Here is a 57,122-nt window from a genome sequence, read left to right as displayed (position 1 = left end):
GTACGGCGAGGGCTGGGACTTCGGCGAGGTCGCGGGCGGCGCCCGCTTCGAGCAGGCCACGCAGGGCAACCTCGGCGGGACCGGCATCGGGACCTTCAGCGACCGGTTGCGGGACGCGATGCACGGCGGGTCGCCCGTGGACGGCTCCTCGCTGTTCCAGCAGGGCGTCGGGACGGGCCTGTTCACGGACCCGAACGGCCGCGAGGCCGCCCTGGGCGACGCCGGGTCGGTGAACGACGGCGGCGCCGACGAGGCCGCCGACCTCGCGCACCAGACGGACCTGGTGAAGCTGGGGCTCGCGGGAAACCTGCGCGACTTCGAGCTCGTCGGCTCCGACGGCGAGGTCCGGCGTGGTGACGAGATCGACTACCGGGGCTCGCCCGCAGGCTACGCGGACTCGCCGGAGGAGGTCATCACCTACGTCGACGCGCACGACAACGAGACGCTGTTCGACCTCCTCGCGCTCAAGCTGCCGGCCGGCACGCCGATGGACGAGCGGGTGCGCATGAACAGCCTGACCCTCGCGACCACGGCCCTGGCGCAGACGCCGTCGTTCTGGCACGCCGGGACGGACCTGCTGCGGTCCAAGTCGCTGGACCGGAACTCGTACGACTCGGGGGACTGGTTCAACGCCATCGACTGGTCGGGGCAGGACAACGGCTTCGGCCGCGGGCTGCCCCTGGCCGCCGACAACGAGGACACGTGGCAGCACCTGTCGCCGCTGCTGGCGGACCGCGCGCTGGCGCCGTCGCCGGACGACATCGGCCTGGCGTCCGCGCAGGCCGCGGAGCTGCTGGAGCTGCGCGGCTCGACGGACCTGCTGCGGCTCGGTTCCGCGGACCTGATCCAGGAGAAGGTCACCTTCCCGGGGACGGCCGCGGGAGCGGGCGCGGAGGACCTGCCGGGCGTGATCGCGATGTCGATCGACGACCTGGCCGGCACCACCGACGTCGACCCGTCCCTGGACGGCGCGCTCGTCGTGTTCAACGCGTCGCCGCAGGACGCCGTGGTCGAGCTGCCAGAGCTGTCCGGTCGCGACTTCCTGCTCTCGCCCGTCCAGTCGGACGGTGCGGACGCCGTCGTCCGGGAGACCACGTGGGACGCCGGGCCGGGCACGGCGGCCGTCCCGGCCCGGACGGTGGCTGTTCTGCTCGACCCGACGAGCTGAGGACCCAGCGGTGGGGAGAACTCCCCATCCCTGGGTGATTATCGCGCGGAACGTAGCAACGTGGCCGTTCTTGTGGCATTCTCCGGCACGAGAACCATCCGTATATGAGAGGAAAACATGACGTACTCCGATTCCGGGCAGCCGCCGCAGGCACCCCAGTCCTACGGCCAGCCCATGGCCGGCGCGGAGGATCCCGGTAAGACGATGGGCGTCGTCGGACTCGTCCTGGCGATCCTTCTTCCGCTGGTCGGCCTGATCGTGTCGATCATTGCGCGGAACAAGTCCAAGGAGGCCGGTTTCCAGAACGGCATGGCGAAGGCGGGCATCATCGTCAGCATCGTCCTGATGGCGCTGGGCATCATCGTGGGTGTTGTCGTCGGCATCGTCGGCGCGGGTGCGATCGGGCAGCTCGCGGAGGTCTGTGCGGACCTCGGCCCGGGTGACCACGTGGTCGACGGCGTGACGTACAACTGCAGCTGACGCTCTTCAGCACCTGACGCGCCACGTCGCGTCAGCACGCCGGGTGCACGGTCTCGGGCGGGTCCGACCCGCCCGAGACCGTGCACCCAGTTGTTTCCGGGCACGAACAGCGCGGTCAGCGGAACACCACCGTGCGGCGGCCGTCCAGGAGGACCCGGTGCTCGGCGTGCCAGCGGACCGCGCGGGCCAGGGTGCGGCGCTCCGTGTCCTCTCCGACGCGCACCAGGTCCTCGATGGCGTGCGAGTGGTCGACGCGCTCCACGTCCTGCTCGATGATCGGCCCCTCGTCCAGGTCTCCCGTGACGTAGTGGCTGGTGGCTCCGATGATCTTGACGCCGCGGTCGTGTGCCTGCCGGTACGGGCCCGCGCCCTTGAACGACGGCAGGAACGAGTGGTGGATGTTGATGATCTTCCCGGAGTGGTCGCGGCACATCTCGTCCGACAGGATCTGCATGTAGCGCGCCAGCACCACCAGCTCGGCGTCGGTCTCCTGGATCAGCGTCCGGAGCGTCGCCTCGGACTCGGCCTTCGTGTCGCGGGTGACGGGCACGTGGTGGAACGGCTTCCGGTAGAAGTCGGCGATGTCCTCGAGGTCACGGTGGTTGCCCACCACGCCGACGACGTCGATCGGCATGTGCTGCGACCGTTCCCGGTACAGCAGGTCGACCAGGCAGTGCGCGGCCTTCGACACGAGCACGAGGGTCCGCATCGGCCGCCCGACCACGTCGAGGTTCCACGTCATGTCGAACCGGGCCGCGAGCCCGGCGACCGCCGCCGCCAGGTCCTCCCGCGACGTCGCGGCCTCCACCTGGACTCGCATGAAGAAGCGTCCCGAGTACGGGTCTCCGAACTGCTGGGACTCCGTGATGTTCCCGCCGTGCTCGACGAGCAGGCCCGCGACGGCGTGCACGATGCCGGGCCCGTCGGGGCAGGAGAGCGTGAGGATCCAGTGGGTCGTCCCGGAGTGCGAGGTCACCCGGGCAGCGTATGTCCGACGAGGCCCGGGTGCGCGCACGTTCCACTCGACGGCGGTTCTCTGCGACCATTGCCCCATGAGCGACGCACCCACGACGATTGCCCTGGTCGAGGACGACCAAGCGGGCGAGCTCCTCACCCTCCGCCGAGCCGCGTTCGTCACGGAGGCGCAGCTGTACGACGACCCGAACATCCCGCCGCTCACGCAGACGCTGCACGAGCTGCGCGAGGACATGGCCCGCGACGACATCGTGACCGTCGGCGCGTGGGAGGGGCATCGCCTGATCGGCTCGATCCGCGTGGAGCTGGAGGGGCAGAAGGCCACGCTGGGGCGCCTCGCCGTCGCACCCGACCAGCAGGGCCGCGGGATCGGCACGCAGATGCTGGTCGCCGTCGCGCCGTACCTGCCCCCGCAGATCACCGAGGTCTGGGTGTTCACCGGCAAGGACTCGAAGCAGAACCTGTCGCTCTACACGAAGCACGGCTACGAGCAGCAGTTCGACCAGGCCGCCGGCGACCTGACCTACACGTACCTCCGCCGGGTCCTGGGCGCGGTCGAGGTCAAGGACGAGACCACCGAGGCCGAGGACGAGACGGCGGCGAGGTAGCGAGGCGGGAGGCCGGCCGCGGAGGCTGTGCTGCTCCGGCCCGGACCTACTTCGCCGTGGATCTGCGGGGGATGCGGGTGGCGCCGGTGATGGCGGCCACCACCGTCTCGTGGGTCGCCTCCGAGGCCGGGAACGAGCCGTTGTTGTGGCCGTGGCGCAGCACCTCGACGCGGTCGGCGACCGCGAGGACGTCGGCCAGGTTGTGGCTGATGAGGATCACGCCGTGCCCGAGGTCCCGCAGGGACTGGACGTGGGTGAGGACCTCGGCGGTCTGTGCCACGGACAGCGACGCCGTCGGCTCGTCGAGCACGACGACCTTGGGCGAGCCGAGCTGCGTGCGCGCGATCGCCACGGTCTGCCGCTGCCCGGCGGACAGTGCCGCCACCGGCGTCCGCACGGACGGGATGCGGGAGGTGAGCGACGCGAGGATCTCGCGCGCCCGGTTCTCCATCGCGGCCTCGTCGAGCCCGATCCCGCCCTTGCCGGAGAGCTCCTGACCGAGGTACAGGTTCTGCACCACGTCGAGGTTCTCGGCCAGGGCGAGGTCCTGGAAGACGGTCGCCACGCCGAGGGCGCGGGCCGCCGCGGGGGAGCCGGGCGGCAAGGGGTTCCCCTCCACGCTGACGGTCCCGGCGTCGGGCGCGAGGACGCCCGCGACGACCTTGGCGAGCGTGGACTTGCCGGCGGCGTTGTCGCCGACGAGGGCGACGACCTCGTGCGGGTGCACATCCAGGTCGACGCCGTCGAGCGCGCGCACGGGCCCGAAGGACTTGTGGATACCGTGCGCGGAGAGCACGGGCTGGAAGCCGGTCACGTCGTCGTGCCTCCTCCTGACAGTTCGATCTCGGTCTGGCGGCGCGCCAGGGCGAGCGCGCCCAGTATGTCGGCTCGTTCGCCGAGCTCACCAGCGACCACGGGGACGGTCCCGCGCATCGACGGTACGGTGCGGGCGGCGACGGCGTCACGCAGGGGGCCGAGGAGCACGTCCCCGGCCGCGGCGAGCTCGCCACCGACGACGACGATCTCCGGCCCGAGCGCGGTGACCAGGTCGCCGACCACCTCGCCGACGGCACGGCCGGCGTCGGCCAGGACGCGGCGGCAGCCCAGGTCGCCGGAACCCGCGCGGGCCAGCAGGTCGTTGACGGTGAGCTCGCCGTGGCTGGCCCGGAGCAGCCCGAGCAGGACCGTCGCACCGACCACGGTGTCCAGGCAGCCCCGGTTGCCGCAGCGGCAGACCGGCCCGGACGGGTCGACCTGCACGTGCCCGATCTCGCCGGCGGTCCCGTCGCGTCCGCGGTGGACGCGGCCGTCGAGCAGGATCCCGGCGGACGTGGTGTGCCCGACGCGCACGTGGACGACGTCGTGCTTCCCGCGCGCCGCGCCGAGGTCTTGCTCGGCGATCGCCCCGAGGTTGGCGTCCTTGTCGCCGTGCACGGGGCGCGCGATGCGGCGGGAGAGGACCCGCGCGAGTTCCGTGTCCTCCCAGCCGCGCAGGGCGCCGCGGACGGTGAGCTCGCCGGTCGCGGCGTCGACCGGGGCGGGGAGCGCGAGACCGAGCGCGAGCAGTTCGTCGACGTCGGCCCCCACCTGCTCGAGGAGGTCCATGACGAGCAGCGCGGAACGGTCGAGCGTGGTGTCGACGCGGTGGTCGAGCGGCAGGGGCAGGTACTGGTCGGCGACGACGTCGAGCGCGAGATCGCTCAGCGCGACGCGCAGGGACCGCGGCCCCACCTGGACGCCCGCCACGAGGCCGAGCTGCCGGGCCATGGTCACGCGCGTCGCGCGGCGGCCGGAGCGGGACGTGGAGTGCGTCTCGACGACACCTGCGGCGAGGAGCTCGCGCACGATCGTGGACACGGTGGCCGTGGAGACGCCGGTGGCCGCGGCGAGCTCGACCTGGGTCAGCCCGCCGTACCGTTTCACCGCGTCGACGATGCGGGCCCGGTTCGCCTCCCGCATGGAGGTCGCGGAACCGGGCGTTCGGCTCCTGGTCACGCTGGGACTCTAACCTGAACGGTCGGCGATCCTTGTGTTAGGGACTCGAACACAATCAGGTCACGATCGGCCGCGCTGGGGTTGAACTCCGAACGCATGCTGCTAGCGTCCCGAACGACCCATTCGAAGACGAAGAGGAGACGACGATGTCACTGCGCCGTTTCGGCCGCATCACCGCGGCCCTGGCCGCGACCACCCTGACCGTCGGGGCGCTGGGTGCGTGCAGCGCCGAACGTGCCACGGGCGACGACGAGGCCGAGGGTAGCGGCCCGGAGGCCACCACGGTCGGCATCGCGATGCCGACACGCTCGCTGGAGCGTTGGAACAACGACGGTGCGCACCTGGAGGAGCTGCTCGGGGACGCCGGCTACGAGGCGAGCCTCCAGTACGCCGACAACAAGGTCGACCAGCAGATCACGCAGATCCAGAACATGATCAACGACGGTGCCGACATCCTGGTCGTCGCGTCGATCGACGGCACCGCGCTGGCCCCGGTGCTGCAGGACGCCGCCAGCAACGACATCACGGTCATCGCCTACGACCGCCTGATCAACGAGACCGAGAACGTGGACTACTACGCCACGTTCGACAACGAGCTCGTGGGCACCCTCCAGGGCGAGTACATCGTGGACCAGCTCGGTCTCGAGGACGGTGAGGAAGGGCCGTTCACGCTCGAGCCCTTCGCCGGCTCCCCGGACGACAACAACGCCAGGTTCTTCTTCAAGGGCGCCTGGGACGTGCTCTCCCCGTACGTCGAGGACGGCGTGCTGGAGGTCCCGTCCGGCAAGGCGCCGGCGACGGTCGACGAGTGGACCACCATCGGCATCCAGGGCTGGGAGTCGGCCGACGCCCAGTCCGAGATGGAGAACCGCCTGAACTCCTTCTACAAGGGCGACGAGAAGGTCGACGTCGTGCTGTCGCCCAACGACTCGCTCGCGCTGGGCATCGAGCAGGCGCTCGAGGGCGCCGGCTACGAGCCCGGCAAGGACTGGCCGATCATCACCGGCCAGGACGCGGACGAGGCCAACACGAAGAACATCCTGGCCGACAAGCAGTCGATGTCGGTCTGGAAGGACACCCGCACCCTGGGTGACCAGGTCGCCACGATGGTCGACCAGATCGTGGCGGGCGAGGAGGTCGAGGTCAACGACACCGAGTCGTACGACAACGGCGTCAAGGTCGTGCCGTCCTTCCTCCTGGAGCCGCAGGTCGTGACGAAGGACGACGTCGAGGAAGTCCTCGTCGGCTCCGGCTTCTACGAGGCCTCCGACCTGGGTCTCTGAGACCGGTATCCACCCGTCGAGGCAGCAGGCCCCTCGGGGGCCTGCTGCCTCGGCACAGCAAGGCCGCCGAGGCAGTCTGCTGCCGCGCAGTCTGCTGCCGCTGGGACAGACCGCCTCGGCGATCGCGGGTGGGACGCGGAGGGGACCCACGACCGCTGTCGGGCACAGGAGGCACGGATGACTGAGAAAGACGGGGACGTCGTCCTCGAGATGCTGGGGATCACCAAGGAGTTCCCCGGCGTGAAAGCGCTGCAGGACGTGAACCTGCAGGTGCGGCGCGGCGAGATCCACGCGATCTGCGGCGAGAACGGCGCCGGGAAGTCGACGCTGATGAAGGTGCTGTCGGGCGTCTACCCGCACGGCTCGTACGACGGTGAGATCGTGTTCGACGGCGAACCGATGGCCTTCCGCGGCATCCGCGACAGCGAGGCCAGGGGGATCGTCATCATCCACCAGGAGCTGGCGCTCATCCCGCAGGTGTCGATCGCCGAGAACATCTTCCTCGGCAACGAGAAGGCCGGCGCCGGGGTGATGGACTGGAACCGGACGCACCGCGCGGCCGCCGACCTGCTCGCCCGGGTGGGCCTGGCGGAGAACCCGGAGATCACGCCGGCGGAGCTCGGCGTCGGCAAGCAGCAGCTCGTGGAGATCGCGAAGGCGCTGTCCAAGAAGGTGGACGTGCTCATCCTCGACGAGCCCACCGCCGCGCTGAACGACGACGACTCCGAGCACCTGCTCAAGCTGCTACGCGAGTTCCGCGCGCAGGGGATGACCTGCATCATCATCAGTCACAAGCTGGGCGAGATCACGGCGGTCGCCGACCGTGTCACGGTGATCCGGGACGGGCGGACCATCGAGACGCTCGACCTGCACGGCGCCGAGCCCATCACCGAGGACCACATCATCCGCGGCATGGTGGGCCGCTCGCTGGAGCACCGGTTCCCGCATCGCGACGCCGTCATCGGCGAAGAGGCCCTGCGGATCGAGGACTGGACCGTGCACCACCCGGTGGACACCGAGCGGGTCGTGGTGGACCACGCGAACCTCAACGTGCGGGCCGGCGAGGTGGTCGGGCTCGCGGGCCTGATGGGGGCCGGCCGCACCGAGCTGGCGATGTCGGTGTTCGGGAGGTCGTGGGGGACCGGGATCTCCGGCCGCCTCTACAAGAACGGCCAGGAGATCCGCGTCCGCAACGTGTCCGACGCGATCCGGCACGGTCTCGCGTACACCACGGAGGACCGCAAGAGCCTGGGCCTCAACCTGATCCAGACGATCCGCGAGAACATCTCGTCCTCCGCGCTGGGCAAGCTGATGGACTGGATGGGTGTCATCCGGAGCGAGGAAGAGGCGACCGTCGCCGAGCGGTACCGGCGCGACTTCGGGATCAAGGCCCCGACGGTGGAGTCGGTCGTGGGCAAGCTCTCGGGCGGCAACCAGCAGAAGGTCGTGCTGTCCAAGTGGGTCTTCAGCGACCCGGACGTGCTCATCCTCGACGAGCCGACGCGCGGCATCGACGTCGGCGCCAAGTTCGAGATCTACGGCCTCGTCAACGCGCTCGCCGAGGCGGGCAAGGCGGTCATCATCATCTCGTCCGAGCTTCCCGAGCTGATCGGTGTCTGCGACCGCATCTATGCCGTGTCGCAGGGCCGGATCACCGGCGAGGTCCCGCGCGAGCAGGCCACACAGGAAGAACTCATGCGCTACATGACCATGGAGAGGGTCCGATGAACGAGCTCACCGACTTCGTGGGCCGGAATGCCCGCCAGTACGGCATCGTCTTTGCCCTGCTGCTGATCGTCGCCCTGTTTCAGGTGCTCACCGGAGGGCGACTGCTCGACCCCAACAACGTGGTGAGCCTGATCCAGCAGAACGCCTACGTCCTCATCCTCGCCATCGGCATGGTGATGGTGATCGTGGCCGGGCACATCGACCTGTCCGTCGGGTCGCTGGTCGCGTTCATCGGCGGGGCCTGCGCCATCATGATGTCGGACCTGGGCTGGTCGTGGCCGGTCGCGGTCGCCCTCGCGCTGGTGCTGGGGATCCTGGTGGGCTGCTGGCAGGGCTTCTGGGTCGCGTACGTGGGGATCCCGGCGTTCATCGTGACGCTCGCCGGCATGCTCATCTTCCGCGGGCTCGCGATCGTCCTGGTCGGCACCACCCGGGCCGGCCTGGACCCGGCGTTCATCGCGATCTCGAACGGCGAGCTGCCGTCGTGGCTGGGCTTCGTCGGCGTCCTGGACGGCATGACGCTGCTGATCGGGATCGTCGGCATGATCGGGTTCGTCTTCTCGCAGTGGCGTGCCCGCCGTGGCCTGATCAAGCACGACCTCGCGGTCGAGCCCATGTCCCTGTTCATCGCCAAGAACGCCGTGGCCGTCGTCCTCATCGGCGTCATCACGTACTGGATCGCGCAGCGGGCCACGCCGATCGTGCTGCTCATCGTGGGCGGCCTGATCATGGTCTTCACGTTCGTGCTGAGCAGGACGGTGTTCGGGCGGCACATCTACGCCGTCGGCGGCAACCGGCACGCGGCGCAGCTCTCGGGCGTGCGGACACGGACCACCGACTTCATGATCTTCGTGAACATGGGCCTGCTGGCCGCCGTGGCCGCCATCGTGACCACGTCGCGCGCCGGGGCCGGCGTCGCCTCGGCCGGCCAGCTGTACGAGCTGGACGCGATCGCCGCCTGCTTCATCGGCGGGTGCGCCGTGCGCGGCGGCGTCGGCAAGATCTCCGGTGCGATGATCGGCGCGCTCATCATGGGCGTGCTCAACATGGGCCTGTCGATCCTGGCGGTCGACTCGGCCTGGCAGCAGACCATCAAGGGCCTGGTTCTCCTGCTGGCGGTCGCGTTCGACGTGATCAGCAAGCGCCGCCGCGCCTACGCCTGACTCCGCCACGTCCGTCGAGCGCGCGGTACCGGTGGGCTTCGCGGAGCCGAACGCTTCGCCGAGCTGAAGCCCACCGGTACCGCGCGCTCAGCGGCGTCCCGGGGCGGGCGGCGCCGTCGAGGAGCGTTCGATCAGGCGGACCGGGACGATCTCGTGGGTGTCCGTCAGGGACTCGTGGGAACGGATCTGGCGCAGCAGGAGACCGACGAGGCGGCTGCCGATCTCGGCGAAGTCCTGCTCCACCGTCGTCAGCGGCGGCCAGAGCTGTGCCGCCAGCTCGATCCCGTCGAAGCCGACCACGGAGACGTCGTCGGGCACGGTGCGCCCCGCCTCGTGCAGGGCGCGCACGAGGCCCGCGGCCATCTGGTCGTTGGCGGCGAACACGGCGGTCACGTCCGGGTCCGCGGCGAGCACGGTCCCGGCGTCGTACCCGGAGGCCGCGGACCAGTCCCCGCGCGCGACGTCCGGCGCCGGGCGCCCGGCCTCGACGAGCACCTCCCGCCAGGTGGCCTCCCGCTGCCGCGCCGGGGTGGAGTCCTCCGGCCCGGCCAGGTGGTGCACGGTGCGGTGCCCGAGCCCGAGCAGGTGCTCGACGGCGGCCCGGGCGCCTCCGGCCTGGTCGGCGGCGACGGCGGGATGGTGACCCACGAACCGCGAGTCGGACACCACCACCGGCAGGTGCGGCGGCAGCGCCAGCGTGTCCGGGGTCGCCGTCTCCGCCCGCACGATGATCAGGCCGTCGATGTCCTGGTGCGACAAACGTGCGACGGCGGCCGAGACGTCGTCGGGCGCCGGTGAGGCGACGTCGACCAGCGCCACCGTGTACCCCTCGGCCTGGGCGGCCTCCACCACGGCCTCCACCGTGCGGGACTCGCCGGTGCGCGCCAGCCGGTGCGCGATCATCCCGACGGTCCCGAACTGCCCGTACCGCAGCGCCCGCGCCGCGCGGTTGGGGGAGTAGCCGAGCCGTTCCATGGCGTCACGGACGCGCGCCGCCGTCGCCGCCTTCACCGTCGGCTCGTTCCGGGCGACGCGGGAGACGGTCTGGGCGGACACCTCGGCGAGCGCGGCGACGTCGGCCATCGACGGGCCGGGCAGCGCAGGACGCTGTTGCCGGGCCCCTGATCTGCCACGGGACGCGTTCATGCCTTGACAATACTGGGCCCGGCGCGGCGAGGTCATGGCGTGCTGCCCAAGATGTTTGCGTTAACAGTGCCGGGTGGGCCACAATCACGTCAGCCCTTCGACCATGGCGAGAGGACGACGATGTCCGCAGCACCCCCCGCCCCACCGCGGAGCCGGCCCGGCCGGCTCACGGCGCGCGTGTCCCGCGCCGGAGCCGGGTTCGTGACCCCCTTCCTGATCGCGTTCGCGCTGGTCTTCGTCGCCCCGCTGGTGTACTCCCTCTACCTCAGCCTGTTCCGCACCCAGCTCGTGGGCGGCACGCAGTTCGTCGGCCTCGACAACTACGCCGCGGCGTTCGTCGACCCGAAGTTCTGGGACGGCGCGCTGCGCGTGATGCTGTTCCTCGCGGTGCAGGTGCCGATCATGCTGGCCATCGCGCTGGTCGCGGCGCTCGCCATCGACTCGGGGCGGCTGCACGGGCGCAGGCTGTTCCGCGTCGGGCTCTTCCTCCCGTACGCCGTGCCCGGCGTGGTGGCGGCGATGATGTGGGGCTTCATGTACTCGGACCGGGTCGGCCTCACGGGCTCGCTGAACGACCTGGCGGGCTTCGAGCTGCTGGTGCCCTACACCAAGCAGTGGATGCTGCTCTCCATCGGCAACATCGTGACCTGGGAGTTCGTCGGCTACAACATGCTGATCCTGTACTCCGCGCTCAAGACCGTGCCCACGGAGACGTACGAGGCCGCAGCCATCGACGGCGCCGACCAGTTCCGGATCGTGCGGCACATCAAGCTCCCCGCCGTCCGCGGTGCGCTCGTCATCGCGACGGTCTTCTCGATCATCGGCAGCTTCCAGCTGTTCAACGAGCCGCAGATCCTCAAGCAGATCGTGCCGAACCTCATCCCGACGTCGTACACGCCGAACATCTACGCCTACACCCTCAGCTTCCAGGGCAACCAGGTGAGCTACGCGGCCACCGTCGCGATCATCATGGGCGTCATCACGGCGGCCATCGCCTACGTCGTGCAGCTGCGCGGGATGCGGAGGGAGGACTGATGGCCGGCTACTCGTACTCCCGCCCCCGCCGCTCGATCACGCTCACCGTCCTGCTGGGCTTCCTGCTCGTCTACTCGGTGCTGCCCATCACCTGGCTGCTGTTCGGCGTCACGAAGGACCAGCCGGACCTGATGGGCTCCTTCGGCCTGTGGTTCGGCGACGACTTCTCGCTGTTCGACAACCTGGCCGAGGTCTTCGTCCACGACGACGGCATCTTCACCCGCTGGTTCGCCAACACCATCGTGTACGTGGTGGTGGGCGCGGGCGGCGCCACGCTGCTCGCCACGATGGCCGGCTACGGCCTCGCGAAGTACCGGTTCCGCGGGCGCAGGGCGGTGTTCGCCGTGGTGCTGGGCGCGATCGCCGTTCCGGGCACGGCGCTCGCCGTGCCGACGTTCCTGCTGTTCAGCCAGCTCGGCCTGACCAACACGATGTGGGCGATCATCCTGCCGTCCCTGGTCTCGCCGTTCGGCCTGTACCTCATGTGGGTGTTCGCCGCCGAGGCCGTCCCGACCGAGCTGCTCGAGGCGGCCCGGGTCGACGGCGCGAGCGAGCTGCGCACCTTCCTCACGATCTCGCTGCGCCTGCTGGCGCCGGGCATCGTCACCGTGTCGCTGTTCGCGATCGTCGCGACGTGGAACAACTACTTCCTGCCGCTCATCATGCTCAACGACCCGAACCTGTATCCCCTCACCCTCGGCCTGTACCAGTGGCTCGCGGACGCGTCCGGGATCGGCGCCGCGCCCGTGTTCCACCTGGTCCTCACCGGGGCGTTCCTGACGATCGTGCCGATCGTCGTCGCGTTCCTCGTGCTGCAGCGCTACTGGCAGTCCGGCCTCAGCGCGGGGTCCGTGAAGCAGTGACCGTCCGGCGACGCCGGTCCGGGCGTGCCCTCTGCGCGGGGCCGCCCGGGACCGCCGTCGCCGGCACTCCGAGACCGGCAATCCCCCCTCACCGACGACGCGGGAGACAACCATGAAGAACCACACGATGCGCGGGTTCCGGGCGGCAGCGGCCGCCGGGGCCGGCCTGGCCCTGGCCGGGACGCTCGCCGCCTGCGGCGGCGCGACCGACGGCGCGGGCGGCGGCACCGACGACGATGCCGGCGCCGACGAGATCGAGGCCGCGCTCGAGGAAGGCGGCGAGCTCACCTACTGGACCTGGACGCCGCAGGCCGAGAAGCAGGTCGAGGCGTTCGAGGCCGCGTACCCGAACGTGACCGTGAACCTGGTCGACACGTCCGGCGCCGCTGACAACAACCAGAAGCTGCAGAACGCGCTGGCGGCGGGCGACGGCGTGCCGGACGTGGTCCAGCTCGAGTACCAGTCCCTGCTCCAGTACCAGCTCCCAGGGCAGCTCACCGACCTGAGCGGGTACGGGTTCGGCGAGCTGGAGGACCTGTACACGCCCTCGACGTGGGGCGCGGTGTCGCAGAACGACGGCATCTGGGGCCTGCCGCAGGACAGCGGCCCCATGGCGTTCTTCTACAACGAGGCCCTGTTCGAGAAGCTCGGCGTCGACGTGCCGACCACCTGGGACGAGTACATCGAGGCCGGCAAGGAGATCAAGGAGGCCGACCCGGACGCCTGCATCGGGAACGACACCGGCGACCCCGGTCTCGCCACGAGCCTCATCTGGCAGGCTGGTGGACAGCCGTTCCGCACGGAGGGCGAAGAGGTCACGATCGACCTCGCCGACGAGGGCACCGCGCAGTGGACCGAGATGTACCAGGAGGTCATCGACGCGGAGATCCTGTGCGACATCCCTGGCTGGACGGACGAGTGGTACGCCGCCCTGAACGACGGCACCATCGGGTCGATCACGTTTGGCGCGTGGGGGCCGGGAATCCTCGAGTCGGGCGTGCCCGACGGCGCCGGTGACTGGAGGATCTCCCCGATGCCGACCTACGACGGGACCCCGGTGAACGCCGAGAACGGTGGCTCTGCCGAGGCAGTGCCCGCCGACGCGCCGAACAAGCTGCTCGGCGCCGGCTTCCTGAAGTGGCTCAACTCGAGTGACGAGTCGATCGACGAGTTCATGGCCACCGGCGGGTTCCCGGCCACGGTGAAGCAGCTGGGCTCCGAGGAGTTCCTCACCTACGAGTCCGAGTACTTCGGTGGGCAGGCGATCAACGAGGTGCTCGCGGGCGGCGCGAACGACGTCGTCGAAGGCTGGCAGTACCTGCCCTGGCAGTCGTACGCGAACGACATCTTCGCCGACACGGTCGGGCAGGCGTGGCTCGGCGGCACGAGCCTGGCTGACGGCCTGGCCGCCTGGCAGGCGGAGAACGAGAAGTACGGCACGGACCAGGGGTTCACGGTCACGGAGTGACCCGCGCCGCAGGGCCGGCCGATCCTCGGGAAGGACCGACCGGCCCGGCGGCCGGTCGTCGGTCACCGGAGGACCGGCCGCGGATGCGGAGGCAGCCGGCCGGGGGCGAGGAAGAGGAGATATGGGGACTTTTGAGATCGGAGAGCAGGACTTCCTGCTCGACGGGGAGCCCGTGCAGCTCGTCAGCGGGGCGCTGCACTACTTCCGCGTGCATCCCGACCAGTGGGCGGACCGGATCCGCAAGGCCCGGCTCATGGGGCTGAACGCGGTCGAGACGTATGTCCCGTGGAACTTCCACGCGCCGTCGCGCGGCGAGTTCCGCACCACCGGCCGGTACGACCTGGGGCGGTTCCTCGACCTCGTCGCGGCGGAAGGCCTGCACGCGATCGTCCGCCCCGGGCCGTACGTCTGCGCGGAGTGGGACGGCGGGGGCCTGCCGGCCTGGCTGTTCGCCGGTGCTGACGGCCGGCGCGCCGCGGGAGTGCGGCGCGCCGACCCCGAGTTCCTCGCCGCGATCGCCGAGTACTTCGGGAGCTTGCTGCCGATCGTGGCCAAGCGGCAGGTCACCGCCGGTGGCCCGGTGCTCGCGGTGCAGGTGGAGAACGAGTACGGCGCCTACGGCGACGGTGGCGAGGACGACTCGGCCGAGCACCGCGAGGCGTACCTCCGGGCGCTGGTCGACCTGGCCCGCCAGCACCTCGACGTCCCGCTGTTCACCGTCGACCAGGCCGACGACCACCACCAGTCCCGCGGCGGACTGCCCGCGCTGCACAAGATGGCGTCGTTCGGCTCGCGCGCCACGGAGCGCCTGGCCGTGCTGCGGCGCCACCAGCCCACCGGACCGCTGATGTGCATGGAGTTCTGGAACGGCTGGTTCGACTCGTGGGGGCAGCACCACCACGTGGCGGCGCCGGACACCAACGCCCAGGACCTCGACGACCTGCTCGCCGCGGGCGCGTCCGTCAACCTGTACATGTTCCACGGCGGGACGAACTTCGGGCTGACCAGCGGCGCGAACGACAAGGGCACCTATCTGCCCCTCACGACGTCGTACGACTACGACGCCCCGCTGGCCGAGCACGGCGCGCCGACCCCGAAGTTCTCCGCGATGCGCGACGTGATCGGCCGCTACCGGGACGTGCCCGGCGAGGCGCCGCCGGCGCCCGGGCCCGCACCCGCCCTCACCGTGACGCTGGGGGAGCGGGTACCGCTGGCCCAGGTGGCGGGGACGCTGGGACGCACGCACCGCAGCACGAGCCTGCTCACGCACGACGACGTCGGACACTGGTCCGGCCTCAGCGTCTACGCCACCCGGATCCGGCCCGACGACGGCGCCATCACCTTCGGCGAGATCCGTGACCGGGCGATCGCCTTCGTCGACGGGGCGCCTCTCGGCACCCTGAGCCGGACCCTGGCGGAGCGGACGCTGCCGCTGCCCGCTGTGGAAGGCGAGCTGACGCTCCTGGTCGAGGACCAGGGCCGCGTCAACTACGGCCCGCGCATCGGCGAGGCGAAGGGTCTGATCGGCCCGGCCCGGACGGCGGTCCGGAACGTGACGGACTGGACGGTGACACCGCTGCCGCTGGACGGCGCGGACGGGCTGCTGGCTGCGTCCGTTCGGGAGGCGCTCGCCGAGGCCCAGCGCGCGTCGCCGGACAGGGTCGCGCCCGGCGGCGAGGCCCCGGCACCGTCGGGGACGCCGTGGGCCGGCGCGGACCAGCCGGTGGCAGGGCCCGTGCTGTGCCGGGCGGAGTTCGTGAGCGAGCCAGGAGCGGACCACTTCCTGCGGCTCGACGGCTGGACCAAGGGGCTGGCCTGGGTGAACGGCTGGCCGCTCGGCCGGTACTGGAGCCATGGCCCGACGCGGACGCAGTACGTGCCGGGTCCGGTGGTGCGGGAGCACAACGAGCTCGTGGTCCTGGAGCTGCACGCGGCGGCCTCGGCGACGGCGAGGTTCGTCCCCCGCCCGGACCTGGGCCACGAGGAGGAATGAGTCGCGGACGGTCCCCGGCCCCCTGCCCGCCACCGGCCACGCACGCCACCGGCCATGCCTCGGCGCCCTTCGGCCCGGCCGTCACGGCGACGAGCCGGGGCCGTCGGAAGCCTCGGGTGAAGTCGGCGCCCGGGCGTTCCCCGGCGTCTGCGCGAGCAATAGGATGATTCGTGACGCGGCTCCATCCGGGGACCGTGGGCAACGCGCGGACCACGGCGACCGAGGTTGAGATGACGAGCACCGGCGACAAGACTCCGCGGCTCCCGCCGCGGTGGTTCATCCGGACCGCCTGGCACGTCCACCGGTTCCTCTACCGCGTGGGCGGCACGAGGTTCCTGCGCGGGGCCTCGGCCGGGAAGGGCGGCATGCTGCGGCTGCTGGTCACGGGCCGCAAGACCGGTGCCGAGCGCGCGGTCATCCTCTCGTACGTGCGGGACGGGACGCGCTTCGTGACGCTCGCGATGAACGGCTGGGGCGACACGCCGCCGTCGTGGTGGCTCAACCTCCAGGCGAATCCGGAGGCCGTCGCGCAGACCGTCGAAGGGACGGTCAGCGTCCGCGGCCGCGAGGCCGTGGGCACGGAACGCGACGAGCTCTGGGAAAAGCTCGGTGCGACGGACGGCTGGGGCGACATCGAGGCGTTCGCGGCGGGCCGGCCGGTCGAGACCCCGGTCGTGGTGCTGGACGAGGTCACGGCCACCTGACGACGGGCGTGAGCAGGCACCCTGGGCCCGCTCAGGGAGCGAGCGTGTGAGGTCTCCGGCTCGATGGGGAACGGCAGGGAGGCGTGAGCGGCCCGCGGTGGCTCAGGCGTCCGAGAGCATGCCCAGGCTGCTCGCGTAGTCCATCAGCTCGAACGTCGACCCGGTCACCATCGACGCTCCGGCGCCGCGTGCCGTGTCGGCGACCTGCTCCACGTTGCCGTACAGCACGAACGGTGTGGCGGGGTCGGCGGCGCGGACCTGTGCGAGCAGGCGCAGGCCGGCGTCGGGGACGTCGACCTGAGACTCGTGGCGCCCCATGTCCGAGATGATCAGGCCGTACCTGCGCCGGTCCAGGAGCTGCATGGCCTCGCTCGTCGACCGCGCGACGTCGACGTCGGCGCCGTCGCGCCGCCACGAGTCGGCGACCACGGCATTGTTCTCCGGGTGATCGTCCACCCACAGGATCGAGTGGACCGCTGGCGGGAGCGGCCGCACGTCTTCGTTGGTGGTGACCCTCTCGTCCGCGGGACGGTTCTGGTGCGCCACCGTCTCGGGACCAGCGTCGTCCATCCGGCGCTTCAGCGAGGCGACCTCGTGCTGCAGGTCCGTGATCATGTCCGACTGCTGGTCGGTCATCTGCTTGAAGTTCAGGCGCTGCCCGCCGATCTCGAGCGTCACGTCGTCGGAGTCGTTCAGCTTGGACAGCAGCTGCCGTCCGTAGACGAGCAGGAGGACGATGACGAGCAGGGGCCACAGGAGGTTGGAGATCGCGCTGATCAGGTCGGCCACGGGCAAACGGTACCGCCCCTGGCGGGGTGGTCGCGGCAACGGCCCCGGAGCCGGGCGGTCCCCACGTGTCCACGGTGACCAGCGCCGGGTACAGCCCCCCCGAGGTCGCTGGTCAGCCGCGAGACGCGCTCACCGGCCCTTCGTCGGAGAGCAGATGTCCAGATATCACGCGGGTAGGCACGACCGCGAGGTAGGGGCGAGTGCTCAGGTAGGCGCCAGGGGGCGCTCCCCACGCCCCTACGTGAGCACTCGCCCCTACCTCGCCGTCGTCCCTTACCCGCGCGATCGGTAAGGGCATTGACCCGATGTTAACGTTGCCATAATCTCGGACCAGCCTGGATCGTCGTCGACGCCGGCCAGGATCAGACCCCGTGGCCGACGACGGCCGCGGGCCAGGAGACCCACTGCGACGAAGGAGTGTGGTTCGTCATGCGACGTACCTGTGCGGTTCTCGCGGCCCTGTGCTGCGCGATCGCCTCGATGATGGCGTTCGGCCTGCCGGCCCGGGCCGACGAGGTCACCGTCCCGAACGCGACCCAGTTCACGACCACCGACGGAAGTCCTGTCCACGCCCACGGCGGCGGTGTCGTGAAGTCCGGGGCCTACTACTACTGGATCGGCGAGAACCGGCAGCCGGACAGCAACGGCTTCCGGTACGTCAGCTGCTACCGGTCCACCGACCTGGCGAGCTGGCAGTTCGTCAGCAACGTGCTGACGCAGGCCAGCGACCCGGAGCTGCAGTCGGCCAACATCGAGCGGCCCAAGATCATGTACAACGCGGGCACCGACCGCTACGTGATCTGGGCGCACAAGGAGAACGGCTCCGACTACGGCGAGGCGCGGGCCGCCGTCGCGGTCTCGACGACGAACCAGCCGTGCGGCGCCTACGACTACCGCGGCAGCTTCCGGCCGCTCGGCCACATGTCCCGCGACATCGGCGTGTTCGTGGACGACGACGGCACCGGGTACATGTACTCCGCCGCCCGCGAGAACTACGACCTGCACATCTACCGGCTCACCGACGACTACGCGGCGATCGACGAGCTCGTCGCCGACCCGTGGCACGGCGGCCACCGCGAGGCGCCCGCCCTGTTCAAGCGGGGCGGCACGTACTTCATGCTGACGTCCGGTGCGACCGGCTGGTCACCGAACCAGCAGCAGTACGCGACCGCACCGAGCATCACCGGCCCCTGGACGGCCATGCGCAACGTCGGCGACTCGACGATGTACGGCTCCCAGACGGCGTTCGTGCTGCCCGTCCAGGGCAGCCAGGGCACCGACTACCTGTACCTGGGGGACCGCTGGGGCAACTCGATCGGCGGCACGGTGAACGACTCCCGCTACGTCTGGGCGCCGATCGAGTTCCCGGACGCCACCACCATGGAGGTCGACTACTTCGCCGAGCTGGCCATCGACACCGCCGCCGGAACGGTGACCGGGCAGGGCGGCCCGTTCCGGACGCTCGAGCCGCGGCACGCGAGCACCTGCGCCGACGTGACGAACAACAACAGCACGGCGGGCGAGGAGCTCAAGACCTACGGCTGCAACGGCCAGGGCAACCAGCGGTTCTGGTTCCGTGACGCCGGTGACGGGTACGTCACGATCGTGGCGCAGCACTCGAACATGTGCCTGCAGGAGAACGCCACCACGGTGACGCAGGAGGCGTGCGACGGGAGCACCGCGCAGGCGTGGTCGAGCGACCCCTCGGGCGACCACGTGACGATCCGGGCCCGGGGCACGGGTGAGTGCCTGGACGTCAACGGCGGTGCTACCGGGCCGGGCGCACAGATCATCACCTACGCGTGCAACGGCCAGACCAACCAGCAGTGGGGGCGCGGCTAGGGTGCGCTCGGGTCATGCCGCGCGGGGCCGCTCGGCGCCCGCCCGGCACGACCCGAGCGGGCCGGAGGTGACCCGTGGGGGTCACGCCGCACGGCATCCGCTCATCCGGCGGCCCGGCTCGACGCCCGGACGACGAGCTGCGGGCTGAGCCGCACGCGGTGGACGGGGCGGTCCGGCTCGGCGATGCGCCGGGCCAGGAGGTCGAGGGCGGCCGCGCCGAGCGCTGCCTTCGGCGGGCGGATGCCGGTGATGGGCGGGTCCGCGAGCCCGGCGACCTCGTCGTCGTAGGCGATGACGGCGAGATCCTCGGGGACCCGCAGGCCGCGGTCGCGGGCCCGCTCGACGAGGCTGATCGCCTCGGGGTCCGAGTGCACCAGCAGCGCCGTCGTGCCCGACCGGGCACAGGCGTCCAGGACGCGCTCGGCGTCGTCGTGCCAGGCGGCCTCGCGGTGCGAGACCGTGTCCAGGTCGAGGCCTCCGTCGGTGTGGCCGAGCTCGGCGACGGCGTCGCGCCAGCCGGCGCGCACGCCACGGCTGGTCGGGCTCGTCCGGGACGTGACCAGGCCGATCCGGGTGTGCCCCTCGGCGGCGAGGTGACGGACCCCCATGGCGGCGCCCAGGGCGTGGTCCGTCACCGCCGACTCGAGGTCCTCGTGGAACGGGCCGGCCTGTCCGCGGCGTTCGACGAGCACCACCGGGACGCCGAGGGTGGCGAGCCACTCGGCCACCTCCGGGGCGTCCACGGGCGGGCTGACCAGCAGCCCGTCCGTGGACGCCGCCAGCGCGGCGACCTGGCGCCGCACCTCGGCGGCGTCGTACGAGCCGTTGCGCAGGATGATCCGCACGTCCGTGCCGGCCGCGGCGACGCGGGCGCCGCGGATGACCTCCGGGTAGTAGTAGTCGAGGCTCGGCACCACCATGCCGATGGTCAGGGTCCGCCGCGCCGTCTCCGGGGCGGCTCCGGTGGCGCCGCGGGCCGGGCTCGCGGGCATCGGGACGGCAGAGCGGGTCGGCGCGGCCGAGTGCGCCGCGGTCGGGGTGCGCGGTGTGCCGCCCGGGGGGCCGGGGCTGTCCGGCGAGGTGGTCGTGGCGGGCTCCGTGCCTGCGCCGGGTACGAGCCGGGCACCCCCGTGCACGCGTTCCAGCACTCCCTCGTCGGCGAGCTGGGCGATGTCGCGGCGCACCGTCACCGGGGTGACGCCGAGGTCCGCGGCGAGGTCGCCGACGCGCGCCCATCCGTCGTCGTGCAGTCGTTGCACGAGGCGTGCGCGTCGTTCGGCCGGCAGGAGCGCCGCAGGCTCGGTGGTCATCGCCTGACTCCTTCGTCGTGGTCGGATCGTCTCGTGCCGCCGCCACGGCCAGGACGATGATCGGAAGTGATCACTTCTGTCATCCTACTGTGTCTTTTCGCGGTTGCGCATCCGGCCCTGCATGGGTTTGACTGTGCGTCATCGATCGTGAGTGATCGAACCTGAACGACGAGCGATCAATGGGGAAAGCTATGGAGGGCGTCGAGGTGGACCGACCCGAGGTGCTGCTGGCCATGTCCGACAGCACGTACCGCACGCAGTTCGGCGAGGCCGAGCTGGCGCGCCTCGCCGAGCTGGCCACGCTCGGCGAGCCGGTGCAGGTGGGGAGCCTGGACGACCCCGCCGCCCGCGCGCGGCTGGCCGAGGCCGAGGTGCTGCTCACGTCCTGGGGCGCCCCCACGCTGACGCAGGACGTGCTGGACGCCGCCCCGGGGCTGCGTGCCGTGATCCACTGCGCGGGGAGCGTGCGGCAGCTGCTGAGCGACGGCGTCTGGGACCGGGAGCTGCGGGTCACCAACGCGGTGGACGCGAACGCCGTGCCGGTCGCCGAGTTCACCCTGGCCGCGGTCATCATGGCGGGCAAGCGTGCCCCCTTCCTGGCCGCGCGGGCGGGCGTCGCCCGGGACAACTGGTCGTTCGGCGAGTTCGGCAACCTGTCGAACCGGGACCGGACGATCGGGATCGTCGGTTTCTCGCGCACCGGTCGCCGGGTGGTGGAGCGGCTGGGCGCCCTGGAGACGCGCGAGGTGCTGGTCTCCGACCCGTACGCCGACCGGGACGTGGTCAAGGCGGCCGGCGCCCGGCTCACCGACCTCGACGAGCTGCTGGCCACCAGCGACATCACGTCGCTGCACGCGCCCGCCCTGCCGAGCACCCGCCACCTGGTCGGCGCGCGAGAGCTCGCGCTCATGCCCGACGGCGCCACCCTGATCAACACCGCCCGCGGCACGGTCGTGGACACGGCCGCGCTCGAGGCCGAGTGCGAGACCGGGCGCCTGTTCGCGATCCTCGACGTGACGGACCCCGAGCCGCTGCCCGCCGCCTCCGTCCTCTACGACCTGCCGAACGTCATGATCACCCCGCACATCGCGGGCTCCCTGGGCACGGAGACGCGCCGCATGACGGCGGCCGCCCTGGACGAGCTGGAGCGGTACGTGCGCGGCGAGGAGCCGGTGTCGCCGGTGACCCGCGTGAGCCTGGAGACGAGCGCATGAGCGGCGGGCGCCCGACGCCGGGCACCACCGGGCCGGTGACGGACGCGGCGCCGTCGCGCACCCGCTTCGGGCGCGACGGGATGACGCGGCACGAGCTCGGCGCCTACGCGGACGGGCTGCTGGCCGCCGCGCTGGAGCACGCCTCGCCGTCGGGCAGCCTGATCACCCCGCCGGGTGCGCCCGGTGGGTACGGGACCGCGGTCGACGGGCTCGAGGGGTACGCCCGCACGTTCCTGGCCGCCGGGTTCCGCCTGGCAGGCGAGGGCGGGGCGGACCCGCTCAACCTGGCCGAGCGGTACGCCGCCGGGCTGTCCGCCGGGACCGACCCGGACCACCCCGAGCGCTGGGTGATGCCCGTCGAGCACCCGCAGGCGAAGGTCGAGGCCGCCTCGATCGCCCTGATCCTGGACATGACGCGCCCTTGGATCTGGGACCGCCTCGCCCCCGTCGTGCAGGAGCAGGTGGTCGAGTACCTGAGCGCCGTGGTGGGCGACGACACCTACCCGCACAACAACTGGGTGTGGTTCCGGATCGTGGTGGAGACGTTCCTGCGCTCGGCGGGCGGGCCGTGGTCCGGCGACGACATCGTGTCCGACCTCGCCGCGCACGACTCGTTCCGGCGGGCGGACGGCTGGTTCGCGGACGGCGACGAGCGGTCGTACGACCACTACGCGGGCTGGGCGCTGCACCTGTACCCGGTGCTGTGGGCGAGGATGACCGGCGCGGCCGAGGCGGACGAGCTCGTGCCCGCCGGGGAGCCGGGCGCCGCGCCCGTGCCGCGGCGGGAGCGCGACGCCGCGCACCTGGACCGGTACCTGCGTGACGCCGTCGGCCTCGTCGGCGCGGACGGCAGTCCGCTCGTCCAGGGCCGGTCGCTGACCTACCGGTTCGCGGCGGCCGCGCCGTTCTGGACCGGCGCGATCGCGGGCGTGCCGAGCACGCCGCCCGGGCTGCTGCGCCAGGCCGCGACGCGGGTGGTGGGGCACTTCGCCGACCACGGCGTGCCCGGTCCGAGCGGGCTGCTCACGCTGGGCTGGCACGACGGGTGGCGGCCGATCGCCCAGCGGTACAGCGGCACCGGCTCGCCGTACTGGGCGGCCAAGGGGCTGCTCGGGCTCGCGCTCCCGGCGGACCACCCCGTGTGGACCGCCCCGGCCGAGGCGCTGCCCGTCGAACGGGCGGACTCGGTCTCCGTGCTGGCCGCGCCCGGCTGGGCCGTGTCGGCCACCGCCGGCGACGGCGTCGTCCGGGTGGTCAACCACGGGACGGACCACGCCCGCGAGGGCGACAGCACGGGCGACTCGCCGCTGTACGCGCGGCTCGGCTACTCGACCGCCACTGCGCCGCTGCTCGGCGCGGAGGCGTGGGTCCGCCCCGCGGACCAGTCCGTGGTGCTGCTCGACCGCGCCGGGCGCGCGACCCACCGCACGGGCTTCCGCACCCTGCGCGCCGAGCTGCTTCCCGTCGCCCCTGCCGATGCGGCGCCCGCCGCGGCCGAGGCAGAGACCTCCGCCACCGGGGCACCGGTCGCCGCCGGCGTGCTGCCTCGGCGGGACGGGGCCGCGGTGGTCGCGTCGGTGGAGAGCTCGCACTGGCTCGATCCCGACCTGGACGCCCCCGATCACGGGTCGGGGCGGCCCGGTACCGCCACACCCGCGGGCACGCTCACCACCGCCTCGGTGGTGCGGGGCGCCTGGGAGGTGCGGTTCGTCCGGGTCGACGCGCTCGAGCCGGACGACGCCGGCTCGCCGCTCGCGAGATCGCTGGAGATCAGCGGCTGGGCCGTGAGCGGGGACGAGACCGCGACCACCGGGACCGGCGAGGCGCACGCGGGCGGGATGCGCTCGCGCGTCGTGCCGCTCGGCGACCTGCCACGGGCCGGGGTGCGGGAGGTGCGGGACGCCTCGCCGCTCGGCGTGCGGTCGGCGGTCCCGTTCGTGCACGCTGCGACCGACGCCACCCGCGTCGGGGAGTGGCTCGCGGTCGCGGTCGGGCTCGCGGGGACACCGGCCGGGGTCCGTGGGCCGTCCGCCAGAGCCAAGGAAACGTCTGCCGGGCCCGCGGGAGACACCGCAGCCCGTGCACCGAGCGGTATCGAGCAGGAACCCCGGGTCGAGTTCGTCGACCCTGCCGGCGATGACGTCGTCGTGCACTGGCCGGGCGGGACGCGCACCGCCGTCGTCCTCCCGCCGCCGCACGAACCACGGTCCGACGCGACCTGAAGACCGTCGTCCCCGCTGATACGGGGGCGATCCCTACTCGAAGGAGAGTACGCAATGAACCGCAAGATCATGACAACCGTGGGAACCGCCGCCGCGGCGGCGCTGGCCCTGGCCGGATGCGGCGGAGGCGACTCGTCCTCCGGGGGCGGGGAGCCGGACGGTCCCGTCAGCATCAGCGTGGCCGGTTGGGACTTTGCCTCCACGCCGGAGTTCGAGACCCTGGCCACCGCTTACGAGGACCAGAACCCGGACGTCACCGTGGAGCTCAAGGAGTACCCCGCGGGCGAGGAGTACGACACGGCGCTCACCGCCGACCTCGCCGCCGGTACCGCGCCGGACGTCTTCATCGTCAAGAACCTGAAGAACTACGTCACCTTCCAGGAGGGTGGCACGCTGCTCGACATCTCCGACGTGGCCGGCGAGCTCGACCCGGGCACCGGTGGCCTCGAGGCGATGGCGGTCGACGGCGCCACCTACGCCGTGCCGTACCGTCAGGACTCGTGGCTGCTCTACTACAACAAGGAGCTGTTCGACGAGGCCGGCGTGGACTACCCGGACGGCTCGTGGACGTGGGACGACTACGCCGACGCCGCCGCCACGCTGACCGACGGGATCGACGAGAAGGACGTGTACGGCTCGTACCTGCACGGCTGGCAGTCCACGGTGCAGGGCTTCGCCCTCGCGCAGACCGAGGGCGCCGCCCTGGACAGCGGTGACTTCAGCTACCTGGCCCCGTACTACGAGCGCGAGCTCGAGATGCAGGACGAGGGCTCGCAGCCCAGCTACGCCACCGTCACCACCAACGAGCTGGCCTACCAGTCGCAGTTCGGTACCCAGAAGGCCGCGATGCTCGGCATGGGCTCCTGGTACATCGGGACGCTGGTGGCGGAGCAGGCGTCGGGTGACGCGGACACGTTCGAGTGGGGTATCGCCCCCATCCCGCAGAAGGACGAGTCCACCACCGGCACGGACAGCACTCCGGTCACCTTCGGCGACCCCACCACGATGGGGATCAACGCCGGGATCGACGAGGAGAAGGTCGACGCCGCGAAGGACTTCCTGCGGTTCGCCGCAGGGCCGGACGGCGCGGCCGCGCTGGCCGAGATCGGCATCACGCCCGCCCTCATCGACGACACGGTGGCCGACGCCGTCTTCGGGCTCGACGGCGTCCCGCAGGACGACCTGTCCCGGTTTGCCTACACGACGCACGAGACGCTGCCGGAGAACCCGGTGGGCGCGAACACATCGGCGATCCAGACGATTCTGGCCGACCTTCACTCGGCGGTCATGTCCGAGTCGGACCCGGTCGACGACGCGATCGCGGACGCGCAGGACCGCGTCGCCAACGAGGTCGGCTGAGCGCCGACCGCCACCGCCTGCCGCGTGATGGCGCGAGCTGTCACGCGGCAGGCATGACCTACCAGTCCCTCGACGAGGAGAACGACCCATGGCGACACCCGTCGTCGACAATCCCGGAGCCCTCGGGCTGCCGTTCCCCGACCCCCTGCGGCGGCGGGCGCCCAGGACGTCGCTCAAGCTCCGCAACGCCCTGATCGGCTGGACGTTCGTCCTGCCGAACTTCGCCGGGTTCGCGGTGCTCACCCTGGTCCCCGTCTTCCTGCTGTTCTACTACTCGTTGACGAACTGGAACATCTTCGGCAACGCGGAGTGGGTGGGCCTCGACAACTATCAGCGGCTCCTCGGTGACAAGAGCTTCCATGTCGCGCTCGGCAACACCTTCTACTACGCCGCGTTCCACATCCCGCTGACCATCGCGGCCTCCCTGGGGCTGGCGCTGCTGCTCAACCAGAGGCTGCGCGGCGCGGCGTTCTTCCGCACGGTGGCGTTCTTCCCGTACATCACGTCGATCGTGGCGGTCGCCGTGGTGTGGAACATGCTGTTCAGCCCGGAGTTCGGGCCGATCAACCAGTTCATCGGCCTCTTCGTGGGCGGGGACCTGCCGGGCTGGACGGTCTCCAAGGACTGGGCCATGCCCGCGGTCATCATCGTGGGCACGTGGCGCTACATGGGCTACTACATGCTGCTGTTCCTCGCCGGGCTCCAGACGGTGCCGACCGAGCTGCACGAGGCCGCCCGGATCGACGGTGCCGGCGCGTGGCAGCGGTTCTGGAACGTGACGCTGCCCTGCCTGCGGCCCACGATGTTCTTCGTGACGGTCATGGTCACCATCGAGAGCTTCAAGGTCTTCGACCTGATCCTCGTCATGACCGAGGGCGGTCCCGGACAGGCCACCCTCGTCCTCAGCCAGTACATCTGGCAGAAGGGCTTCGAGCAGTTCGAGCTCGGGTACGCCTCGTCGGTCGCCGTCGTCCTGTTCCTCATCTGCATCGGCGTGACGGTCGTGCAGTTCCTGTACAACAAGCGGAGGGATGCGTGATGACCACTCGTCCGACCGCGCTCCGGAAGACCGGCCGCGTCCTGCTGTACCTGGGGATGATCGCCGCGGCCGCGGCGATCCTGCTGCCCTTCGTCTGGATGGTCATCTCCTCCCTGAAGACGAACAACCAGGTCTTCACCGCACCCATCGAGTGGATCCCCGACCCGTTCCGCTGGCGCAACTACCTCGACATCTGGATCAAGGGCGACATGGGCACCTGGATCCGCAACACCATGACGGTGTCGGTCGCGGTGACCCTCCTGCAGGTGTTGACCGGCAGCTTCGCCGCCTACGGCTTCGCCAAGACGCGCTTCCCGGGACGTGACGCGCTCTTCCTGCTGTACATCGGCACGATCGCCGTGCCCTGGGCGTCGTACATGATCCCGCAGTTCCAGATGCTCTCGAGCTGGGGGCTGGCCAACACGCTGTACTCGATCATGCTGCTCCAGGCGTTCAGCGCGTTCGGCGTGTTCCTCATGAAGCAGTACTACGAGTCGATCCCCGACTCCCTGTGCGAGGCGGCCCGCATCGACGGGCTGTCCGAGTACGGCATCTGGCGGCGCATCATGCTGCCGCTGTCCGTGCCCGCCATCACGTCGCTGACGATCATCACCTTCGTCACGACATGGAACGACTACCTCGGGCCCCTGATCTACCTGCGTGACCGGGAGCTGTGGACGATCCAGCTCGGTCTCCAGCGCTTCGTCGGCGACTACAACGCCGAGCACGCGCTGATCATGACCGGGTCCGTGCTGTCCATCCTGCCCATCGCCGTGGTGTTCCTGGCGGGCCAGCGGTACTTCGTGCAGGGCATCGCGACCACGGGCGTCAAGGGGTGAGCGTGGGATGAGCACCCCGTCAGGGACGACGGTCGGCGGGCCGGGCGGCACCGGCGGTGCCCGCCGGCGCCGGCTCATCGGACCGGAGACGTACGAGCTGGTCTTCGGCACCCTCTACACCGGGCTGGCGACCAACGTGCTGCTCGCGGTCGCGTGCTTGCCGGCCGTGCTCCTGCTGGTGGCGACCGATCTCACGGCGACGTGGCCGCTGCTGGTGGCGGCCACGCCGCTGGCCGGCCCGGCGCTGGTGGCGGCCTTCGCGGCATTCGGTGAGTTCAGCGCGGGCGGGTCGTCCACGCCGGTGCGCACGTTCGTCCGCGCGTGGCGCCGGCACCTGCGCCGGGGTCTGGCCGTCGGGGCGCTGGCCGCCGGCACCGTCCTCGTCCTCGCGGTGGACATCGCGTTCTTCTGGGGCCGGACTGCCGGTGCCGTCGTGATCCCCGTGCTCGCCACGCTCACCGCGGGGACGGTGGCGACCGCCTTCCTGGCGCTGACCCTCGTGCCCGAGCGGCCCGACGCCCGCCTGCGGGACCTGCTGCGCGCCGGGCTGTTCCTCGGTGCGCGGCGCTGGTACCTGAGCGTGGCCGTCCTGCTGCTGCTCGCCCTCCTGGCGTCGGTGGTGTCCGCGCGCCCGGCGATCGGGCTCGGCTTCGCCACCGCCCCGCTGCTGTACGCGGCGTGGGGCGCAGCGCGCTTCGCGCTGCGCCCCGTGGGCCCAGTGGCCGCCCCGCGTCCCGAGTAGCAGGACGAGAGGCCGGCGACGGCGTCGCCCTCGCCGGCCCGGACGGCTCCTCGCCGACGGCGTCAGGCGGAGGCCCGCTCCGCCATCTCCACCACGTTGGCCAGGAGCATCGCGCGGGTCATCGGCCCGACGCCGCCCGGGTTCGGGGAGTACCAGGAGGCCTTCTCGCGGGCCTCCGCCGAGACGTCGCCGACCACCTTCGACCTCCCGGTGGCAGGGTCCGTCTCGCGCGAGACGCCGACGTCGATCAGCACCGCGCCCGGCTTCACCATCTCGCCGGACACGATGTCCTTGACGCCCGCTGCCGCGACGACGACGTCGGCGCGGCCCACCAGGCCCGCCAGGTCCTGCGTGCCCGTGTGGGTCAGCGTGACCGTCGCGTTCACCGCGCGGCGCGTGAGCAGCAGCCCGATCGGGCGGCCCACGGTGACGCCGCGGCCGAGCACGACGACCTCCTTGCCCTTGAGGTCGACGTCGTGCCGCAGCATGAGGTCGATGATGCCGCGCGGTGTGCAGGGCAGCGGCGACGTGATCTCGTCGTTGACCCGCAGCACCAGGCGCCCCAGGTTCGTGGGGTGCAGGCCGTCGGCGTCCTTGTCCGGGTCGACGAGCTCCAGGATGCGGTTCGTGTCGATGCCCTTCGGCAGCGGGAGCTGCACGATGTACCCGGTGCAGGCCGGGTCCTCGTTCAGCCGCCTGACCGCGGCCTCGATGTCCTCCTGCGTGGCGTCCGCGGGCAGGTCCTCGCGGAGGGAGGCGATGCCGACCTCCGCGCAGTCCTTGTGCTTGCCGTTCACGTACCACCGCGACCCGGGGTCGTCGCCCACGAGCAGCGTTCCCAGCCCGGGCACCACGCCGCGTTCGGCCAGCGCGGCCACGCGCCGGCCGAGCTCCGCCTTGATCGACGCGGCGGTGGCCTTCCCGTCGAGAATCTGTGCCATGTCAAGCTCCTTTCGTCGTCGGGTGCGGAGCACCGGTCGGGTCGGACGTGTCCGGACGACCGGTGCGCCGCACCCGACGCGCCGTCACAGGTTCGGGTAGAGCGGGAACTCCGCCGTGAGCTTCGCGACGCGGGCGGCCAGGGCGTCGACGTCGGCAGTCGCGCCGTCCTTGAGGGCCGTCGCGATGATGTCCGCCACCTCGGTGAACTCCGTGTCGCCCAAGCCGCGCGTGGCGAGCGCCGGCGTGCCGATGCGCAGGCCGGACGTGACGCGCGGCGGGCGCGGGTCGAACGGGACGGCGTTGCGGTTCACGGTGATGCCGGCGTCGTGCAGGAGGTCCTCGGCCTGCTGGCCGTCCAGCCGGGAGTCCCGCAGGTCCACCAGGGCCAGGTGCACGTCGGTGCCGCCGGTCAGGACGGAGACGCCGACGTCGGCCACGTCGGGCTGCGCGAGGCGGTCGGCGATGATCTGCGCGCCCTGGACGGTGCGCTGCTGGCGCTCCTTGAAGCCCTCGGACGCCGCGATCTTGAACGCCACGGCCTTGGCCGCGATCGCGTGCATCAGCGGGCCGCCCTGCTGGCCCGGGAACACCGCCGAGTTGATCTTCTTCGCGTACTCCTCGCGCGTCAGGATGAAGCCGGACCGCGGCCCGCCGATCGTCTTGTGCACCGTCGACGACGTCACGTCCGCGTGCGGCACGGGCGACGGGTGGAGGCCCGCGGCCACGAGGCCCGCGAAGTGCGCCATGTCGACCCACAGCTTGGCGCCCACCTCGTCCGCGATCTCGCGGAACGCGGGGAAGTCGAGCTGGCGCGGGTAGGCGGACCAGCCGGCGATGATGACGTCCGGCCGGTGCTCCAGCGCCGCCTTGCGGACCGCGTCCATGTCGATGCGGTAGGTGGTGGGGTCGACGCCGTAGCCGGCGACGTCGTACAGCCGGCCGGAGAAGTTGATCTTCATGCCGTGCGTGAGGTGGCCGCCGTGCGCCAGCTCCAGGCCGAGGATCCGGTCGCCCGGGCGGATCAGGGCGTGCAGCACGGCCGCGTTGGCCTGCGCGCCGGAGTGCGGCTGGACGTTGACGGCCTCGGCGCCGAACAGTGCCTTGGCGCGGTCGATCGCGAGGTTCTCGGCGATGTCGACCTGCTCGCAGCCGCCGTAGTAGCGCTTGCCGGGGTAGCCCTCGGCGTACTTGTTGGTCAGGACGGACCCCTGCGCCTCGAGCACGGAGGTGGGGACGAAGTTCTCCGACGCGATCATCTCGAGCGTGTCGCGCTGGCGGGCCAGCTCGCCGTCGAGCACGGCGGCGATCTCGGGATCCACCTGCGCGAGGGGCGCGTTCATCACGTCGGTGGGAAGGTCGGGAGTCTGAGCGCTCATTGCGTCTCCTCGAATTGGCTGGACTGACACAGGTCTCGCGTCGGGTCCGCCTGCCACGACCGGCTGCCCGGCGGGGTGCGCACCTTCGGCGAGGTGACCCCGGGCCCAGGCGAACGACCCGTCGTCGGCACAGTACGTCGCTCCCCGGTGGTTGCTCCACCTCGTCCCGCCGTGCCTGCTCGCAGGCCCCGGCCGGATGGCGCCAGTCGCGACGCGAAGAGCCTAGCAGCGCCGGGTGCCGGGGCGGGCGGCCGGGCGCGCCGCCCGGGCCGTGCGCTCGTCCGCACGCCATGTGGAACGGGCCTCGCGCACCGTGGTGTGCGTGACAGGATTGCCGCCATGCCTTCCACGCCGCAGTGGCTCGAGTCCTGGACGCCTGCCGACGGCGTCGAACGCGCCCGCACCCTGTTCGCCCGCGCCTTCGGCGACGGCACGCCCGACGGCGTCTGGTTCGCCCCGGGTCGCGTCAACCTGATCGGCGAGCACACCGACTACAACGCGGGCCTCTGCCTGCCCACCGCGCTGCCCCACCGCACCTACGTCGCCCTGCGCGCCCGCGCGGACGACGTCGTCCGGCTCTCGTCCGCCCAGACGCCGGACGAGCCGTGGGAGGCAAGGCTGTCCGACGTCGGCCCCGGGACCGTCGGCGGCTGGGGATCCTACGTCGCGGGCGTGGCCTGGGCCCTGGCCGAGGCGGGTCACGAGGTGTGCGGCTTCGACGCCGTCGTCGACTCCTGCGTGCCGTTCGGTGCGGGGCTGAGTTCGTCCGCGTCGCTCGAGAGCGCGTTCGCGGTGGCGGTCGACGCCGTCGCAGGGCTCGGCCTCTCCGCCGACGACGCCGGCCGCGCCGAGCTGGTCGACGTCTGCCGCCGCGCGGAGAACGAGATCGCCGGGGCGCCCACCGGTGGGCTCGACCAGTCCGCGTCCCTGCGCTGCGCCGAGGGGCGCGCCCTGCTGCTGGACTTCCGGCCGGGACTGTCGGCGCTCGAGTCGGGGCGCCCGGTCCCGTTCGAGCCGGCCGCCGCCGGCCTGGAGCTGCTGGTCGTCGACACGCGTGCCCCGCACGCGCTGGTCGACGGGCAGTACGGTGCGCGCCGGGCGGCCTGCGAGCGAGCTGTCGAGCAGCTCGGTCTGGCGAACCTCCGTGAGATCGCTCCCGAAGGCCTCGGCGAAGCACTGGCCGCGCTCGCGCCGCACGACGCCGACGGGGTCCTCACCCGCCGCGTCCGTCACGTGGTGACCGAGACCGAGCGTACCGCCCGGTTCGCCGAGCTGGTCTCCGGCGGCCGGGTCGCGGAGGTGGGGCCGCTCATGACTGCGTCGCACGCGTCGCTCCGGGACGACTACGAGGTCTCCTGCCGCGAGCTCGACCTGGTCGTCGACACGGCGGTGGCGGCGGGGGCCGTGGGCGCCCGCATGACCGGTGGGGGATTCGGCGGCTCGGCGATCGCGCTGGTCCCGCGCGACGACGTCGAGCGCCTGGTGGCCGCCGTCGACGGCGCGTTCGCCGACGCCGGGCTCACGGCCCCCGCGTTCCTGCTGGCGCCGCCGTCGGCGGGCGCCGGGCAGGCCTGAGCCCGGCCGTGGATGCTGACTGTCTGGCCAGGCAGTTTACCTAGTACCGGTCGGGTCCGCTACGTTGTGTCGGGTGGTGTCACGAGGACACCGCATGTGCCGCGGTGCACGACACGAGGGGGGCGACGCCGTGACAGGTAGCGCACCGGTCACCAGAACCAGACGAGGATCCGTGCTCGCGGGCTCGGTCCTGACGACCGTGCTGGCCGTCCTCGTGGCCGGTTGCGGCCTCGGCTCGGACGGGCCGTCCGACGGGTTCGCGGCGGGCGACGACTTCACCTACATGGCCGAGGTCGTCACCGAGGGCGGCGCGCGGGACTTCGGGTTCATCTCCGGGACCATCACCTCCGACGGCCAGGTCGACGGCGAGTTCCAGCTCGCCCAGATCGAGGACGGCCAGATGAGCAAGAGCACGACCGCGTTCACCGGCCAGGTGAACGACGACGGCACGGCGTCCTTCCGCGGGATCGGCCCGGAGGGGGCCGGGGTCGACCTCACCGCGACCCTGGAGGACGGCCAGGCCGTCATGACCACCGACCTCGAACCCGGGATCGCGGCCACCACCTGGAACCGCGCCTCGCTCCCCGCCTTCAACAACGCGATCCAGGACGCGGTCCGTCAGTAGCGCGGCCTCGCCGGTCGCACCGCCGCCCGCCGATCGCGGGGTGCGCGCCGTCAGCGTGCCGGCGGCGGGCGGCGGGCGGCTCGCGGCGTCAGAGCTCGTAGGTCGCCACCAGCGGGGCGTGGTCGCTCCACCGCTCCGCGTAGGTGGGGGCGCGGTCGACCTCGATCTTCCGGCACGCCGGAGCCAGCCCCGGGTTGGCGAGCTGGTAGTCGATGCGCCACCCGGCGTCGTTGTCGAACGCCTGGCCGCGCCACGACCACCACGTGAACGGCCCCGGGCCGTCGCCCCCGAGCGCGCGGCCGAGGTCGGTCCAGCCCAGCTCGGCCCAGCGGTCGAGGTGGGCGCGCTCCTCGGGCAGGAAGCCGGCGCTCTTCAGGTTGCCCTTCCAGTTCTTGATGTCCGCCTCGGTGTGTGCGATGTTGATGTCGCCGGCGACGACCGCGGGCGTGGCCGCGGCGGCGAGCTCGGCCAGGCGTGCCGTCGTGCGCGCCAGGTACGCGTACTTCGCGTCCATCGTCGCCTCCTGGCCCGGCTTGGTGGACCCGGAGTGCTGGTAGGTCGAGACGGCGGTGAGCGTGCCGGCGGCGTCGGGCAGCGTGATGTCGGCCTCGATCCAGCGGCCGGTGTCGACGGCGGGCTCCGTGGCGTCGCCGGGCATCGGCAGGCCGCGCCGGACGCCCGCGATCGGGAACCGGGAGGCGACGAGAACGCCCGCCCGTCCCTTGATCTCGCTGCCGGCGTCTGCCACGTGCCAGCCGTCGAGGTACTCCTCGACGACCGCCTCGGGCGCGCGGACCTCCTGCAGGAGCAGGACGTCGGGCTCGCGGGCGGTGATCCACGTGTCCATGCCGCGGCGGTAGGCGGCGCGGATCCCGTTGACGTTGGCGGTGGCGACAGTCAGCTCAGGCACGCGGGCCACTCTACGTCGTCGGCTCCGCGGACCGGGAGGCAGGCGGCCCGGACCCGGGGGACACGTGGCTCAGGCGGCCGCCGGGCCCGGACCAGGGGAGAGATCCCGGCTCAGGGCTCCGGCGGGTCCGCTCCGAGGTACCTCAGAGCCGCTCTGAGGTACGTGACGGCCCGGTCTGAGGTGCTCCCGGCGACCAGGACTGCCCGGTCGACCGATCCGGCGGGCCGGGACTCACGACGAGTGTCTTCCGTATCGCACCGGACGGGCAGCAGAGCCCGCCGGACCGGACAGCCGGAGGAATCATGTCACTGTGGGGACCCGCACTGGATGCGGAAGTGGAGTACCGGGCGGAGCAGGCGCGCAAGGCCTGGGGTGGCCGTCCGCGCCCCTCCGCCGCGCCGCGGCGCCGCCGCAGGCGCGAGAAGGCCACGGAGGTCGAGAAGCGTACGGCGCAGATCCGCCGTGGCGTGTGGGGCATGCGTCCCGAGCCCGCGCCGCGCGGCCTGTTCGCATGACCGCCGGACCGGCGTCGACGAAGGGCGCGGAGCCCGCGTCGGCGCCGGTGGCCGGCCATGTCAGTAGCTGGTGGCACGATGTGCGGGTGCGGCGCTCCACCACGATTCCCCTGATCTCCCGGCAGGGCCAGGTCGACTCCCTCCTGCGGGCGGTCGAGCGCGCCTCGGCCGGGAAGCCGGGCCTCGTGCTCGTCGGCGGTGACGCCGGGGTGGGCAAGACCCGGCTCATCGGTCACGTCGCGCAGGCGGCGGAGCGGGCCGGCGCGAGCCCTGTCGTCGTGCACTGCGTGGACCTGGGCCAGGTCGGCATCCCCTACCTGCCCTTCACGGAAGCCCTGGCCCAGCTCCAGGGCGGGGCGGCCGGGCAGGAGGCCGCGTCGCGGGTCGCCGCCCTCGTGGCGGAGCGGCCCGCGCTGTGGCGCCTGCTGGAGCCGGGCGGGGGAGGCGGTGCGGACCACGACGCGCGCCTCCAGCTCTTCGAGGGCATCGCCCGCAGCCTCGGCGAGGCGGGCGAGCCGGGCCGGCCGGTCGTGCTCGTCGTCGAGGACGTGCACTGGGCGGACGCCTCCACCCGCGACGTGCTGCGGTTCCTCGCGTCCCGGGCTCGCTCGGAGAACCTCCTGGTCGTGGTCACCTACCGCTCCGACGACGTCGACCGGCGCCACCCGCTGCGCCCCCTGCTCGCCGAGCTCTCCCGGCTGGAGCACGTGGAGCGTGTGGACCTCGACCCGTTCGACGAGACCGAGCTGCGGGAGTTCACCACCGCCCTGGCGGGCGGGCCCCTGAGCGCCGGCGAGTTCGGCGGCGTGCTGGACCGGTCAGAGGGCAACGCCTTCTTCGCGGAGGAGCTGCTCGACGCCGGCCCCGAGCCCGGCACCCTGCCCTGGACCCTCACCGAGGTGCTGCGCACGCGGCTGGAACGGCTCGACCCGGAGGCGCAGCAGGTCGTTCGCCTCGCGTCGGTCGCGGGCCGCCGCGTGCGCGAGGAGCTCCTGCGGACCGCCGCCGCCCGCCGGGGAACGAACGGGATCGACGCCGCGCTGCGCGAGGCCGTGACCCAGCAGGTCATGATGGTCTCGGGCGGGCACCTCGAGTTCCGGCACGCGCTCCTGGCCGAGGTCCTGTACACCGACCTGCTGCCCGGCGAACGGTCCGAGATGCACCGCGCCTACCTCGCCGCCCTGGCACAGGAAGGCGCCGACGGCACGCCCCTCGGCGGGGCCGCCGAGCGCGCGCACCACGCCTTCGAGGCGCACGACCTGCCCGCAGCCCTCGTCGCCTCGCACGAGGCCGCGCTGGCGGCCCGCGGCCTGCTCGCTCCCGAGGAGGAGCTGCGGCACCACGAGCAGGCGCTCGCGGTGTGGGAGTCGGTCCCGGACGCGGAGCTGCTGCTCGGGACGGACCGGGTCGCGGTCGCCGTCGCTGCGGGCGAGGCCGCCGCCAAAGCGGGCCACCCGCGCCGCGCCGTGCGCCTCACCCGTCAGGCTGTCGACGGCCTGGCCGGCGACCCGGAGCGCGCCGCGGCGCTGCGGCACGTCCTCGTGCGGCGCCAGCTCGACCTGCCTGACTGGGGCGAGCACGGTCAGGACGCCGCCCAGGCCCGCGAGGACCTCCGGGAGGCCCTCGGCTCGCTGCCCGATCCCAGCCCGGACCGGGTGTGGAGCGACGCTCTGCTGGCGCGCATCGCGATGGAGATGGACCTCGACGACGAGGCACGCGAGCAGGCCGGGCTGGCCGTCGAGGGGGCGCGCGCCCTGGGCGAGCACGGTGCCCTCGCGGAGGCGCTCGCGACTCTCGCCGTCCTCGACGTCGCGGACGCCGACAAGGCCGCGAGCCTGCTCGACGAGGCCTCGGCCGCCGCCGTCCGGGCCGGCGACGTCCTCACGGAGATGCGCTGCCTCTACAACGCGGCGGCCAACCGCTTCTACGCGGGCCACCTCGCCGACGCCGAGCAGAAGGTGGCGGGCGGCCTCGCCCGCGCGGAGGAGCTGGGCCTGACCTGGAGCGCCTACGCCGTGAGCCTGCGGATCCTGCGCGAGATCATGCGCTACTTCGACGGCGACCTCACGAGACGGCCCGTCGGGGACGTGCCGCCGTCGTCGCTCCAGGTCCTGGACGCCGCGGGGATGTATGCGGCGGTCGCACGCGGGGACGACGACGTCGTCGACCGCGGCCGGGCGCTGCTGGAGCACTGGCAGGCGGACGGGATGATCGCGTTCATCGGCGGTGGCTGTCTTGCCGACGCGCTCACCTGGGCGGGCCGGTACGACGAGGCGCTCGAGCTCGCGCAGCGCGTCGTCGACCACCTCGGAGAGGTGTGGAACGAGCTCTTCCTCGGTGGGATCTGGCTGTCCGCGCTCGCCCTCGCGGCCCTGGCCGACGCGGCGGAGGCGGACCGCTCGTCGGGCCGGGCCGGCACCGCGGCCGATACGGCCGCCCGGGAGAAGGCGGCGGCCGAACGCCTGGACCGGGGTGACGCCCTGCTCGACCTCGCCCGGGAGACGGCGCGCCGTGGGCGGCCACGGGGCGGCGTGCTCGGGCCGGAGGGGACCGCCTGGCTCCAGCGCGCCGCCGCGGAGAATGCCCGGCTGCATGCGGTGATCGGTCCGGCCGGCGCACCGACGACGTCGGACGAGCTGTGGCGCACCGCCGCGGCGGCCTGGCAGGAGACCGTCGAGGCGTTCGACTTCGGTTATCGCTACGAGGTGGCGCGCTCGCGCTTCCGCCTGGCGGAGGCACTGCTCGGAGCCGGCGACAAGAGCGCCGCCGGGGCGCAGGCCGGGACCGCTCTGTCCGAGGCGGTGGACGTGGGCGCCCGCCCGCTGGCCGACGCCGTGCGGGCGCTCGGCCGCCGCGCCCGGCTGGAGCTGCCGGGCCTGCGCCGCGCGACGGCATCGACCCTCACGGAGCGCGAGGAGGAGGTCCTCACCCTCGTCGCACAGGGCCTGTCGAACCGGCAGATCGGCGAGCGGCTGTACATCTCGACCAAGACGGTGAGCGTCCACGTGTCGAACGTGATGGCGAAGCTCGGCGCGTCCGGCCGTGCGGAGGCGGTGAGTCTCGCTCACCGTCGCGGGCTGCTGAAGGTCTGAGGTGTCGCGCGGGCCTGCCGGAGCCCTGCGGCCCTGCCGCGCGGCCCCGCGGCGCCTCAGGACGCGGGCGCCGGCGTCTCCTCCCCGTCGTACGCCGCCTCGAGCGCGGCGATGTCGATCTTGCCCATCTGCAGCATCGCGTTCGTCGCACGCATGTTGGCCGCGGTGCTGTAGTCGCCGCACAGCTCGCCGAGCCGCTTCGGCAGCACCTGCCACGAGACGCCGAACCTGTCCTTGCACCAGCCGCACGGGCCGGCCGCGCCGCCGTCCGCGGTCAGGACGTCCCAGAGGCCGTCCAGCTCGTCCTGCGTGTCCAGCTCGATGAGGAACGAGAAGGCCTCGTTCAGCGTGAACTCCGGCCCCGCGTTGAGCCCGGTGCACCGCTGTCCGCCCACCGTGAACTCGACGACGAACGGCTTGCCCGGCTCGGCGCCCGGGATGCCCTCGGGAGCGGTGAGGACCCGGTCGACGCTGCTGCCGGGGATGTGCTCCGCGTAGAACTCTGCCGCCTCGTGCGCCAGATTGTTGCCGAACCAGAGGTGGGAACGCACGGTTGTCATGATCATCTCCTCGAACGGTGGACCCTCGCGGGTGAGGGTCCGTCATCAGGTCCGACGACGCCCGGCGGCGGAACTCATCGGCCGCACCGGGCCGACGAGCGCACCGGGCCGGTCAGTACAGCAGCCCCGGCAGCCAGAGCACGATCTGCGAGGGCGTGCCGAGTCGGTCGGCGACCAGGTCGACCCCCGCGTGCGCGTTGTGCCGCAGACCGTACGGGGCGCCGACGAGCGTCACGAGCAGCCCCGTCAGGTGCGAGATCGCTCGCCAGGGCCGACGGCGAGGTAGGGGCAGGTGCTCACGTAGGGGCGTGGGAGCGCCCCCCTGGGGCCTATCTCGGCACTCGCCCCTACCTCGCCGTCGTCCCTGCCCGCGCGATTGCTTGCTCGCTCATCTCGGTCACCGTGTCGACGGGCTCCTGCTCGCCCCCGATCTCCTCCACGCGGGAGTCGTCCTCCTCGGAGGCGCTGTAGGCGATCTCCTGGAGGCCCGCGCCGACCTCGGTCAGCGACTGCTGCTGTTCCTCGCACAGCGCGCCGAGTCCCTCGGACGAGATGATGGTCGGTGGCGGCCGGGCCGCCGTGCGGGGTGGAAGCGCAGTCGAAGCGCAGTCACCCCGCAGGACGGCGTGGTCGGCGGCCGACTACTTCCGCGAGCGCTTGATGAAGTCCGCGCAGCGCTCGCCGATCATCATCACCGTGATGTTGGGGTTGACCGTGGTGATCTCCGGCATCACCGAAGCGTCCGCGACCCGCAGCCCGGTCACGCCCTTGACCCGCAGGCGGGGGTCCAGCGGCGAGGTCTCGTCGTCCTCGGCGCCCATCCGGACCGAGCCCGTGGGGTGGTAGACGGTGTTGTGGGTGCGGGAGACGTAGTCGGCGATCTCCTCGTCGGTGCGCACCTCGGGGCCCGGGAACAGCTCCCGCCCGGTCCACTCCGCCATCGCCGGCTGGGCCGCGATCTCGCGGGCCAGCTTGATCCCCTCCACCATGACGCGCATGTCGTGCGGGTCCGTGAAGTATCGCGGGTCCACCTTCGGCTTGTCGCGAAAGTCGCGCGACCGCAGCCGCACCGTGCCGCGCGACCGTGCGTGCGTCACGTTCGGCGTCAGGCAGAAGACGTTCTCCGCGCTCGGGTAGCCCTGGCGGACGGTGTGCATGTCGAACGGGACGGAGCCGTAGTGCATCATCAGGTCGGGCAGGGCGTCGCCACGCGCCTCGGCCTCGGCGGTGCGCGCGAAGATCCCGATCTCCCACCACTGGGTGGACTCGGTCACCATGGGCCGCTTCGCCTCCCAGGAGATGACGCCCTCCGGGTGGTCCTGCGTGTGGGAGCCGACGCCGGGGGCGTCCACCAGCACCTCGATCCCCATCTCGCGCAGGTGCTCGGCCGGGCCGATGCCGGACAGCAGGAGCAACTTCGGCGAGTCGATCGCGCCCGCCGACAGCACGATCTCCCGCCGCGCCGTGAGGTGCTCCGTGTGGACGAGGTCGGGTGCCAGCACGTCGACGCCGGTCGCGCGCGGGAGGCCGCCCGTCCCGCCGTCGTCCCCGCCCTGCGAGGCGCCCCCGCTCCGCCGCTGGTCCGTGTGGGGCACCCGGGACCCGGCCGCCGGCTCGAACGTGATGCGCTTCACCCAGTGTTCCGTGAGGATCGTCAGGTTCTCCCGCTCCAGCACGGGGTGCAGGTAGGACACCGACGACGACGAGCGCACGCCGTCCTCACGGGCGTTGATCTGGAAGAAGCTCGCCCCCTCGGCGACGGTCGTCCCGTCGTTGAACCGCACGCGCGGGATGCCTGCCTGCTCGCAGGCGTCCAGCAGCGCCACGCCGCACGGGTCCTCGGGGCGTACCTGCCGCAGCCGCACCGGGCCGTCGTGGCCGTGGTGCCCGCCGGGCTGGTCGTTGTTCTCCAGCCGCCGCACGAACGGCAGCGACTCCGGCGCCTCCCACCCCGCGGCGCCGAGCTCGGCCCACCGGTCGAGGTCCTCGGCCGGCGGGTGGAACGCGATGCACGAGTTGTGCGAGGAGCAGCCGCCCAGCACGCGGGCGCGTGCCTGCCGCATGAAGGAGTTGCCCTTCTCCTGCGGCTCGATGAGGTAGTCCCAGTCGTACCCCGACTCCAGCAGGTGCATCCACCGGTCGAGACGCAGGACGGCGTCGTCGTCCACGTCGGACGGGCCGGCCTCGAGCAGGGCGACGGTGACGTCGGGATCCTCAGACAGCCGCGCCGCGACGGCGGCGCCGCCGGAGCCGCCGCCGATCACGAGATAGTCGAACTCCCGGGACATGCTCTCTCCCCTCAGTGCTGCGGGAACCAGCCGGTCACGGCCGGGCGCAGGTTCTGGTAGACGTGCTTGGCTTCCTGGTACTCGGCGAGGCCCGCCGGTCCGAGCTCGCGGCCGAAGCCGGACTGCTTGAACCCGCCCCACTCCGCCTGCGGCAGGTACGGGTGGAAGTCGTTGATCCAGATCGTCCCGTGCCGCAGCCGGTTCGCGACGCGCTGGGCCTTGCCCCCGTCCGGCGTCCACACGGCGCCTGCCAGGCCGTAGTGCGTGTCGTTGGCGAGCTCGACGGCCTCGTCCTCGGTGCGGAACGTCTCGACGGTGACCACGGGCCCGAACGCCTCGTCGACGACGGCGGCCGAGCCGCGCGCGACGCCGTCGAGCACTGTGGGCAGGTAGTAGAAGCCTCGCGCGAGGTCGCCGTCGCCCCACGTCCCGCCGCAGCGCAGCACGGCGCCGTCGGCGACGGCCCGGTCCACGTACGCGGTGACCTTGTCGCGGTGGGCGGCGGAGATCAGCGGGCCGGTCTCGGCTTCCGGGTCGTCGGGGCCGCCGAGCCGGATCCGCTCGGCGCGGCGGACCAGCTCGTCGACGAACCTGTCGTGGAGCGAGTCCTCGACGAGCAGGCGGGCGCCCGCCGAGCACACCTGGCCCGAGTGCACGAACGCGGCGTTGAGCGCGTTGTCGACCGCGGCGTCGAAGCTCTCGTCCGTCGCGGCGACGTCCGCGAACACGACGTTCGGGTTCTTCCCGCCGAGCTCCAGGGCGACCTTCTTCACCGTGGCCGCCGCGTTCGCGGCGATGATCCGGCCCGTGACCAGCCCGCCCGTGAACGACACCAGGTCGACGTCCGGGTGGGTGCTCAGCGGGCCGCCAGCGGTCGGCCCGGCGCCCGTCACGAGGTTGGCGACGCCGTCCGGGACGCCGACCTCCGACAGCACCCCCATGAGCAGCATCGCGGTGTGCGGGGTGAGCTCGCTCGGCTTGAGCACGAACGTGTTCCCCGCGGCCAGCGCGGGCGCGACCTTCCAGACGGCCTGCAGCAGCGGGTAGTTCCACGGGGAGATGAGCCCGCAGACGCCCACCGGCTCGTACTGGATGCGGCTGACGACCTCGTGGCTCCCGGCGTCGACGACCCGGCCGGCGTCGAGCCCGGCGAGCCTGCCGAAGTACCGGAAGCACGCGATGCAGTCGTCCATGTCGATCTCCGACTCGACGAACCGTTTGCCGGTGTCGCGGGACTCCGCGCGCGCGAACTCCGCCTTGCGCTCGGCGAGCAGGTCCGCGACGCGCAGTAGCAGGTCACCGCGCTCCGGGGCGGTGGTGGCGCGCCAGGGCCCGGCGTCGAACGCGCGGCGTGCGGCGGCGATCGCGCGTTCGGTGTCGGCGGCGGACGCCTCCGACACCGAGTCGACGGGCGACCCGTCGGCGGGGCACGCGATGTCGCGGGTGGCGCCGTCGGCGGCGGGCGTCCAGCCGCCGTCGACGAACAGGGTGGCGGCTACGGACATGCCGACCTCCGGTGGTGGTTCGGGTGGGATGGGACGACCCGCTCAGTGCACCGCACTCGCGCGGGTTCCGCCCGCCGGCGTCCGGCGTCCGGCGTCCGGCGTCCACAGCGTGCGGCTGCTCGACGCCGGACCACCGCGGGCGTGCGGGAGAGGGCTCAGACGTCCTCGGAGCGCCGGGTGGGCGCCGCGGAGGAGTGCAGGAAGTGCAGGTGCCGCTCGTACTGGTCGAGGACGTCGGCGATGAGCTGCTCCTTCTCGTAGCCGGTGACGTCGTAGCCCTGCGTGCCCTCGGCGAGGAAGACCTCGACACGGTAGTAGGTGTCGGCGGCGTCGGCCATGCTCGTGCGGAAGCTCGGCGTCGGGTACGCCATCGGGCACAGCTGGTAGGTGAACCGCGCCTCGTCCGCGTGCTCGACCGTGAGCGTGAGCACCGGCAGGCCGGTGCCCCGGTCAGGCTCCTCGGACCAGCGGACGGCGGCGCCCTCCTGCTCCAGGACGCCGGCGATCTCCTCGATCGCGGGCCGGCAGGTGCTGTCGATGAACCGGCGGGTGTGCCGCTCGTCGTGGAACGTGAGCAGACGGGAGAGCCGCTGCTGCCAGGTGGCGCCGGCGTGCGGGGTCCGCCCGGAGAGGTGGGACGGCAACGACGTGCGCACGGCGTCGAACTTCTGGCCCTCCGTGCGCAGCACCTTGTACAGCCCGAGCATCACGGCGACCATGACGAACGAGAACGGCAGGCCCATGATGATCGTCGCGGACTGCAGGGTGGTGATTCCGCCGGCCAGCAGCATGCCCATGGTGAGCAGGCCGGTCGCGGCGGCCCAGAAGATGCGCAGCCACGCGGGGCCGTCGTCGCCGGCCTGGTGCAGGCGGGACGTGAAGTTGGACAGCACGAGCGCGCCGGAGTCGGCGGACGTCACGTAGAACAGCAGACCCGTGATCACGGCGATGCCGATCGTCAGCGGAGCGGCCGGGAACTGCTCCAGCAGGGCGTAGATCCCGCTCGCCGGGTCGTCCACGGCGTTCGCGCCGAACTCCGCGCCCGCCTCGCCGCCGTTCATCATGAAGTCGAGGGCGCTGTTCCCGAAGACCGACACCCACAGCAGGATGAACAGGAACGGGATGGTCAGCGTGCCGACCACGAACTGGCGGATCGTGCGGCCGCGCGAGATGCGCGCCAGGAACAGGCCGACGAACGGCGCCCAGGCCACCCACCAGGCCCAGAAGAACAGCGTCCACCAGCCCATCCACTCGGCCGGCGCCTCGAACGCGTAGGTGTCCAGCGCCATCCCGGGCAGCCGCGACACGTAGTCGCCGAGATTCATGACCAGCCCGTCGAGCAGGAACGACGTCTTGCCCGCGATGAGGATCCACACGATCAGCACGATCGCCAGCACCACGTTCAGCTCGGACAGGCGCCGCAGACCGCGCGCCACACCGGAGACCACGGACAGCGTCGCGATGACGACGGCCAGCACCAGCAGCCCGACCTGCGCCCAGGTCCCCTCGGGGATGCCCCACAGCTCGAACAGGCCGCGGTTGAGCATCTCGACGCCGATGCCGAGCGTGGTGGCCAGGCCGAAGATCGTGCCGATCACGGCGGCGACGTCCACGGCGTCACCCAGCTTGCCCCACACCCGGTCGCCGAACAGCGGGTGCAGCACCGAACGGATGCTCAGCGGCATGTTGCGGCGATAGGCGAAGTAGGCCAGCGCCATGCCCATCAGCGCGTACATGCCCCAGCCGATGATCCCATAGTGGAACAGGGTCCACACCACGGCCTGCCGGGCGGCCTCGATGCCCTCGCCGGAGCCGGCCGGCGGGAAGTAGTACTGCGAGGCGGGCTCGGCCACCGAGTAGAACATCAGGTCCGTGCCGATGCCGGCGGCGAACAGCATCGCCGCCCAGGTGAACAGGTTGAACTGCGGCTTCGACTGCTCCGGGCCCAGGCGCACCTTGCCCATCCGGGAGGCGCCCACCGCGATGGCGAACACCAGGAACCCGGTCGCGACCAGGAAGTAGTACCAGCCGAAGCCCTCGGAGATCCATCCGACGACGACGCCGATCGACTCCTCCGCCTGCGCCGGGGCGAAGATCGCCCACAGCGCCACGGCGAGGATGATCGCCGCAGAGCCGAAGAAGACCGTGCGGTTCACCACCTTGCCGGGAGGGGCCGCGGACGGGCTCTCGGACGGGCTCTCGGGCGGGTGGTCGGTGGCCGGGTCGTCGGTGCTCATGTGTCCTCGGGGTCGAGCGGGCAGAACGGTGCATCAGCATAGATCGCCCGCACTTCGGGCAGGTTACGTGGGCGGGACCCCGCGGGGGCGACGCCGGCGAGGTAGGGGCGAGCGCTCACGTAGGGGCGTGGGAGTGCCCCCCCTGGCGCCTACCCGAGCACTCGCCCCTACCTCGCCGGCGCCCTTCCCGGGTGATCTCTTACGCGGGGGAGACGCCGAGCTGCATCCCTGCCAGCCCGCGCTTGCGCGCCGCCAGCGAGCGGGCGACGTCGCGCAGCACCGCCGAGCCCGGCGACTCCGGCACGGCCAGCGTCACGGGGATCCCCGAGTCGCCGCCCTCCCGGACCGCGACGTCGAGCGGGACCTGCCCGAGCAGCGGGATGTGGGTGCCCAGCGTCTCCGACAGCCGGGCCGCGACCGTCGCGCCGCCGCCCTCGCCGAACAGGTGCAGCCGCGACCCGTCGGGCTGCTCCAGCCACGACATGTTCTCCACCACGCCGACCACGCCCTGCGACGTCTGCGTCGCCACCGACCCGGCCCGCTCGGCCACCTCCGCGGCCGCCGCCTGCGGCGTCGTCACGACCAGCACCTCCGACCGCGGCAGCAGCTGCGCCACCGAGATCGCGATGTCTCCCGTGCCCGGCGGCAGGTCCAGCAGCAGCACGTCCAGGTCGCCCCAGTACACGTCGCTGAGGAACTGCTCCAGCGCCCGGTGCAGCATCGGGCCCCGCCACACCACCGGCTGCCCCTCCGGCACGAACATGCCGATCGACACGACCTTGACACCGTGCGCCACCGGCGGCAGCAGCATGTTGTCCACCCGTGTCGGCTGCCGGTCCACCCCCAGCATCCGCGGGATCGAGAACCCGTAGATGTCCGCGTCGATCACACCCACGTTCAGCCCGTCCGCCGCCATCGACACGGCCAGGTTCGCCGTCACCGACGACTTCCCGACCCCGCCCTTGCCGGACGCGACCGCATAGACCTTCGTCAGCGAGCCCGGCTGCGCGAACGGGATCACCGGCTCACCCGTCCCCCCGCGCAGCTTCGTGCGCAGCGCCGCGCGCTGGTCCGGCGTCATCACGCCCAGCTCCACATCCACGGCGGCCACGTCGTCGACGGCGCTCGCCGCGGCGGTCACCTCCCTGATCAGCGTCGACTTCATGGGACATCCGGCGACGGTCAGGTCGATCCCGACGGTGACGCGGGCTCCCGGCGTGCCGCCGCCGTCCGCGCCTCCGGGGGCGGGCGGGTCGGCGACGTCGACGGACCGCACCATGTCGAGCTCCGTGATGGGCCGGCGGATCTCGGGGTCGAGGACGCGCGTGAGCGCGTCGCGGACGCGGGTCTCGATGGTCGCGGAGCTGGTGGTTGTCACCCCTCGATCCTAGGGTCCCCGGGGCATCTCGTGAATCTGGCGTGCGTTAGGCAAATACTCAGTAACGACCGATAGGGTGAAGTCACGCGGACAGGGAGGTGTGGCATGGCGAACGGGACGGTGAACGTCTCGGTACCCACCGACCTCCACAAGATCGTGTCCGAAGACGATGCGCGGGATTTTGCCCGGTTTCTCCAAGTTCCGAATCGTGCCTGGCCCGTGGTGGTCGTCTCCACCCCCGCCGGCCGCACCGCCCCGTACGTCGACCCGCAGCGCGTGCTCGAGGACGTGGTCGGGCTGGCCGAGGTAGCGGTCATCCCGACGGGTGACGTGTCCTGGGCCTTCTCGCGCGGGATGCCGGAGTACACGCAGGTCTACGGCGGGGCGTCCCGCGTCTACCCCATCGGGCTCGACTGGGTCCACGACCTGCGCCAGTCGCCCCTGCACTTCGCGTATTCACTGGCCGACGGGCCGAAGGTGCGCGACCGCCTGGTCGGCGACGCCCTCTCCGCGGCGGTGCGCGCCGGGCTCGCCGGGTCGATCGGCGTCGCCGCCGGCGCGGCCGCCGGGCACGTCGAGGTACCCGGTTCGGTGCTGGGCGTCGTCGGTCCTCGCGCGCTGGTCGCGCTGGACGACGGCGGTCAGGCGTCGGTCGCGGAGGAGCTCACCCTCCCCGGCGTGCCGCTCGGGAACGTCCTCCGGCCGGGCATGAAGGTGCGGGGCAGGCACGACGCCGGCCGCGGCACGCTCGACGTCCGGGGCATGCTGCCCGACGACGCCGCCCAGCGGCGCGCGGTCAGGAATTCCTATCGTGTGGGCAAAGTTGTGGTCGGCCGGGTGGAAGCCGTGACCGAGGCGGCCGTCACGATCGCCGTCGCGCCCGCCGTGCAGGTCCGGGTCCAGCGCGAGCGGGTGACCGGCAACGCGCTCGACGCGCTCGACGACCTCTTCACCCCCGGCGAGGCGGTGCTGGCCCGCGTCGTGCAGGCGCCCGGCGACGCCGTCACGCTCCGGCTCGACGACGTCGACGAGTCCGAGGAGCCGCTGCCCGTGCTGTCGCTGCTCGACGGCGGTCCGCCGTGGCTGGTTCCGCCGGACCCGTCCGCCGAGGAGCCGGAGACTGGCAGCGGCCCGATCCGCATCCCGACACCGGCGGAGGTGACGGGTGGCCGAGGAGGCGAGCCGTACCCCGAGCTCACGGCCCCGGCGGAGACGAACGGCCGAAGCCGGGCCTCGCACGCCGAACCCTCTGCCTCGGCGGCGGTCCCGGCGGCCGAGCCCGCCGAGACCAGGCGGCGGCCGACCCCCGGGGACATCGCGGCGCGGATCGCCGGGGAGGCCGACGCGCCGCTGCCCGCACCACCCGAGGACTGCCGCCCGGCCCCGGTGGCCGGGTCGACCCCGTCCTCGGCCGGGGGCAAGGCGGTCCGGGACCTCAGCCTCGCGCTCGACGCCGAGAAGGCCCAGGTCAAGCGGCTGGAAAAGGACCTGATCGACATCAAGGTCGAGAAGCGGCGGGCCGAGGTGGAGCTCGACGAGCTGCGCCAGTACGTCGCCGACCTGCGCGACCAGGTGGATCGTCGTGACCACCAGCTGGAGCGGTCGCGGTCCCAGCTGCGGGCGGAGAAGTCGAAGTCGGCGGCCTACCGGCGCGAGCTCGGGCGGGACGTCGAGGTGACGACGGAGCGGTACTTCACCGACCCGGCCCAGCAGTTCCGGTTCGAGGTGACGCAGACGTGGGCGCAGATGGTGCCGGCCGGGGAGAAGGAGCGCTGGCCGCTCGAGGAGTACCTGCTCGGCTCACGGTTCCTGGAGTCCCTGGAGACCGTCGAGGGGATCTCGCGGGACAAGGTGCTGCGGACCGTGGTGCACGTGGTGACGGGGCGGGCCCCCGAGATGAACGGGCTCCAGGTGCACCCGCTGCGCACCGGCCTCGGTGGCGACGACCCCCAGCGCGTCAGAGACGACGGCGCCGCCTGCTGGCGCGTATCGCTCCAGGTCAACACGCCGTCGGCCCGGCGGATGCACTACTGGCGCCTGCCGGGCGGCGGCTACGAGCTGTCCCGTGTGGTCCTGCACGACGACATGGAGCCGTAGCGGGTCCTCGGCAGGCTCGGCCGTTGCCGGCCGAGCCTGCCGGGCCGGGTTCTCAGGCCGACTTGATCTCCGAGCGGGCGATGCGGATCAGGCCCAGGGTGAGGGGGAGCAGGAGCCAGATCGCCGACGACGTCGCCACCTGGGCCCACTGCTCGCCCGACAGGGCGCCGGCGTCGAACAGGAGCGGTTCGGTGGCCGTGGTGAGGTCGATCCACGGCATCGCGTCCCGCATGGCTCCGACCAGGGAACCCACGAGCGTGAACGCGGTCGGCAGGGCGAAGAACGCGACGATCGCCCCCGCGCTGTTCTGGATGAGAGCGCCGAACGCGACGCCCTGCGCCATGTAGAGGACGGTGAGGAGCAGCCCGCCCCAGAAGGCGCCCGCGGAGATGTCCCACGCGGCCCTCGCGTCGGTGAACGCCACCACGGCGAGGTGGAACACGGCGGCGAGGGCGACCGCCACGGCGAAGAACACGATCCCGGAACCGAGCGCGCTCATGAGCTTCGCCAGCCCGACGCGGCTGCGCCGCGGCTCCAGGGTGAAGGTGATCAGGCCGGTGCGCTGCGTCCACTCCGAGGTGGCCGCGAGGATCCCGACGACGGGCAGCAGCAGGCTGATCGGCGTCGACGTGCCGAAGAAGAGCGCCTCGAAGCTCGTGGCACCCTCTCCGAGGAACGCCATGACGGCGAGCACGCCCGCGGTGATCAGGGCGATGGAGATCAGCAGCCAGAGGCCGGCGCGCGTGTCGAGCTGCTTGCGCCACTCGACCAGGGTCAGGCGGGCGAAGGGGATGGCGGTCATCGGGCGTTCTCCCTGGTGGACTCGCTGATGGACTCGGGGCTGGTGGGTTCGTGGGGCGCGGGGCCGTCGCGCGAGACGTCGGCCGTCAGGTCGAGGAACAGGTCCTCGAGGCTGCGCTCGGAGCCGGAAAGCAGGTCCTCGGTGGCCCCCTTGGCGACGATGCGTCCGTTGCCGATGACGACGATCTCGTCCGCGACCCGCTCCACCTCGTGCAGCAGGTGGGAGGAGAGCAGGACGGTCCCGCCGGACCGGGCGTAGTCGCGCAGCAGGTCCCGCATCCAGCGGATGCCTGCCGGGTCGAGGCCGTTCGCGGGCTCGTCGAGGATGAGCACCTCGGGTTCGCCGAGGAGCGCGTTCGCGAGGCCGAGCCGCTGGCGCATGCCGAGCGAGTAGCCCTTGACGCGGCGGTCGGCCTCCTTGGCGGTGAGGCCCACGAGGTCGAGGACCTCGCCGACGCGGCGGCGCCCGACGCCCATGAGCATCGCCGACACGCCGAGCGCCTCCCGGCCCGTGCGGCCGGCGTGCTGCGCGGACGCGTCGAGCAGCACCCCGACGCGCCGGCCCGGGTTGGCCAGCTCGCGGAAGGGTACGCCCAGCACGTGCGCGGTGCCGGAGGTGATGGGCGTGAGCCCGCACAGCATGCGCATCGTCGTGGACTTCCCCGCGCCGTTCGGCCCGAGGAATCCGGTGACGAGGCCCGGCCGGGCCTCGAAGGTCACGTTACCGACGGCGGTGAAGTCGCCGTATCGCCTGGTGAGGTGGTCTGCGGTGATCATGGCTCCACGCTCTCCCGCGGCACCCGGCGGGCACATCGGCCGAAAGCGCGCGGTGCGTGGTCCGGGAGTCCCGCGCGGGGTCGTCCGATCGTGCGCCGGACATCGGCCGAAAGGACGATGTCCGACGGGGCGCGCGGCGGGTAGTTTCGTCACGGACCGGGGCTTGGGAGACGCCACGGACCGTGGGCACGCGGGCGGCGGCAGGAGACGGGGAGGAGACGCGATGGAGGCGCAGCGGCGACCTGCTGGCGTGGACGCTGGGGATCGACGGCTTCCTGCGCGCGGCGGACGCGCTGGGGCGGCTGCGGTGAGCGGGGGCGGGGCGGCCGCGTCCGCCGTGCGGCGGGCTGGTGCGTCCCCTGGAGTGCCCGCGGGTGCCGGGCCCGCCGGGGCAGGCCCGACGGTGCGGCCCGGGGCGCCACCGCGGCAGAGCCTCGGACAGCGTCTCTGGGGCGCCACGTGGCGGACGCTGGCGGCGGTCGTCTTCGGGATGCTTCTCATGGTCGCCGTCGTGTGGCAGGAGGACGTGGGCGATCGCGCGGTGCAGCCCGGCGCGCTGGCCGCCCTCGATCTCTTCCTCGGGATCGTCGCACTCGGCCTCATGCACCTGCGGCGGCGCGCGCCCTTCACGATCGCGGTGGTCCTCACCCTGTTCATGGGGGTGTCGAACCTGGCGGGGGGCGCCGCCTGCGTGGCGATCGTCTCCCTGGCGACCACCCGTCGGTGGGTGTCGATCGCCGTCGTCGCCGTCGTGCACGTCGGGGCCTACACCGCCTACCTCTTCATCAGGCCCTACCTGCACGACGCGATGCTGAACGGCGTGCTCGACGTCGTCCTCGGCGGCGTCATGTTCTACGTCCTCCTGGTGGCCGTCGGTGCCTACATCGGGCTGGGCCGGGACCACGTGCGCTCGCTCGAGGTGCGTGCCGAGACCGCCGAGCGCGAGCAGGCGGGCCGGGTGGCCCAGGCGCGCGCGAACGAGCGGGCACGGATCGCCCGCGAGATGCACGACGTGCTCGCCCACCGGATCTCCCTGGTGACGATGCACGCCGGCGGGCTCGCCTACCGCAAGGACCTGCCGCGCGAGGAGGTGACGAGCACGGCCGAGACCATCCGCGACTCCGCGCACTCGGCGATGGCGGAGCTGCGGGAGATCCTCGGCGTGCTTCGCGACGTCCCCGAGGGCGGTGCGGTGCTGGGCGAGGAGGGCGACGACGTGCACCGGCCCCAGCCCACGCTCGACGCGCTCCCGGCGCTGCTGGACGAGAGCCGGTCGGCCGGGGTCGGGGTCGCTTTCCACGACGACCGGGCGACCGACGAGGACCTGCCCGTGGCCGTCTCGCGGACGGCGTTCCGTATCGTCCAGGAGGGGCTGACCAATGCCAGGAAGCACGCCCCGGGGCAGCCGGTGGTCGTGACGGTCGCGGGTGCCCCCGGGGACGGCGTCGACGTCACGGTCGCGAATCCGCTGTCGGCCGGGGACGCGGTGGAGGTGCTGCCCGCGTCCGGACTGGGCCTCATGGGGCTGACGGAGCGCGCCGAGCTGGGCGGCGGGCGGCTCGGCTACGGCACCGAGGGCGGTCGATTCGTGGTGCGGGCGTGGCTACCGTGGGCGGCATCATGAGAAGCGACACGAGCTACCCCGTGACCGGCACGGGCAGAGATACCGGCCGGGGCACCGGCGCCACCGGCCTGCCCGCCCCGGGGGAGTCGGGCCGGGACGAACCCGGGCCGTCGTCGGCCCCGATCCGGGTCGTGGTGGTCGACGACGAGATGCTCGTCCGTGCCGGGCTCAAGCTGATCCTGGGCGGTGCGGCCGACGTGGCCGTCGTCGGCGAGGCGTCCGACGGAGCCGACGGGCTCGATCTCGTGCGGCGGGTGCGCCCGGACGTGGTGCTCATGGACATCCGCATGCCGCGCACGGACGGGCTGACCGCGACGCGGACGCTGGGTGCGGAGGGATCGTCGTCGCGGGTCATCGTGCTCACCACGTTCGACACCGACGAGCTGGTGCTGGAGGCGCTCCGCGCGGGCGCGGCCGGGTTCCTGCTCAAGGACACGCCGCCGGAGAAGCTCGTCGAGGCGGTCCGGGCGGCGGCCGCCGGGCAGCCCACGCTGTCCCCGAGCGTCATGGCGCAGCTGATCGCCTCGGTGGCGCAGCCCCGGGACGGCCGCGCCGACCAGGCGACCGCCCGGGTCGCCCGCCTCACGGAGCGCGAGCGGGACGTCGCCGTCGCGATCGGGCGCGGCCTGTCCAACGCGCAGATCGCCGCCGACCTGTACATGAGCGAGTCCACGGCGAAGACCCACGTAGGCCGCATCCTGACCAAGTTCGGCGCGGAGAACCGCGTCCAGGTCGCGATCACGGTGCACGACGCCGGGCTGGTGTGACAGGCCGCCTACCGCTGCGGGTCCGCGATCGTGCGCTCCTGCGGCTGGTCCCGGCCCGTGGTGTCCTCCCGCTCCCGCCGCTCGTCCAGCTCCTCCAGCAGGGCGCGCAGCTCCGAGCGGACGTAGTCGCGGGTCGCGACCTCGCTCAGGAGCATGCGGAGGGACGCCATCTCGCGGGCCAGGTACTCCGTGTCCGCGAGGTTGCGCTCGCCGCGCTGCCGGTCCTGCTCCGCCAGGACACGGTCGCGGTCGTCCTGCCGGTTCTGCGCAAGCAGGATCAGCGGCGCCGCGTAGGAGGCCTGCACCGAGAAGAACAGGTTGAGCAGGATGAACGGGAAGGGGTCCCACCGCAGCCCCCACAGCGCGACCGCGTTCAGCGTCACCCACACGACGACGAACAGCGTCATCCACATGAGGAACTGCCCGGTCCCCATGAACCGCGCGAACGTCTCCGCGCCCTTGCCCACGAGGTCCGGGTCGAAGCGCGGGCGGCGGAACCCGGAGGCCTTCGGCCGGTCGAGCCGGTCAGCCACGGGAAGCCCTCCCGCCGTCGTCCCGCACGGACCGAGGCCGGGCGTCCGGCCTGGCCCGGCCGCCGTCCGAACCGGCCCGGGTCCCGTCGCCGGACACCTCGACCAGCCCTTCGTCGTGGGACTCGCGCCAGTCGTCGGGCAGGATGTGGTCCAGCACGTCGTCGACCGTGACCACGCCCAGCAGCCGGCGTTCCGGGTCCAGCACCGGCAGCGCGAGGAAGTCGTAGGCGGCCATCAGCCGCGTCACCCGACCCACGGGCGCGTCCGGCGTCAGCCACCACTGCGAGTCCGAGTCCACCACCGACGCCACCGCCGCGTGCGGCGGATGGCGCAGCAGCCGCTGGAAGTGCCCGACCCCGAGGAACCGGCCCGTCGGCGTCTCCAGCGGCGGCCGCACCACGAACACCATCGCCGCCAGCGCGGGCGGCAGCTCCTTGCGCCGCAGCTGCGCCAGCGCCATCGCGATCGTGTCGTCCGCGCCGAGGATCACCGGCTCGGTCGTCATCAGGCCGCCCGCCGTGTCCTCGCCGTACTCCAGCAGCCGGCGCACGTCCGCGGCCTCCTCCGGCTCCATGAGGGCCAGCAGGTCGTCCGCCGTCGCGTCCGGCAGCTCGTTCAGCAGGTCGGCGGCGTCGTCGGGCTCCATCGCCTCCAGCACGTCCGCCGCCCGATCCACGTCCAGCTCCGTGACGATCGCCACCTGCTCGTCCTCCGGCATCTCCTCCAGCACGTCCGCCAGGCGCTCGTCGTCCAGCGCGCGCGCCACCTCCACGCGCCGGGCCGGAGCGAGGTCGTGCAGCGCGTCCGCGAGGTCTGCCGCCCGCAGGTTGTCGTACGCCTCCAGCAGGCGGGCCGCCCCCTGGTCGACGTCCGGCCGCGCGAGGTCCGTCACGCCGTCGACCGGAACCGTCAGCGTCGAGCCCCGGCGCCGCAGCGCGAGCGGCACCACCCGCTGCTCCGGCCGGCGCCGCACGAACAGCTGGTTCACCAGCCAGTCACCGGAGCGCTGCCGCGTGATCGCCACGTCCTCGACCGTCGCCTCGCCGGACCCGTCCGCCAGCCGCACCCGCCGGTCCAGCAGCTCGCCCAGCACCAGCGACTCCATCGCCCGCTGCTCGAACCGGCGCATGTTCACCAGCCCGGTGCTGATCACCTGGCCGGGATCGATGCTCGTCACCCGGGTGAGGGGGAGGAAGACCCGCCGTCGTCCCGGGACCTCCACGACCAGACCGACCGCGCGCGGCGGCCCGCTCGTACGCATCAGCACGACGACGTCGCGCACCCGACCCACATGGTCCCCGATCGGGTCGAAGACCGTCGTACCGGCCAGGCGCGCCACGAACACCGGGGACGTGGAGCTCATGGTGGCCAGGCTACGCCGCAGGTGCGCGGCCTGCTGACGGCCGCGCGCCGGCACACGCGAGGGGACCGACCCGCCGGTTTCTCGCGATGTTCAGGGAAGTGCGGGAAACTGTGCAGATGAGCATGTCTCGCCCAGGCGCGATACCCAAGGTCCCCACCCTGCCCGCCGGAGACGAGGTCGCCGCGTACGAGACCTACCTCCAGGCACAGCAGGCCGTCGACTACCTGTCCGACAACAAGTTCCCCGTCGAGAACGTCACCATCGTCGGCACCGACCTGCGCATGGTCGAACGTGTCACCGGGCGCCTCACCTACGGGCGTGTGGCGCTCGCGGGCGTGCTGTCCGGTGCCTGGTTCGGCCTCTTCGTGGGCTTGCTCCTCACTCTCTTCGCCGGCGACGGCGGTGGCGGCGTGCTGTTCGTCGGCATCGGGCTCGGCGCCGGGTTCGGGCTGCTGTTCAGTGTGTTGTCCTATGCCTTCACCCGCGGGCGGCGTGACTTCACGTCGTCGTCCCAGATCGTCGCGGCGACGTACGCCATCCTCTGCGCACACGACCACGCGGGCGACGCGCGCGCGATGCTGCTGGAGTCCCCGAGCGGCGTGGGGCGCCCGTCCGGGAGCATGGTCCGGCACGCTGCGCAGGGCGGGTTCGGGCTGCCCGGACCTGGCGTGCCCGGCCAGGGGGCGCCGACCCAGGGGACGCCCGGCCAGGGCGTGTCCGACGCCGGTGCGGTCGCGGGACCCGGCGCGGTGTCCGGGCAGGACGGGCCCGCCGATGCGCCGTCGGCGCCACGCAAGCCGGACCCCCGGTTCGTCACCCCGGAGGGCAAGCCACGCTACGGCGCGATGCGCCCGGAGACCGCCAAGGAGTCCCCGGACGCCCCGGACAGCTCGGGTGCCCCCGGCACGTCGAGCACCCCCGACAGCCCTGATACCCCCGACACCCCGAAGCACGACGGCCCGGCGAGCTCATAGCTCCGCCGATCTGTCCGGTCCCGTGAGGCGACCGATGCGGTCGGTCGCTTCGTGAGTGATCGGCAGTTCAATCTGCCGATCACTCACGAACCGACCGACCGGGCAGGCGATCGGTCACCGGATGGCCGATCGCTCACGAGCATGCCGACCAGGTCGGTGCGTGGTGACCGGACGGCCGATCACTTCAGGAGCGGGCCACGGACGTCGCGGCTCGGCCGCAGGGCATACGATCCACCTCGTGCGTGCATCGTTCAGTGCTCCGCTGTGGCAGTGGGAGGCGCGGACCGAGTCCTGGTGGTTCGTCTCCGTTCCGGCCGACGTGTCCGACGAGCTGGCCGACCTGCCCCTCCCGCCGCGCGGGTTCGGATCGATCCGGGTCCGGGTCACCGTGGGGTCGACCACCTGGCAGACGTCCGTCTTCCCGTCCGACCGGGAGAGCGGGTACGTGCTGCCGATGAAGAAAGCTGTCCGTACGAAGGAGTCGCTGACGCCGCACGCGCCGGTCACCGTCACGCTGGAGACGGTGGACCTCTGACGGCCGCGGGCGACGCGGCGCACCCTGCGCCTGCGAGCCGTGGCCGGCACAGCCCTGACGGGGTTCGTCGTGCCGGTCAGTGCCCCAGCAGGATGTCGGGGTCGGTGACGAACTGCGTCACCGCCGTCGCGATCATCTGCACCGCGATCGCGGCCAGCAGCACACCGGCGATCCGGGTGACCAGGGTGACGCCGTCGTCCCGCAGGACGCGCTGGATGATGTTCGCGAACCGCATCGAGAGCCACACGCACAGGTGCACCGCCACGACGCCGCCACCGATCACGGCCCAGGACGCGAGGGACGCGTGCTCCTCGACGAACACCATGGTCGCCACGATCGTGCCGGGCCCCGCGAGCAGCGGGGTGCCCAGCGGGACCATCGCGACGTTCGTGTTCGCCGACGCCGACGGCTCCTCCGCCTTGCCGGTCAGCAGCTCCATCGCCACGAACAGCAGCAGCAGGCCGCCCGCCGCGCGCAGCGCGGGCAGCGAGATACCCATGTAGGCCAGCACGTACTTGCCGAACACGGCGAAGATGACGACCACCAGGAACGACACCAGGATCGCCTGGCGCGCGGCCCGGTTGCGCCGCTTGTGGTCCATGCTGCTGGTCAGGCCCAGGAACACGGGCACGGTCCCCGGTGGGTCCATGATGACGAACAGCGTCACGAAGACGGTCGCGAAGAGTGCGAGCAGCTCGTTCACGCGGGACCGCCGATCTGGCCCGACGAGGCGTCGGCCACCCCGTGCGCCGTGCCCGACGAGCCCTCGGTGGCGCCCTGCGGGCCGCCCGCCTGCGCGCGGGTGGCCTCCGCCCCGGTGGCCTCCGCCCCCTCCGGCCGCAGCACGGCGAGAGTGCCCTGCTCCTCGATCGCGGCCAGCACCTCGGGCGACGTCGTGTTCTCGCCCATCAGGTTCGCCTTGCCACGCCCGTGGTAGTCGCTAGAGCCGGTGATCAGCAGTCCGAGCCGGTCCGCCAGGGTGGTGAGCCGTCGCCGGGCGTCCGCGTCGTGGTCGCGGTGATCCACCTCGAGCCCTGCGAGCCCGGCCTCGGCGAGCTCGACGACCGTCGCGTCGGGCACGACCCGCCCCCGGCCGTCCGCGCCGGGGTGGGCGAACACGGGGACGCCGCCGGCGTCGCGCACCAGGCGGACCACCTCGGCGGCATCCGGGGCGTAGTGCGGTACGTAGTACCTGCTCCCGGTGTGGAGCATGGTGGCGAACGCTTCGTCGCGGTCGGCGACGGCTCCCGCGGCGACGAGGGCGTCGGCCAGGTGCGGCCGACCGATGGTGGTTCCCGGCCCGGTCTGCGCCAGGACGTCTTCCCAGGTGATCGGGTAGTCCTCGGCGAGCAGCCCCGCGATCCGCTCCGCGCGCGTCGCCCGGGAGTCGCGTGTCCGCGTCAGTTCCGCGAGGAGCCCCGCATGGCCGGGATCGTGCAGGTACGCGAGCAGGTGGACGCCCACGGGGCGGCCGCCCACGAGCGAGTTCGCCGAGATCTCCATGCCGCGCACGAACGCCACGCCCGCGGCGGCAGCGGCACCGGTGGCCTCGTCCCAGCCGACGGTGGTGTCGTGGTCGGTCAGGCCGACGACGGCCACGCCCGCAGCGGCAGCGGCTCGCACCACCTCGGAGGGGGTGTCGGTCCCGTCCGACGCCGTGGAATGGGTATGGAGGTCGATCACGGACCGAGTCTAGAGTTACCGCGAGCCGCGTGAACCCGCGCGAGACGTGACGTCCGGCACCCCCGCCGGGCGGGCGGTCCGGCACATTCGAGCGGATCGCACCCGCTCTTCACGAGGACCACGCGCCCGCGCCGCCCGCCCGGCCACCCGGTGCCGCACGATGGTGGTCATGCGCCTCGAGCCCGCCCTGCCCGCCGTCGTCTTCGTGCACGGAATGCGAACGTCGTCGGCGATCTGGGCGGAGCAGGTCGAGCACGTGCGATCGCTCGGCCACGACGCGGCCGCCGTCGACCTCCCCGCGCACGGCGCCCTGGCCGGCGAGAAGTTCACGATGCCGCGCGCCTTCGAAGTGATCGACGAGGCGGTCGCCGGGTTCGGGCCCGACCGGCCGGTCGCCGTCGTCGGCCTCAGCCTCGGGGGCTACACGTCGCTGGCCTGGGCCGCGCGGGAGACCACGCACACCGCCCGCCTCGCCGGCGTCGTCGCCGCGGGCTGCACCTCCGACCCGAAGGGCAAACCGGTCGCGCTGTACCGCGATCTCGCGCAGGGGTGGGTGGATGTCGTCGCAGGTGCGCGTGTCGCCAGCCGCGAGGCGGCCGCCAGGGTGGCCGCCGCGACGTGCGGGTATCCGCTGCTCGCACGCGTGGCCGAGCGGCTGAGGGCTGGTGCCCCCGGCGGTGCCGACCCGCAGCAGGTCACCGTCGCGCCGGGCCAGAGCGCGGAGGCCCACCGGCCGCGGTGGGACGTGGTGACCGACTCCCTCACCCACCTGGTGGGACGGTCGTCGCTGGCGAACCTGCGCCGCATCGACGCGCCCGTGTGGCTGGTCAACGGCGCGCGTGACGCCATGCGGCTCGAGGAGCGGCGGCACCTGAGGGCGGCCCGGGACGCGGCGCTCGTCGTCGTGCCCGGCGCGGGCCACGACGTGAACACGGACGACCCGGCCGCGTTCAACCGTGCCCTCACGCGCGCGCTGGCCCACTTCTCCGCCTCTCCCGCC

Annotated in this window: 49 protein-coding genes, 1 pseudogene and 1 riboswitch (2 of these 51 cut by a window edge); of the genes and pseudogenes, 29 read left to right on the top strand and 21 right to left on the bottom strand. The window is 72.4% G+C overall.

Features of this window, described 5'->3' with window-relative positions; translation table 11 throughout:
- On the top strand, positions 1-1,168 hold the 3' portion of the coding sequence (gene pulA / locus ACYU96_RS04420; RefSeq protein ID WP_460749414.1) for a pullulanase-type alpha-1,6-glucosidase. The gene continues 4,403 nt to the left of window position 1, outside the view; the window shows 1,168 of its 5,571 coding nt (coding positions 4,404-5,571); its start codon lies off the left edge, out of view; its stop codon occupies positions 1,166-1,168.
- Between the two features lie 117 nt (positions 1,169-1,285).
- Entirely contained in the window at positions 1,286-1,648 is a 363-nt protein-coding gene (locus ACYU96_RS04415; protein ID WP_460749411.1) for a DUF4190 domain-containing protein, read from the top strand.
- A gap of 115 nt (positions 1,649-1,763) precedes the next feature.
- On the opposite strand, the gene purU is transcribed toward ACYU96_RS04415, so the two are convergent.
- A complete protein-coding gene (gene purU / locus ACYU96_RS04410; RefSeq protein WP_460749409.1) occupies positions 1,764-2,624 on the bottom strand; it encodes a formyltetrahydrofolate deformylase in 861 nt (286 codons plus the stop codon).
- Between the two features lie 76 nt (positions 2,625-2,700).
- Here purU and ACYU96_RS04405 point away from each other — a divergent pair, with 76 nt between their 5' ends.
- Positions 2,701-3,231 carry a GNAT family N-acetyltransferase gene (locus ACYU96_RS04405; RefSeq protein ID WP_460749406.1) on the top strand — a complete coding sequence of 177 codons (531 nt, stop codon included), beginning with the start codon at positions 2,701-2,703 and terminating at the stop codon, positions 3,229-3,231.
- 46 nt (positions 3,232-3,277) lie between these two features.
- On the opposite strand, the gene ACYU96_RS04400 is transcribed toward ACYU96_RS04405, so the two are convergent.
- On the bottom strand, positions 3,278-4,045 hold the full coding sequence (locus tag ACYU96_RS04400) for an ATP-binding cassette domain-containing protein (protein WP_460749404.1): 768 nt from the start codon (positions 4,043-4,045) through the stop codon (positions 3,278-3,280).
- Entirely contained in the window at positions 4,042-5,226 is a 1,185-nt protein-coding gene (locus ACYU96_RS04395; RefSeq protein ID WP_460749401.1) for an ROK family transcriptional regulator, read from the bottom strand. Before ACYU96_RS04395 ends, ACYU96_RS04400 begins: the two co-directional genes overlap by 4 nt.
- A 146-nt stretch (positions 5,227-5,372) precedes the next feature.
- On the opposite strand from ACYU96_RS04395, the gene chvE reads away from it, so the two are divergent.
- From chvE to mmsB, 3 genes are all read left to right on the top strand, one after another.
- Complete coding sequence (gene chvE / locus ACYU96_RS04390; RefSeq protein WP_460749399.1) at positions 5,373-6,509, top strand: multiple monosaccharide ABC transporter substrate-binding protein; 1,137 nt, start codon at positions 5,373-5,375, stop codon at positions 6,507-6,509.
- A 177-nt stretch (positions 6,510-6,686) separates the two neighbouring features.
- Positions 6,687-8,237 (top strand): multiple monosaccharide ABC transporter ATP-binding protein, encoded by a 1,551-nt coding sequence (mmsA, locus tag ACYU96_RS04385; RefSeq protein WP_460749397.1) that lies wholly within the window; start codon positions 6,687-6,689, stop codon positions 8,235-8,237.
- Entirely contained in the window at positions 8,234-9,400 is a 1,167-nt protein-coding gene (gene mmsB, locus ACYU96_RS04380) for a multiple monosaccharide ABC transporter permease (RefSeq protein ID WP_460749395.1), read from the top strand. Before mmsA ends, mmsB begins: the two co-directional genes overlap by 4 nt.
- 87 nt (positions 9,401-9,487) lie before the next feature.
- Here the strand turns inward: mmsB and ACYU96_RS04375 are convergent, their stop codons facing one another.
- Positions 9,488-10,546, bottom strand: coding sequence for a LacI family DNA-binding transcriptional regulator (locus ACYU96_RS04375; RefSeq protein WP_460749393.1), 1,059 nt, complete (start codon positions 10,544-10,546; stop codon positions 9,488-9,490).
- A 120-nt stretch (positions 10,547-10,666) separates the two neighbouring features.
- On the opposite strand from ACYU96_RS04375, the gene ACYU96_RS04370 reads away from it, so the two are divergent.
- The 5 genes from ACYU96_RS04370 (at position 10,667) to ACYU96_RS04350 (ending at position 16,609) form a co-directional block, all read left to right on the top strand.
- On the top strand, positions 10,667-11,581 hold the full coding sequence (locus ACYU96_RS04370; RefSeq protein WP_460749392.1) for a carbohydrate ABC transporter permease: 915 nt from the start codon (positions 10,667-10,669) through the stop codon (positions 11,579-11,581).
- Positions 11,581-12,444: a carbohydrate ABC transporter permease gene (locus ACYU96_RS04365; protein WP_460749390.1), complete on the top strand. Its 864-nt coding sequence runs from the start codon at positions 11,581-11,583 to the stop codon at positions 12,442-12,444. The genes ACYU96_RS04370 and ACYU96_RS04365 overlap by 1 nt, the downstream gene beginning before the upstream one ends.
- Before the next feature lie 112 nt (positions 12,445-12,556).
- Positions 12,557-13,912 carry an ABC transporter substrate-binding protein gene (locus tag ACYU96_RS04360; RefSeq protein ID WP_460749388.1) on the top strand — a complete coding sequence of 452 codons (1,356 nt, stop codon included), beginning with the start codon at positions 12,557-12,559 and terminating at the stop codon, positions 13,910-13,912.
- Positions 13,913-14,033: 121 nt separating this feature from the next.
- Positions 14,034-15,905 carry a glycoside hydrolase family 35 protein gene (locus ACYU96_RS04355; protein ID WP_460749386.1) on the top strand — a complete coding sequence of 624 codons (1,872 nt, stop codon included), beginning with the start codon at positions 14,034-14,036 and terminating at the stop codon, positions 15,903-15,905.
- 170 nt (positions 15,906-16,075) lie between these two features.
- A complete protein-coding gene (locus ACYU96_RS04350) occupies positions 16,076-16,609 on the top strand; it encodes a nitroreductase/quinone reductase family protein (RefSeq protein ID WP_460749384.1) in 534 nt (177 codons plus the stop codon).
- 102 nt (positions 16,610-16,711) lie between these two features.
- Here ACYU96_RS04350 and ACYU96_RS04345 read toward each other — a convergent pair whose 3' ends face one another.
- Positions 16,712-17,398 (bottom strand): response regulator, encoded by a 687-nt coding sequence (locus ACYU96_RS04345; protein WP_460749382.1) that lies wholly within the window; start codon positions 17,396-17,398, stop codon positions 16,712-16,714.
- A 429-nt stretch (positions 17,399-17,827) separates the two neighbouring features.
- Here ACYU96_RS04345 and ACYU96_RS04340 point away from each other — a divergent pair, with 429 nt between their 5' ends.
- On the top strand, positions 17,828-19,240 hold the full coding sequence (locus ACYU96_RS04340) for an RICIN domain-containing protein (RefSeq protein ID WP_460749381.1): 1,413 nt from the start codon (positions 17,828-17,830) through the stop codon (positions 19,238-19,240).
- Between the two features lie 101 nt (positions 19,241-19,341).
- Here ACYU96_RS04340 and ACYU96_RS04335 read toward each other — a convergent pair whose 3' ends face one another.
- Positions 19,342-20,550, bottom strand: a complete 1,209-nt coding sequence (locus tag ACYU96_RS04335; RefSeq protein WP_460749379.1) for a LacI family DNA-binding transcriptional regulator — start codon at positions 20,548-20,550, stop codon at positions 19,342-19,344.
- A gap of 179 nt (positions 20,551-20,729) precedes the next feature.
- Here ACYU96_RS04335 and ACYU96_RS04330 point away from each other — a divergent pair, with 179 nt between their 5' ends.
- The 6 genes from ACYU96_RS04330 to ACYU96_RS04305 all read left to right on the top strand — a co-directional run bounded on the left by ACYU96_RS04330 (position 20,730) and on the right by ACYU96_RS04305 (position 27,965).
- Complete coding sequence (locus ACYU96_RS04330; RefSeq protein ID WP_460749377.1) at positions 20,730-21,764, top strand: hydroxyacid dehydrogenase; 1,035 nt, start codon at positions 20,730-20,732, stop codon at positions 21,762-21,764.
- Positions 21,761-23,986, top strand: coding sequence for a DUF2264 domain-containing protein (locus ACYU96_RS04325; RefSeq protein WP_460749376.1), 2,226 nt, complete (start codon positions 21,761-21,763; stop codon positions 23,984-23,986). Before ACYU96_RS04330 ends, ACYU96_RS04325 begins: the two co-directional genes overlap by 4 nt.
- 54 nt (positions 23,987-24,040) lie before the next feature.
- On the top strand, positions 24,041-25,345 hold the full coding sequence (locus ACYU96_RS04320) for an extracellular solute-binding protein (protein WP_460749374.1): 1,305 nt from the start codon (positions 24,041-24,043) through the stop codon (positions 25,343-25,345).
- 88 nt (positions 25,346-25,433) lie between these two features.
- Entirely contained in the window at positions 25,434-26,384 is a 951-nt protein-coding gene (locus ACYU96_RS04315) for a carbohydrate ABC transporter permease (protein ID WP_460749372.1), read from the top strand.
- Positions 26,384-27,223, top strand: a complete 840-nt coding sequence (locus tag ACYU96_RS04310; RefSeq protein WP_460749370.1) for a carbohydrate ABC transporter permease — start codon at positions 26,384-26,386, stop codon at positions 27,221-27,223. Before ACYU96_RS04315 ends, ACYU96_RS04310 begins: the two co-directional genes overlap by 1 nt.
- A gap of 7 nt (positions 27,224-27,230) precedes the next feature.
- Positions 27,231-27,965, top strand: a complete 735-nt coding sequence (locus tag ACYU96_RS04305; RefSeq protein ID WP_460749369.1) for a YesL family protein — start codon at positions 27,231-27,233, stop codon at positions 27,963-27,965.
- 62 nt (positions 27,966-28,027) lie between these two features.
- Here the strand turns inward: ACYU96_RS04305 and ACYU96_RS04300 are convergent, their stop codons facing one another.
- Together ACYU96_RS04300 and glyA are read right to left on the bottom strand one after the other, a co-directional pair.
- Positions 28,028-28,906: a bifunctional methylenetetrahydrofolate dehydrogenase/methenyltetrahydrofolate cyclohydrolase gene (locus tag ACYU96_RS04300; protein ID WP_460749367.1), complete on the bottom strand. Its 879-nt coding sequence runs from the start codon at positions 28,904-28,906 to the stop codon at positions 28,028-28,030.
- A gap of 84 nt (positions 28,907-28,990) precedes the next feature.
- Positions 28,991-30,283 (bottom strand): serine hydroxymethyltransferase, encoded by a 1,293-nt coding sequence (glyA, locus tag ACYU96_RS04295; RefSeq protein WP_460749365.1) that lies wholly within the window; start codon positions 30,281-30,283, stop codon positions 28,991-28,993.
- Positions 30,284-30,379: 96 nt separating this feature from the next.
- A riboswitch (ZMP/ZTP riboswitch) is annotated at positions 30,380-30,503 on the bottom strand.
- A gap of 119 nt (positions 30,504-30,622) precedes the next feature.
- Here glyA and galK point away from each other — a divergent pair.
- Positions 30,623-31,858 carry a galactokinase gene (galK, locus tag ACYU96_RS04290; protein ID WP_460749364.1) on the top strand — a complete coding sequence of 412 codons (1,236 nt, stop codon included), beginning with the start codon at positions 30,623-30,625 and terminating at the stop codon, positions 31,856-31,858.
- Positions 31,859-32,030: 172 nt separating this feature from the next.
- Positions 32,031-32,483: a hypothetical protein gene (locus tag ACYU96_RS04285; protein WP_460749362.1), complete on the top strand. Its 453-nt coding sequence runs from the start codon at positions 32,031-32,033 to the stop codon at positions 32,481-32,483.
- Between the two features lie 88 nt (positions 32,484-32,571).
- Here the strand turns inward: ACYU96_RS04285 and ACYU96_RS04280 are convergent, their stop codons facing one another.
- Positions 32,572-33,402: an exodeoxyribonuclease III gene (locus ACYU96_RS04280; protein ID WP_460749360.1), complete on the bottom strand. Its 831-nt coding sequence runs from the start codon at positions 33,400-33,402 to the stop codon at positions 32,572-32,574.
- A gap of 293 nt (positions 33,403-33,695) precedes the next feature.
- Here ACYU96_RS04280 and ACYU96_RS04275 point away from each other — a divergent pair, with 293 nt between their 5' ends.
- Together ACYU96_RS04275 and ACYU96_RS04270 are read left to right on the top strand one after the other, a co-directional pair.
- A complete protein-coding gene (locus tag ACYU96_RS04275; protein ID WP_460749358.1) occupies positions 33,696-33,908 on the top strand; it encodes a hypothetical protein in 213 nt (70 codons plus the stop codon).
- Entirely contained in the window at positions 33,905-37,000 is a 3,096-nt protein-coding gene (locus ACYU96_RS04270) for a helix-turn-helix transcriptional regulator (RefSeq protein WP_460749357.1), read from the top strand. The genes ACYU96_RS04275 and ACYU96_RS04270 overlap by 4 nt, the downstream gene beginning before the upstream one ends.
- 56 nt (positions 37,001-37,056) lie before the next feature.
- Here ACYU96_RS04270 and ACYU96_RS04265 read toward each other — a convergent pair whose 3' ends face one another.
- The 6 genes from ACYU96_RS04265 to ACYU96_RS04240 all read right to left on the bottom strand — a co-directional run bounded on the left by ACYU96_RS04265 (position 37,057) and on the right by ACYU96_RS04240 (position 44,968).
- Entirely contained in the window at positions 37,057-37,560 is a 504-nt protein-coding gene (locus ACYU96_RS04265) for a VOC family protein (protein WP_460749355.1), read from the bottom strand.
- A 112-nt stretch (positions 37,561-37,672) separates the two neighbouring features.
- A complete protein-coding gene (locus ACYU96_RS04260) occupies positions 37,673-37,795 on the bottom strand; it encodes a hypothetical protein (RefSeq protein ID WP_460749354.1) in 123 nt (40 codons plus the stop codon).
- A gap of 406 nt (positions 37,796-38,201) precedes the next feature.
- A complete protein-coding gene (locus tag ACYU96_RS04255) occupies positions 38,202-39,848 on the bottom strand; it encodes a GMC family oxidoreductase (protein WP_460749352.1) in 1,647 nt (548 codons plus the stop codon).
- Positions 39,849-39,859: 11 nt separating this feature from the next.
- Positions 39,860-41,353, bottom strand: a complete 1,494-nt coding sequence (locus tag ACYU96_RS04250) for an aldehyde dehydrogenase family protein (protein ID WP_460749350.1) — start codon at positions 41,351-41,353, stop codon at positions 39,860-39,862.
- Between the two features lie 155 nt (positions 41,354-41,508).
- On the bottom strand, positions 41,509-43,590 hold the full coding sequence (betT, locus tag ACYU96_RS04245) for a choline BCCT transporter BetT (RefSeq protein WP_460749349.1): 2,082 nt from the start codon (positions 43,588-43,590) through the stop codon (positions 41,509-41,511).
- 199 nt (positions 43,591-43,789) lie between these two features.
- Complete coding sequence (locus ACYU96_RS04240; RefSeq protein ID WP_460749347.1) at positions 43,790-44,968, bottom strand: Mrp/NBP35 family ATP-binding protein; 1,179 nt, start codon at positions 44,966-44,968, stop codon at positions 43,790-43,792.
- 219 nt (positions 44,969-45,187) lie between these two features.
- On the opposite strand from ACYU96_RS04240, the gene ACYU96_RS04235 reads away from it, so the two are divergent.
- Entirely contained in the window at positions 45,188-47,065 is a 1,878-nt protein-coding gene (locus ACYU96_RS04235; protein ID WP_460749345.1) for a hypothetical protein, read from the top strand.
- A 52-nt stretch (positions 47,066-47,117) separates the two neighbouring features.
- On the opposite strand, the gene ACYU96_RS04230 is transcribed toward ACYU96_RS04235, so the two are convergent.
- Positions 47,118-47,867 carry an ABC transporter permease gene (locus ACYU96_RS04230; RefSeq protein ID WP_460749343.1) on the bottom strand — a complete coding sequence of 250 codons (750 nt, stop codon included), beginning with the start codon at positions 47,865-47,867 and terminating at the stop codon, positions 47,118-47,120.
- On the bottom strand, positions 47,864-48,643 hold the full coding sequence (locus ACYU96_RS04225; protein WP_460749341.1) for an ABC transporter ATP-binding protein: 780 nt from the start codon (positions 48,641-48,643) through the stop codon (positions 47,864-47,866). The genes ACYU96_RS04230 and ACYU96_RS04225 overlap by 4 nt, the downstream gene beginning before the upstream one ends.
- A 182-nt stretch (positions 48,644-48,825) precedes the next feature.
- Between ACYU96_RS04225 and ACYU96_RS04220 the strand changes: the two genes are divergently transcribed.
- The 3 genes from ACYU96_RS04220 (at position 48,826) to ACYU96_RS04210 (ending at position 51,034) form a co-directional block, all read left to right on the top strand.
- On the top strand, positions 48,826-48,954 hold the full coding sequence (locus ACYU96_RS04220) for a hypothetical protein (RefSeq protein WP_460749339.1): 129 nt from the start codon (positions 48,826-48,828) through the stop codon (positions 48,952-48,954).
- Positions 48,955-49,142: 188 nt separating this feature from the next.
- Entirely contained in the window at positions 49,143-50,267 is a 1,125-nt protein-coding gene (locus ACYU96_RS04215; RefSeq protein WP_460749337.1) for a sensor histidine kinase, read from the top strand.
- The gene (locus tag ACYU96_RS04210) at positions 50,264-51,034 is read left to right on the top strand and encodes a response regulator (RefSeq protein ID WP_460749336.1); all 771 of its coding nucleotides are present in this window, start codon (positions 50,264-50,266) and stop codon (positions 51,032-51,034) included. Before ACYU96_RS04215 ends, ACYU96_RS04210 begins: the two co-directional genes overlap by 4 nt.
- 8 nt (positions 51,035-51,042) lie before the next feature.
- On the opposite strand, the gene ACYU96_RS04205 is transcribed toward ACYU96_RS04210, so the two are convergent.
- Both ACYU96_RS04205 and ACYU96_RS04200 read right to left on the bottom strand, forming a co-directional pair.
- Complete coding sequence (locus ACYU96_RS04205) at positions 51,043-51,567, bottom strand: DUF1003 domain-containing protein (protein WP_460749334.1); 525 nt, start codon at positions 51,565-51,567, stop codon at positions 51,043-51,045.
- The gene (locus ACYU96_RS04200; protein WP_460749332.1) at positions 51,560-52,930 is read right to left on the bottom strand and encodes a magnesium transporter MgtE N-terminal domain-containing protein; all 1,371 of its coding nucleotides are present in this window, start codon (positions 52,928-52,930) and stop codon (positions 51,560-51,562) included. Before ACYU96_RS04200 ends, ACYU96_RS04205 begins: the two co-directional genes overlap by 8 nt.
- 116 nt (positions 52,931-53,046) lie before the next feature.
- Between ACYU96_RS04200 and ACYU96_RS04195 the strand changes: the two genes are divergently transcribed.
- Together ACYU96_RS04195 and ACYU96_RS04190 are read left to right on the top strand one after the other, a co-directional pair.
- On the top strand, positions 53,047-53,904 hold the full coding sequence (locus tag ACYU96_RS04195; protein WP_460749331.1) for a YflT domain-containing protein: 858 nt from the start codon (positions 53,047-53,049) through the stop codon (positions 53,902-53,904).
- A gap of 238 nt (positions 53,905-54,142) precedes the next feature.
- Positions 54,143-54,439, top strand: coding sequence for a DUF1905 domain-containing protein (locus ACYU96_RS04190; protein WP_460749329.1), 297 nt, complete (start codon positions 54,143-54,145; stop codon positions 54,437-54,439).
- A 76-nt stretch (positions 54,440-54,515) separates the two neighbouring features.
- Here ACYU96_RS04190 and ACYU96_RS04185 read toward each other — a convergent pair whose 3' ends face one another.
- A complete protein-coding gene (locus tag ACYU96_RS04185) occupies positions 54,516-55,142 on the bottom strand; it encodes a MarC family protein (protein ID WP_460749327.1) in 627 nt (208 codons plus the stop codon).
- 131 nt (positions 55,143-55,273) lie between these two features.
- Positions 55,274-56,122, bottom strand: a pseudogene (locus ACYU96_RS04180) (PHP domain-containing protein); the annotation flags it as partial.
- Positions 56,123-56,291: 169 nt separating this feature from the next.
- Between ACYU96_RS04180 and ACYU96_RS04175 the strand changes: the two are divergent.
- Positions 56,292-57,122, top strand: partial view of an alpha/beta fold hydrolase gene (locus tag ACYU96_RS04175; protein WP_460749325.1) — the 5' portion only. It continues 174 nt past the right edge of the window; only the first 831 of its 1,005 coding nucleotides appear in the window; the start codon lies at positions 56,292-56,294; the stop codon falls past the right edge of the window.

The sequence above is a fragment of the Myceligenerans cantabricum genome (assembly GCF_054777735.1).
The sequence above is the reverse complement of the archived record's forward strand: the minus strand, read 5'-3'. Positions and strand labels throughout refer to the sequence as shown.

Excerpts from the sequence above, each read along its gene's own strand:
- ACYU96_RS04415 (WP_460749411.1), top strand. The coding sequence starts at position 1,286 with ATGACGTACTCCGATTCCGGGCAGCCGCCGCAGGCACCCCAGTCCTAC.
- ACYU96_RS04405 (WP_460749406.1), top strand. The coding sequence starts at position 2,701 with ATGAGCGACGCACCCACGACGATTGCCCTGGTCGAGGACGACCAAGCG.
- chvE (WP_460749399.1), top strand. The coding sequence starts at position 5,373 with ATGTCACTGCGCCGTTTCGGCCGCATCACCGCGGCCCTGGCCGCGACC.
- mmsA (WP_460749397.1), top strand. The coding sequence starts at position 6,687 with ATGACTGAGAAAGACGGGGACGTCGTCCTCGAGATGCTGGGGATCACC.
- mmsB (WP_460749395.1), top strand. The coding sequence starts at position 8,234 with ATGAACGAGCTCACCGACTTCGTGGGCCGGAATGCCCGCCAGTACGGC.
- ACYU96_RS04375 (WP_460749393.1), bottom strand. The coding sequence starts at position 10,546 with ATGAACGCGTCCCGTGGCAGATCAGGGGCCCGGCAACAGCGTCCTGCG.
- ACYU96_RS04370 (WP_460749392.1), top strand. The coding sequence starts at position 10,667 with ATGTCCGCAGCACCCCCCGCCCCACCGCGGAGCCGGCCCGGCCGGCTC.
- ACYU96_RS04365 (WP_460749390.1), top strand. The coding sequence starts at position 11,581 with ATGGCCGGCTACTCGTACTCCCGCCCCCGCCGCTCGATCACGCTCACC.
- ACYU96_RS04360 (WP_460749388.1), top strand. The coding sequence starts at position 12,557 with ATGAAGAACCACACGATGCGCGGGTTCCGGGCGGCAGCGGCCGCCGGG.
- ACYU96_RS04355 (WP_460749386.1), top strand. The coding sequence starts at position 14,034 with ATGGGGACTTTTGAGATCGGAGAGCAGGACTTCCTGCTCGACGGGGAG.
- ACYU96_RS04340 (WP_460749381.1), top strand. The coding sequence starts at position 17,828 with ATGCGACGTACCTGTGCGGTTCTCGCGGCCCTGTGCTGCGCGATCGCC.
- ACYU96_RS04335 (WP_460749379.1), bottom strand. The coding sequence starts at position 20,550 with ATGACCACCGAGCCTGCGGCGCTCCTGCCGGCCGAACGACGCGCACGC.
- ACYU96_RS04330 (WP_460749377.1), top strand. The coding sequence starts at position 20,730 with ATGGGGAAAGCTATGGAGGGCGTCGAGGTGGACCGACCCGAGGTGCTG.
- ACYU96_RS04325 (WP_460749376.1), top strand. The coding sequence starts at position 21,761 with ATGAGCGGCGGGCGCCCGACGCCGGGCACCACCGGGCCGGTGACGGAC.
- ACYU96_RS04320 (WP_460749374.1), top strand. The coding sequence starts at position 24,041 with ATGAACCGCAAGATCATGACAACCGTGGGAACCGCCGCCGCGGCGGCG.
- ACYU96_RS04315 (WP_460749372.1), top strand. The coding sequence starts at position 25,434 with ATGGCGACACCCGTCGTCGACAATCCCGGAGCCCTCGGGCTGCCGTTC.
- ACYU96_RS04310 (WP_460749370.1), top strand. The coding sequence starts at position 26,384 with ATGACCACTCGTCCGACCGCGCTCCGGAAGACCGGCCGCGTCCTGCTG.
- ACYU96_RS04305 (WP_460749369.1), top strand. The coding sequence starts at position 27,231 with ATGAGCACCCCGTCAGGGACGACGGTCGGCGGGCCGGGCGGCACCGGC.
- ACYU96_RS04300 (WP_460749367.1), bottom strand. The coding sequence starts at position 28,906 with ATGGCACAGATTCTCGACGGGAAGGCCACCGCCGCGTCGATCAAGGCG.
- glyA (WP_460749365.1), bottom strand. The coding sequence starts at position 30,283 with ATGAGCGCTCAGACTCCCGACCTTCCCACCGACGTGATGAACGCGCCC.
- galK (WP_460749364.1), top strand. The coding sequence starts at position 30,623 with ATGCCTTCCACGCCGCAGTGGCTCGAGTCCTGGACGCCTGCCGACGGC.
- ACYU96_RS04275 (WP_460749358.1), top strand. The coding sequence starts at position 33,696 with ATGTCACTGTGGGGACCCGCACTGGATGCGGAAGTGGAGTACCGGGCG.
- ACYU96_RS04270 (WP_460749357.1), top strand. The coding sequence starts at position 33,905 with ATGACCGCCGGACCGGCGTCGACGAAGGGCGCGGAGCCCGCGTCGGCG.
- ACYU96_RS04265 (WP_460749355.1), bottom strand. The coding sequence starts at position 37,560 with ATGACAACCGTGCGTTCCCACCTCTGGTTCGGCAACAATCTGGCGCAC.
- ACYU96_RS04255 (WP_460749352.1), bottom strand. The coding sequence starts at position 39,848 with ATGTCCCGGGAGTTCGACTATCTCGTGATCGGCGGCGGCTCCGGCGGC.
- ACYU96_RS04250 (WP_460749350.1), bottom strand. The coding sequence starts at position 41,353 with ATGTCCGTAGCCGCCACCCTGTTCGTCGACGGCGGCTGGACGCCCGCC.
- betT (WP_460749349.1), bottom strand. The coding sequence starts at position 43,590 with ATGAGCACCGACGACCCGGCCACCGACCACCCGCCCGAGAGCCCGTCC.
- ACYU96_RS04230 (WP_460749343.1), bottom strand. The coding sequence starts at position 47,867 with ATGACCGCCATCCCCTTCGCCCGCCTGACCCTGGTCGAGTGGCGCAAG.
- ACYU96_RS04225 (WP_460749341.1), bottom strand. The coding sequence starts at position 48,643 with ATGATCACCGCAGACCACCTCACCAGGCGATACGGCGACTTCACCGCC.
- ACYU96_RS04215 (WP_460749337.1), top strand. The coding sequence starts at position 49,143 with ATGGTCGCCGTCGTGTGGCAGGAGGACGTGGGCGATCGCGCGGTGCAG.
- ACYU96_RS04210 (WP_460749336.1), top strand. The coding sequence starts at position 50,264 with ATGAGAAGCGACACGAGCTACCCCGTGACCGGCACGGGCAGAGATACC.
- ACYU96_RS04200 (WP_460749332.1), bottom strand. The coding sequence starts at position 52,930 with ATGAGCTCCACGTCCCCGGTGTTCGTGGCGCGCCTGGCCGGTACGACG.
- ACYU96_RS04195 (WP_460749331.1), top strand. The coding sequence starts at position 53,047 with ATGAGCATGTCTCGCCCAGGCGCGATACCCAAGGTCCCCACCCTGCCC.